Source organism: Bombilactobacillus sp. ESL1197, from assembly GCF_058107145.1.
On record NZ_JBYLTY010000001.1, the window covers coordinates 692,058 to 749,728 of the forward strand.

The 57,671-nt window shown below is 38.5% G+C and carries 48 protein-coding genes, 1 riboswitch and 1 other annotated feature (2 of these 50 cut by a window edge); of the genes, 43 read left to right on the forward strand and 5 right to left on the reverse strand.

Features of this window, described 5'->3' with window-relative positions:
- On the reverse strand, nt 1-222 hold the start of the coding sequence (locus AC3B6B_RS02995) for an amino acid permease (protein WP_489757707.1). 1,131 nt of this gene lie to the left of the window's left edge; 222 of the gene's 1,353 nt are visible here — the first part of the coding sequence; its start codon is at nt 220-222; its stop codon lies beyond the left edge, outside the window.
- Nucleotides 223-341: 119 nt separating this feature from the next.
- Between AC3B6B_RS02995 and mmuM the strand changes: the two genes are divergently transcribed.
- A complete protein-coding gene (mmuM, locus tag AC3B6B_RS03000; RefSeq protein ID WP_489757216.1) occupies nt 342-1,262 on the forward strand; it encodes a homocysteine S-methyltransferase in 921 nt (306 codons plus the stop codon).
- A gap of 79 nt (nt 1,263-1,341) precedes the next feature.
- Nucleotides 1,342-1,575 (forward strand) — a binding site (T-box leader).
- A gap of 138 nt (nt 1,576-1,713) precedes the next feature.
- Entirely contained in the window at nt 1,714-2,799 is a 1,086-nt protein-coding gene (locus tag AC3B6B_RS03005; RefSeq protein ID WP_489757217.1) for a PTS sugar transporter subunit IIC, read from the forward strand.
- Nucleotides 2,800-2,978: 179 nt separating this feature from the next.
- Here the strand turns inward: AC3B6B_RS03005 and treC are convergent, their stop codons facing one another.
- Nucleotides 2,979-4,646, reverse strand: a complete 1,668-nt coding sequence (treC, locus tag AC3B6B_RS03010) for an alpha,alpha-phosphotrehalase (protein ID WP_489757218.1) — start codon at nt 4,644-4,646, stop codon at nt 2,979-2,981.
- 9 nt (nt 4,647-4,655) lie between these two features.
- The gene (gene treR, locus AC3B6B_RS03015) at nt 4,656-5,381 is read right to left on the reverse strand and encodes a trehalose operon repressor (RefSeq protein WP_489757219.1); all 726 of its coding nucleotides are present in this window, start codon (nt 5,379-5,381) and stop codon (nt 4,656-4,658) included.
- A 229-nt stretch (nt 5,382-5,610) separates the two neighbouring features.
- Here treR and AC3B6B_RS03020 point away from each other — a divergent pair, with 229 nt between their 5' ends.
- On the forward strand, nt 5,611-7,557 hold the full coding sequence (locus AC3B6B_RS03020; RefSeq protein WP_489757220.1) for a PTS sugar transporter subunit IIABC: 1,947 nt from the start codon (nt 5,611-5,613) through the stop codon (nt 7,555-7,557).
- A gap of 485 nt (nt 7,558-8,042) precedes the next feature.
- On the opposite strand, the gene AC3B6B_RS03025 is transcribed toward AC3B6B_RS03020, so the two are convergent.
- Nucleotides 8,043-9,011, reverse strand: a complete 969-nt coding sequence (locus AC3B6B_RS03025; RefSeq protein WP_489757221.1) for an asparaginase — start codon at nt 9,009-9,011, stop codon at nt 8,043-8,045.
- Nucleotides 9,012-9,092: 81 nt separating this feature from the next.
- A riboswitch (THF riboswitch) is annotated at nt 9,093-9,189 on the forward strand.
- Between the two features lie 34 nt (nt 9,190-9,223).
- Here AC3B6B_RS03025 and AC3B6B_RS03030 point away from each other — a divergent pair.
- From AC3B6B_RS03030 to AC3B6B_RS03045, 4 genes are all read left to right on the forward strand, one after another.
- Nucleotides 9,224-9,742: a folate family ECF transporter S component gene (locus AC3B6B_RS03030; protein WP_489757222.1), complete on the forward strand. Its 519-nt coding sequence runs from the start codon at nt 9,224-9,226 to the stop codon at nt 9,740-9,742.
- Between the two features lie 54 nt (nt 9,743-9,796).
- Nucleotides 9,797-10,519, forward strand: a complete 723-nt coding sequence (gene tsaB / locus AC3B6B_RS03035) for a tRNA (adenosine(37)-N6)-threonylcarbamoyltransferase complex dimerization subunit type 1 TsaB (protein ID WP_489757223.1) — start codon at nt 9,797-9,799, stop codon at nt 10,517-10,519.
- A 468-nt stretch (nt 10,520-10,987) separates the two neighbouring features.
- A complete protein-coding gene (gene tsaD, locus AC3B6B_RS03040) occupies nt 10,988-12,010 on the forward strand; it encodes a tRNA (adenosine(37)-N6)-threonylcarbamoyltransferase complex transferase subunit TsaD (RefSeq protein ID WP_489757224.1) in 1,023 nt (340 codons plus the stop codon).
- 177 nt (nt 12,011-12,187) lie between these two features.
- Nucleotides 12,188-13,528 (forward strand): aspartate aminotransferase family protein, encoded by a 1,341-nt coding sequence (locus tag AC3B6B_RS03045; RefSeq protein WP_489757225.1) that lies wholly within the window; start codon nt 12,188-12,190, stop codon nt 13,526-13,528.
- 159 nt (nt 13,529-13,687) lie between these two features.
- Here the strand turns inward: AC3B6B_RS03045 and AC3B6B_RS03050 are convergent, their stop codons facing one another.
- Nucleotides 13,688-15,610 carry an ABC-F family ATP-binding cassette domain-containing protein gene (locus tag AC3B6B_RS03050; protein ID WP_489757226.1) on the reverse strand — a complete coding sequence of 641 codons (1,923 nt, stop codon included), beginning with the start codon at nt 15,608-15,610 and terminating at the stop codon, nt 13,688-13,690.
- Nucleotides 15,611-15,972: 362 nt separating this feature from the next.
- On the opposite strand from AC3B6B_RS03050, the gene AC3B6B_RS03055 reads away from it, so the two are divergent.
- The 36 genes from AC3B6B_RS03055 to AC3B6B_RS03230 form a co-directional block, all read left to right on the forward strand.
- Entirely contained in the window at nt 15,973-17,898 is a 1,926-nt protein-coding gene (locus AC3B6B_RS03055; RefSeq protein WP_489757227.1) for a BglG family transcription antiterminator, read from the forward strand.
- A gap of 2 nt (nt 17,899-17,900) precedes the next feature.
- Nucleotides 17,901-18,347, forward strand: a complete 447-nt coding sequence (locus AC3B6B_RS03060) for a PTS sugar transporter subunit IIA (RefSeq protein ID WP_489757228.1) — start codon at nt 17,901-17,903, stop codon at nt 18,345-18,347.
- A gap of 20 nt (nt 18,348-18,367) precedes the next feature.
- Nucleotides 18,368-18,688 carry a PTS fructose transporter subunit IIB gene (locus tag AC3B6B_RS03065; protein ID WP_489757229.1) on the forward strand — a complete coding sequence of 107 codons (321 nt, stop codon included), beginning with the start codon at nt 18,368-18,370 and terminating at the stop codon, nt 18,686-18,688.
- 22 nt (nt 18,689-18,710) lie between these two features.
- Nucleotides 18,711-19,808, forward strand: coding sequence for a PTS fructose transporter subunit IIC (locus AC3B6B_RS03070; protein ID WP_489757230.1), 1,098 nt, complete (start codon nt 18,711-18,713; stop codon nt 19,806-19,808).
- A gap of 21 nt (nt 19,809-19,829) precedes the next feature.
- Nucleotides 19,830-22,454 (forward strand): glycoside hydrolase family 38 N-terminal domain-containing protein, encoded by a 2,625-nt coding sequence (locus tag AC3B6B_RS03075; RefSeq protein WP_489757231.1) that lies wholly within the window; start codon nt 19,830-19,832, stop codon nt 22,452-22,454.
- Between the two features lie 103 nt (nt 22,455-22,557).
- The gene (locus AC3B6B_RS03080) at nt 22,558-23,187 is read left to right on the forward strand and encodes a redox-sensing transcriptional repressor Rex (RefSeq protein ID WP_489757232.1); all 630 of its coding nucleotides are present in this window, start codon (nt 22,558-22,560) and stop codon (nt 23,185-23,187) included.
- A gap of 108 nt (nt 23,188-23,295) precedes the next feature.
- Nucleotides 23,296-24,270, forward strand: a complete 975-nt coding sequence (manA, locus tag AC3B6B_RS03085) for a mannose-6-phosphate isomerase, class I (protein WP_489757233.1) — start codon at nt 23,296-23,298, stop codon at nt 24,268-24,270.
- Between the two features lie 322 nt (nt 24,271-24,592).
- Nucleotides 24,593-26,524 carry an LTA synthase family protein gene (locus AC3B6B_RS03090; protein WP_489757234.1) on the forward strand — a complete coding sequence of 644 codons (1,932 nt, stop codon included), beginning with the start codon at nt 24,593-24,595 and terminating at the stop codon, nt 26,522-26,524.
- A gap of 349 nt (nt 26,525-26,873) precedes the next feature.
- Nucleotides 26,874-27,158 carry a co-chaperone GroES gene (gene groES, locus AC3B6B_RS03095; RefSeq protein WP_489757708.1) on the forward strand — a complete coding sequence of 95 codons (285 nt, stop codon included), beginning with the start codon at nt 26,874-26,876 and terminating at the stop codon, nt 27,156-27,158.
- 63 nt (nt 27,159-27,221) lie between these two features.
- Nucleotides 27,222-28,853, forward strand: a complete 1,632-nt coding sequence (groL, locus tag AC3B6B_RS03100; RefSeq protein WP_489757235.1) for a chaperonin GroEL — start codon at nt 27,222-27,224, stop codon at nt 28,851-28,853.
- 179 nt (nt 28,854-29,032) lie between these two features.
- The gene (locus AC3B6B_RS03105) at nt 29,033-29,815 is read left to right on the forward strand and encodes a TIGR00282 family metallophosphoesterase (RefSeq protein WP_489757236.1); all 783 of its coding nucleotides are present in this window, start codon (nt 29,033-29,035) and stop codon (nt 29,813-29,815) included.
- A gap of 58 nt (nt 29,816-29,873) precedes the next feature.
- Complete coding sequence (mutS, locus tag AC3B6B_RS03110) at nt 29,874-32,465, forward strand: DNA mismatch repair protein MutS (protein ID WP_489757237.1); 2,592 nt, start codon at nt 29,874-29,876, stop codon at nt 32,463-32,465.
- A gap of 119 nt (nt 32,466-32,584) precedes the next feature.
- The gene (mutL, locus tag AC3B6B_RS03115; RefSeq protein WP_489757238.1) at nt 32,585-34,495 is read left to right on the forward strand and encodes a DNA mismatch repair endonuclease MutL; all 1,911 of its coding nucleotides are present in this window, start codon (nt 32,585-32,587) and stop codon (nt 34,493-34,495) included.
- 9 nt (nt 34,496-34,504) lie between these two features.
- Nucleotides 34,505-35,101 (forward strand): Holliday junction branch migration protein RuvA, encoded by a 597-nt coding sequence (gene ruvA, locus AC3B6B_RS03120; RefSeq protein WP_489757239.1) that lies wholly within the window; start codon nt 34,505-34,507, stop codon nt 35,099-35,101.
- Nucleotides 35,102-35,117: 16 nt separating this feature from the next.
- Nucleotides 35,118-36,134, forward strand: coding sequence for a Holliday junction branch migration DNA helicase RuvB (gene ruvB / locus AC3B6B_RS03125; protein WP_489757240.1), 1,017 nt, complete (start codon nt 35,118-35,120; stop codon nt 36,132-36,134).
- A gap of 1 nt (nt 36,135) precedes the next feature.
- Nucleotides 36,136-37,167, forward strand: coding sequence for a tRNA preQ1(34) S-adenosylmethionine ribosyltransferase-isomerase QueA (gene queA / locus AC3B6B_RS03130; protein WP_489757241.1), 1,032 nt, complete (start codon nt 36,136-36,138; stop codon nt 37,165-37,167).
- 187 nt (nt 37,168-37,354) lie between these two features.
- Nucleotides 37,355-38,497: a tRNA guanosine(34) transglycosylase Tgt gene (tgt, locus tag AC3B6B_RS03135; protein ID WP_489757242.1), complete on the forward strand. Its 1,143-nt coding sequence runs from the start codon at nt 37,355-37,357 to the stop codon at nt 38,495-38,497.
- Between the two features lie 66 nt (nt 38,498-38,563).
- A complete protein-coding gene (gene yajC / locus AC3B6B_RS03140; RefSeq protein WP_489757243.1) occupies nt 38,564-38,995 on the forward strand; it encodes a preprotein translocase subunit YajC in 432 nt (143 codons plus the stop codon).
- A gap of 274 nt (nt 38,996-39,269) precedes the next feature.
- Nucleotides 39,270-40,757, forward strand: a complete 1,488-nt coding sequence (gene zwf / locus AC3B6B_RS03145) for a glucose-6-phosphate dehydrogenase (protein ID WP_489757244.1) — start codon at nt 39,270-39,272, stop codon at nt 40,755-40,757.
- Nucleotides 40,714-41,859, forward strand: coding sequence for a DNA polymerase IV (gene dinB, locus AC3B6B_RS03150; protein WP_489757245.1), 1,146 nt, complete (start codon nt 40,714-40,716; stop codon nt 41,857-41,859). Before zwf ends, dinB begins: the two co-directional genes overlap by 44 nt.
- Nucleotides 41,860-41,868: 9 nt before the next feature.
- Nucleotides 41,869-42,810, forward strand: a complete 942-nt coding sequence (locus tag AC3B6B_RS03155) for a DHH family phosphoesterase (protein ID WP_489757246.1) — start codon at nt 41,869-41,871, stop codon at nt 42,808-42,810.
- 32 nt (nt 42,811-42,842) lie between these two features.
- Nucleotides 42,843-44,186, forward strand: a complete 1,344-nt coding sequence (locus tag AC3B6B_RS03160; RefSeq protein ID WP_489757247.1) for a DEAD/DEAH box helicase — start codon at nt 42,843-42,845, stop codon at nt 44,184-44,186.
- A 327-nt stretch (nt 44,187-44,513) separates the two neighbouring features.
- Nucleotides 44,514-47,156, forward strand: coding sequence for an alanine--tRNA ligase (alaS, locus tag AC3B6B_RS03165; RefSeq protein WP_489757248.1), 2,643 nt, complete (start codon nt 44,514-44,516; stop codon nt 47,154-47,156).
- 111 nt (nt 47,157-47,267) lie between these two features.
- Nucleotides 47,268-47,531: an IreB family regulatory phosphoprotein gene (locus tag AC3B6B_RS03170; RefSeq protein WP_489757249.1), complete on the forward strand. Its 264-nt coding sequence runs from the start codon at nt 47,268-47,270 to the stop codon at nt 47,529-47,531.
- Nucleotides 47,528-47,968, forward strand: coding sequence for a Holliday junction resolvase RuvX (gene ruvX, locus AC3B6B_RS03175; RefSeq protein WP_489757250.1), 441 nt, complete (start codon nt 47,528-47,530; stop codon nt 47,966-47,968). The genes AC3B6B_RS03170 and ruvX overlap by 4 nt, the downstream gene beginning before the upstream one ends.
- 12 nt (nt 47,969-47,980) lie before the next feature.
- Nucleotides 47,981-48,286, forward strand: a complete 306-nt coding sequence (locus tag AC3B6B_RS03180; RefSeq protein ID WP_489757251.1) for a DUF1292 domain-containing protein — start codon at nt 47,981-47,983, stop codon at nt 48,284-48,286.
- Nucleotides 48,287-48,310: 24 nt separating this feature from the next.
- A complete protein-coding gene (locus tag AC3B6B_RS03185; RefSeq protein WP_489757252.1) occupies nt 48,311-48,853 on the forward strand; it encodes a CvpA family protein in 543 nt (180 codons plus the stop codon).
- A 251-nt stretch (nt 48,854-49,104) separates the two neighbouring features.
- Nucleotides 49,105-51,459: an endonuclease MutS2 gene (locus AC3B6B_RS03190; protein WP_489757253.1), complete on the forward strand. Its 2,355-nt coding sequence runs from the start codon at nt 49,105-49,107 to the stop codon at nt 51,457-51,459.
- Nucleotides 51,460-51,536: 77 nt separating this feature from the next.
- Nucleotides 51,537-51,845: a thioredoxin gene (trxA, locus tag AC3B6B_RS03195; protein ID WP_489757254.1), complete on the forward strand. Its 309-nt coding sequence runs from the start codon at nt 51,537-51,539 to the stop codon at nt 51,843-51,845.
- Between the two features lie 172 nt (nt 51,846-52,017).
- The gene (locus AC3B6B_RS03200) at nt 52,018-52,158 is read left to right on the forward strand and encodes a teichoic acid D-Ala incorporation-associated protein DltX (RefSeq protein ID WP_489757255.1); all 141 of its coding nucleotides are present in this window, start codon (nt 52,018-52,020) and stop codon (nt 52,156-52,158) included.
- 11 nt (nt 52,159-52,169) lie between these two features.
- Nucleotides 52,170-53,681: a D-alanine--poly(phosphoribitol) ligase subunit DltA gene (gene dltA / locus AC3B6B_RS03205; RefSeq protein WP_489757256.1), complete on the forward strand. Its 1,512-nt coding sequence runs from the start codon at nt 52,170-52,172 to the stop codon at nt 53,679-53,681.
- Nucleotides 53,674-54,894, forward strand: coding sequence for a D-alanyl-lipoteichoic acid biosynthesis protein DltB (gene dltB / locus AC3B6B_RS03210; protein WP_489757257.1), 1,221 nt, complete (start codon nt 53,674-53,676; stop codon nt 54,892-54,894). The genes dltA and dltB overlap by 8 nt, the downstream gene beginning before the upstream one ends.
- A gap of 83 nt (nt 54,895-54,977) precedes the next feature.
- A complete protein-coding gene (gene dltC, locus AC3B6B_RS03215) occupies nt 54,978-55,220 on the forward strand; it encodes a D-alanine--poly(phosphoribitol) ligase subunit DltC (protein ID WP_489757258.1) in 243 nt (80 codons plus the stop codon).
- A complete protein-coding gene (dltD, locus tag AC3B6B_RS03220; protein WP_489757259.1) occupies nt 55,213-56,493 on the forward strand; it encodes a D-alanyl-lipoteichoic acid biosynthesis protein DltD in 1,281 nt (426 codons plus the stop codon). Before dltC ends, dltD begins: the two co-directional genes overlap by 8 nt.
- Nucleotides 56,494-56,633: 140 nt before the next feature.
- Nucleotides 56,634-57,428 (forward strand): glutamate racemase, encoded by a 795-nt coding sequence (murI, locus tag AC3B6B_RS03225; RefSeq protein ID WP_489757260.1) that lies wholly within the window; start codon nt 56,634-56,636, stop codon nt 57,426-57,428.
- 3 nt (nt 57,429-57,431) lie between these two features.
- Nucleotides 57,432-57,671 carry the start of an XTP/dITP diphosphatase gene (locus AC3B6B_RS03230; RefSeq protein WP_489757261.1) on the forward strand. 354 nt of this gene lie beyond the right edge of the window, so the window shows 240 of its 594 coding nt (coding positions 1-240); the start codon lies at nt 57,432-57,434; the stop codon falls past the right edge of the window.

Here is a 57,671-nt window from a genome sequence, read left to right on the forward strand (position 1 = left end):
AATGAACTTAGTTGCATAAACATGAAATGATCCAGTTTCGGGCATAGCCACAGATAATTCACCTAGACATAACATAACTAAATAAACAATCACCGCTCCTAAAGCATAAGCCAAAATAGTGCCAATGGGGCCGGCTTGATGAATGGTATAACCAGAACTTAAAAAAAGTCCGGTACCAATGACCCCGCCTAACGAAATCATGAATAGTTGATACTGGTTCATAGTTCTTTTGAGATCAGTTTGAGTTTTTTTCACATTTTACACCTTATTCTGTGTATTAAATTTGCACAGATTATAATATCATTAAAGTATAATTGATAGCAATGAGGAGTGAAATGGCAATGAAATTAAAGGAAGTCCGCCAATTTTTCCAAGAAAAAGTCCGTTTAATTGATGGTTCAATGGCGGGTGAACTGGAGAAAAATGGTGTTGATACTGACAATACTTTATGGTCTGCGGAAGCGTTAATTACTAATCCCGCGGCGATTAAGCAGGTTCATCAAAGTTATTTAGAAGCTGGTTGTGAAGTTTTGACGACGAATAGTTACCAAGCAAATATTCCGGCTTTTGTGCAGGCTGGTTATAGTGAACAAACGGCGCAGGATTTGATTGCACGCTCTGGCCAATTGGCTAAAGAAGTTCGCCAACAATCCGCACAACGTCCCGTTTTAATTGCGGGTGACATTGGGCCTTACGGTGCTTATTTAGCAGATGGCAGTGAATATCGTGGTGATTATCAGCTAACCAAAGCACAGTACCAAGCCTTTCATCGACCACGGCTGCAAATTTTGGCTGAAGCGGGCGTTGATTTGTTCGCCTTTGAGACGATGCCAAATTTTGCAGAAACCCAAGCCTTGGTAGAGTTATTAGAAACGGAATTTCCCCAATTTGGTGCTTGGTTATCATTTAGTGTGGATGGTCAAGATAGTTTGTGTGACGGAACCAAATTGGCTACGGCAGTGCAGTATTTTGCTGATCATCCTCAAATAGTAGCTTTAGGCTTTAATTGCACCGCCTTAGACAATGTGGCGCAATTATTACCAGCAGTTACACAAAACACCACTAAACCAGTTATTGTTTATCCGAATAATGGAGATACGTATGATCCGCTGACTAAAACTTGGCAAAAAACGGCTGATGCTTTGCAATTTAAAGATTTAGTGCCGCAGTGGCTAGAATTAGGGGCGGGAGTGTTAGGCGGTTGTTGTCGTACCACGCCAGCAGATATGAAGCAAATCAGGACTTGCTTAGATAATTATTAAATAAAGTTACAAAAAATTAATTTTAGGGTTGACAAGCACCACATCTCTGGTTATCATTAAAAACAATTAAATTAAAAATTAAAAAACGTTAAGGAAGACAAACAGCATAAACATCTTTATTAGCGAGCCTGGTTAGGTGCAAGCAGGTGAAAGGTCTTATGTGAATCTCACTTCTTAGTTGTTAACTGAAAATTAATTAAGTTTTACCGGAAAGCAGCCGTTATCACTGCCGCGAATTAGTTGACTCTGATCAAGTTGGTTAGTTCGGATAAGTTTAGTAAAAGGTGGTACCGCGTGAACTGACGTCCTTTTAAAGAGCATTTACTCTTTAAAAGGGCTTTTTTTGACTCTTGGTAAAAACTGCGCAGGAAGATTTGAATGTTATCATTAATAATTTTTAATTTAGTCAATGGATGCAAGTTGATATTGAAGAGATGGGGAGTGTTTAGTTATGGAAGAAACAGTGCAACAAGAACATAAGATGACTGTTAAAGATTATGTCTATACAGTATCTGCGGGGGTATCGAATGCGGTCTTAGTAATGTTAGGTGTGGGCTTGTTGATTCAATCCATTGCTAATTTTGTACACTGGCACGCCCTCTACCAAGTTGGAGCCGTTGCGCAGTGGATGTTAGCTCCTGCTTTTGGGGCGGTTATTGCAACTCAATTAAGAACGAACTCGTTAGTAATGTTTAGTTCGATGATTTCATCGACAATTGGTGCGAATGCGGTTTATTTCACAAGTAGTGCTATGAAAGGGGTGACGCCCACTGGCAATATGTTGGTGGAAGCGGCCCATTCGGGAATTTTTACTTCAGGACAACCAATTAGCGCGGTTGCTGCCGGATTGATTGCCGCTTTGGTTGGTAAATACTTAACCGGTAAAACACCATTAGATATGATCTTGGTTCCATTAAGTGCAACGTTAGTGGGGACGATTTCCGGTTTAGGTTTGGCAAGTGTTACGACACCGGCCTTAAATTGGTTGAGTCAATTCATTGCTCAATCAATGCAGGTTAATCCACTCTTAGGTTCTATTTGTGTCTCATTTGCTTGGTCGCTATTTTTAATGACGCCAGCTTCTTCAGCAGCCTTAGCAGTGGCAGTCATGTTAGATCCACTCTCGTCAGGGGCGGCCTTAATTGGTACAACTGCACAATTTGTCGGCTTTTTAGCGATTTCTTGGCGGCAAAATAATTTAGGTGCCAATATTGCGCAAGGTTTTATTACACCAAAAATTCAATTTCCTAATTTGTTAATCAATCCGATGTTAGCTGTACCGTCATTTATTTCGGCAGTGGTTGCCGCACCGATTGCGACGATCGTGTTTCATTTTAAAGTTAGTTATACTTTGGCAGGTTTAGGTCTGAATTCATTGATTGTGCCAATTAATCTCGCCTCAAGTAATCCGAAAGCTTTGGTAGTTTACTTGATTATGGGTGTGGTAGTGCCGGCAGTGCTTTCATTAGTGATTTACAAACTCATGTTGAAAGTTAAATTAGTGAAAGATGGTCAGTTACACGTTGAAGTAGTTTGATAATGTAGCAATTTAGTTAAAAAACTTTTGCCGATTGATTGGTGGTAAAAATAAACTTCTAACTTGCGAAGCAAAATCTTTGTCTCCAATACAAGTTATCTTTTGACCCCCAAGTTCGGCAATTATTAAAATACCAGTCAGTTTTGTTAATTACAAAAACCGGCTGGTATTTTTAATGTTTATAAATTAATTTTAACGGCTAGTGCTTCATAGGGTTGTAATTTCAGTGTCGGGGGCAGTTGTTCTAATTGGACTTGATAGTTACTGATTGTTACCTGACACGTTTTATTTTGCAAATTTTTAGGTAAAACAACAGTGGTGTCTTGACCATAAAAATTAGCCCAAACTAATAATTGCTGTGATTGGTTATCAAGGTAACGGCGGTAGGCAAAAACTTGCGGATCATTTTTTAAGAACATTTGAATGTGTCCATCTGAGATTAGTGGTTCTGTTTTGCGTAAATGAATTAGTTGTTGATAATAATCAAAGATTGCTCCGTGTGCTAATTCGGCTTGGACATTGATAGTTTGTTGATCAGTGGGCAACAACCACGGTTGGACTTGACTAAAGCCAGCATACTGGCTGTCATCCCAATGCATAGGCGTGCGGGAATTGTCACGCGATTTAGTTTGTATAATAGTTAAGGCTTTTTTGGGAGTCAAACCCTGATTAATTAGTTTTGCGTAAGCATTTTTACTTTCAATATCGACATAATCGTCCATCGATGAATACGAAGGGTTAATCATGCCAATTTCTTCGCCCATGTAGATATAAGGTGTTCCCCGCAGTAAATGCATCGAAGTAGCTAACATTTGCGCTGACTTAATCCGATATTTGCCCGGATCGCCAAAGCGATTGAGTGCCATTGGTTGATCATGATTGTTCCAAAATAAAGCATTCCAACCATGGCCTTGATCCATTTGTTCTTGCCATTGAGTCAACAAAGATTTTAATTGCATAAAATCAAACGGCATTTTGGACCATTTTTCACCATTTAAATAATCAACTTTTAGGTGATGAAAATTAAAAACCATTGATAATTCATGACTATCAGGGTTCGAATAAGCAATCGAATTTGGAATAGTTGTGGACGACATTTCACCAACCGTAATGGCTTCGGGATCTTGTCCAAAACTATTTTGGTTCATTTCTTTGAGGTATTGATGCACGATCGGTGTATCCGTATATAAGCTTTTTTCTTGCAGTGGATTACTGGAATCTACTAAGACAGCAGCTTTGCCGGTGACATTAATGACATCAAAGCGAAACCCCTTGACCCCCTTATTGCGCCAGAAATTAATCACTTGATAAACGGCTTGGCGAACTTGCGGATTATGCCAATCTAAGTCCGCCTGAGTAGGATCATAGAGATGTAAGTAGTAATAGTCCGTTTGTCCGAAGCGGGACCAAGCGGGACCGCCAAATTTACTTTGCCAATTAGTGGGTAGTTGACCATTGGGCTTAGCTTTACGTAAGTAAAAGAATTTTTGGTATTCTTGATCGCCGGCAAGGGCTTTTTGAAACCATTCGTTTTCAATGGAACAATGATTAAAGACCATGTCTAGCATGACATCAACATTAATTTGCTTGAGTTTAGCAACTAACTCTTCAAAATCGGCCATAGTACCAAACAGCGGGTCAATTTGGTAATAATTGGCAATATCATAGCCGTTATCTTTTTGGGGTGAGACAAAGAATGGATTAAACCAAATCATATCGACGTTTAATTTTTTAATATAATCAATTTTTTGAATAATTCCCCGCAGGTCGCCGATACCGTCATTATTGGAATCGTAAAACGATTTGGGATAAATTTGGTAAATCACTTTTTTACCTAAATTAGTCATAATTGTCTCCTAAAGTTTAATTTTTTTTCTTCGAGCAAAATCCACAAATTTAAATTTACTAGGATTATGAAAGGATAATGTTAACTGAAAAGAAGTAGTGTCGCTTAAAAAGCTGTGACTGGCCACTAACACGACTAAGTTGTTATTAAGGTGCAATTTTGCTTGAAGTTGTGGCGTGACCTGTTCGACTGTAATGGTTTTGGTGGCGTAAGAGACTTCCAGACCCAATTCTTGTTCTAAATAGTGGTAAATGGAAGTTTGAGCGGCGGACATCGGTAAGTCATTAATTGGAGGAGTAAATAAAAAGTCACAATCTAGTACTGCCGGTTCATCGTTGATCAAGCGTAAACGTTCTAAGTAGATACCCTTTTGGGCAGACTCATTCGCAAATTTTGCTTGAAACATTTTAGGTGCTGTGGCCATCTTTTTTAGAGTTAAGACCTGAGTCTGAGCGTGCATTTTTAAAGAGTTATTTAATTCAGCAAAACTGGTAATTCCAGAGATCGGGAAAGAATATTTTTCGAGATTTAAAACGACGGAACCTTTCCCTCGAATCTTTTGAATCAATCCCAAGTCGTTGAGTTGCGCTAAAGCTTTGCGAATTGTTTCGCGGGCAGTTCCGTATAGAGTAGCTAATTGGTTTTCAGTCGGTAAAAAAGTTCCGGCGGGAAATTGCTGATGTTGTATTTTAGAAGCCAAATCTTTGGCAATGAGCACGGCTTTTGATTCTGTCATTTTGAAGTCCTTTCAATAATTAATTATATTATAGCTATTTTTGTCTAGACAAGTAAAGAAACCAAGAATAAAAAGAAAAAAATTAATTTGATCTGGAATTACTTACTTAAATTTATTGCTAAAAAAGCTTTTGACTGCTGCCAAAGTAGTTGGCTGTAATTAAGTAATTGACAACTTGTCTATACAAGTTTAAAATATGCCCTGTAAGCGTTTCATGGGAGGGAAAATTATGGCTATTAATCAAGAGGAGCAGCTTTTAGCTCCGGCCAATGGTCAAACCATTGCTTTAAGTAAAGTAAACGATCCTGTTTTTAGTCAGGGAATCATGGGCCAAGGTTTTGGCTTAGAGCCAACTGATGGTCAACTGGTAGCACCAGTTGGTGGTCAAATTACGATGGTTGCGGAAACTAAGCACGCAATTGGTATTACGACAGCTAGTGGCTTAGAAGTTTTAATTCATATGGGAATTGATACGGTCAATCTTAAAGGTTCAGCTTTTGAAGTGGCAGTTCAAACCGGTCAAAAAATTAAAGCTGGTGCGCCACTGGCCAAAATGGATTTAGCCGCAATTAAGCAACATGATTTACAATCTACAATTATTGTGGTCATTACTAATTCCAATGACTATTTAGACGGTTTAGATTTAACTGAAGCTACAGTTCAATCAGGTCAACCGGTAGCTAAGGCTTACTTCAAAGCAAAAGCTACCACGGCTACTGCTGATAAAAAATTATCTTATGATGAATTAGCAACTTTTATTATTAAAAACGTTGGTGGCGTGGACAATATTAAAAGTGTCATTCACTGTATCACCCGCTTACGATTTTATTTAAAAGATGAATCTCAGGCTAATGATGATATCTTGAAAAATCAACGTGGAATTTTAAACGTCATGCATGCTTCTGGCCAGTATCAAGTAGTCATTGGCGACGGGGTAGCGAACGCTTTTGATGCCATCTTAAAGCGTTTTCCAGAGTTAGCGAAGACTGATGATGACGATGCCACCACAGCAACAACGCCACAAACGGGTGGTAATCCATTTTCCCGGGCAATTGGTAATTTAATTGGTTTTATTACGGGATCTATGAGCCCCGTCATTGGTGTTATTGCAGCCTCGGGTATTATTAAAGGTTTATTGGCGCTGTTAACTTTACCGCAATTGGGCTCTTTATTAAGTACGAAGAGTGCCATTTATGTTACGGTCAGTGCAATGGCAGATTCAGCTTTCTTCTTCCTACCAGTTTTAGTTGGTTTTAGTGCAGCTAAACGTTTGGGGAGTGATCCCATTATTGCCGCAGTGATTGGTGGAGTCTTAGCATATCCACAATTAGTGACATGGGGTAAAGCTGGTAAAGTAATGTTTAGTTTGGGTGGGTTGAAATTTCAATTTCTAAATTATACTTACTCAATTTTTCCAATGATTCTAGCAGCTTGGCTGGCAATGAAATGTGAAAAATGGTTAAAACGAGTTTTGCCAACCTATCTACAAATGATTTTTGTCCCGTTAATTACGATTTTAATAGTCGCTACGATTACTTTAGTAATTACTGGACCAATTATTCAAACGATTGCGAATGGTTTAGCAGTCTTAATCAACTGGTTAGTTTCTGTTTCTGGCTGGCTCGGCGGCTTTATTATTGGTGGCTTGTATCAAGTTTTGGTTATCTTTGGCTTTCACTGGGGCGTGGTCCCACTGGTGGCACAACAGATTGCTAGTACCGGACAAAGTGCCATCAATGCGATTGTTTGTTCAACAATGATTGCTCAAGGAGCGGCAGTTTTAGCAGTAGCGATTAAATCTAAGAAGTCAGATATTAAAGAATTAGGTTTTGCAGCCATGATTAGTGCCTTTTGTGGGGTCACTGAACCGGCAATTTATGGTGTTAACTTACGCTATAAGAAAGTCTTTATTTCTGGATCTATTGGTGCCGCTTTTGGTGGCTTAGTTACTGGTTTAATGCACGGAACAATGTTTGGCTTTACAGGTGGATTAATTGGTTTTTCTAGTTTCTTCAACCCGAAAAATCCTGGTGACTTGCATAGTTTTTACGCATTCTTATTAGCTAGCGCTGTCACGATTGTAGTTGCCTTTCTTGTCACTTGGTTCTGGGGCTACAATGACGAAATGGTCATGGGTCAAAAAGTTGAAAAAGCTAAGCGTCCTGGCAAAGCTTAGTGAAAATAAAAGTGGTTGCAGCAAAAGTTAACCACTAAATAAAAGGGCAAGATAATCTGGGATTTTTTCCATGATTGTCTTGCCTTTTAACTTGAAGTTTTTAACCAACTTTTGTTGCAGTATGATATAGCGCACCAAAAGCTTGCGTTTAACTACAACTAAGCCCTCAAGCCAAAGACCAACTTAAGACCTTAGTTTAGGTTAATCCTAAGCTTTTAAGCGGCTTTTGTTGCAGTGTTTGATATAGCGCACCAAAAGCCAAAAGCTTGCGTTTAACTACAACTAAGCCCTCAAGTCAAAAGCCGACTTAAGATCTTAGTTTAGGTTAATCCTAAGCTTTTAAGCGGCTTTTGTTGCAGTATTTGATATAGCGCACCAAAAGTCAAAAGCTTGCGTTTAACTACAACTAAGCCCTCAAGTCAAAGACTGACTTAAGATCTTAGTTTAGGTTAATCCTAAGCTTTTAAGCGGCTTTTGTTGCAGTGTTAATTATTAATATAATGATGTAATTCTTGATTATTTAATCCCGCACTAACTCCCACTAATAATTTGATGCGAGCTTTTTGACCATTGAGGCCACGACAAAAAGTAATGCCCATTTTTTCCAAATTGACACCACCACCTTCATAATCATAAACCGGTTCAGCGATACCATTAAAGCAACGTGATACTAGAATTACTGGAATATGATGGTCCAACAAGTTATGAACTGCGGTTAAAGTAGCTGGAGGTAAATTGCCAGCACCTAGGGCTTCAATGACGACGCCTTGTGTTTGTTCTTGATCTAGGGCCTCAAAAAGTTCGCCAGTCATGCCAGCATAAGCTTTGATTAAATAAACATGATCGACAATATTGGTAATTGGCAAGTGTTGATGTGGAACAATTTCTTGAAAATAATTGACGTGACCCTCAGAGATAATCCCAATGGGACCAAAAGTTGGAGTCCGAAAAGTGGCGACGTTAGTAGTGTGAGTTTTAGTGACGTAACGGGCTGAATGTATTTCATCGTTCATGACGACTAAAACGCCTTGACCAATTGATGCTTTTGAACTGGCTACTTGAATCGCCGAACGAAAGTTATACAGTCCGTCACTACCAATTTCATTGGATGAACGCATTGCACCAGTGACCACGACCGGCATGTCATTATCTAAAGTTAAATCTAAGAAAAAGGCCGTTTCTTCTAAAGTATCGGTACCGTGAGTGACGACGGCACCAAAAAAGCCTTCTTGTGCCGCTTGGCGTAAACGCTTGGTTAACATTAGCATTTGTTTGGGTGTCATATGTGGCGACGGTAAATTAAAAATTTCCTCGGAAATAATTTGTAGTTGATCAGAATTAGGCAGTTCTAAATTAGCTAACGGATTTTGGGCGTTGGGTTTAATATTACCTTGCTCGTCTTCTGACATGGAAATAGTCCCACCAGTGTGTAAAACTAAAATTTTTTTATTCACGGTTTAAGCCTCTTTTTACAATTATTATAGTAATTTTAACATGTTTGTTTGAATCTATGATATGGTTAAGAAGTTAAAAATCTTGGAGTAGGGAATAAAGCGTTAAGTGCTGGCGGAACGGAATGTGAACGCTGGACGAAAAGCGATAGCTTGCGGTTTTATTCTCGCATTCGCCACGATCACAGTGGCAGCTCCTTTAGGAGATGCTTAAAATGAATAAATTACAGTTAAACAATCGGACCTTTAATATCACTTGGTTAGCGATGTTAACGGCTTTGCAAGTCATTGTCGGTCGCATTCACTTAGGGCCAAGTTTTTTAAAAGTCGGTTTTGGTTTTGTGATTACTGCCTTAATTGGTTATTATTTTGGTCCCGCTAAGTCAACGTTAGCTGCCCTGATTGCCGATATTATCGCTAATACTATCTTTCCACCACAAGGTGGATTTTTTTGGGGCTTTACGTTGTCAGCTGTAGTCACTGGCTTTTTATATGGAATCAATTTGTATCATAATCAGCCCACTAGTCAACGCTTATTAATGACCACAATTGAAGTGACGCTCATTGTTAATTGGCTGTTAAATACTCTTTGGGTTTGCGTTTTGGGAAATTTAAATTTTGGTCAAATGTTATGGATTCGAGGAATAAAAGAAATTGTTTTTATTCCAATTCAAACAATTATTTTAGTTTTATTATTCAAATGGTTACAAAACCGTAATTTTACCGTTCATTAAGACTAAATTTGAAGTATAGTGAATTTAGAATAATTATAAGGATGTAATTTTGTAATGAAGATTTTAGCCATTGATACTTCTAATCAACCTTTAAGTGTGGCCAGTGCCTTAGATCATCAAGTCTTAGCACAGGTCAGTGAAACGAATTTAAAGTCACATAGTATTAAATTATTACCAGCTATTGATCAAGTAGTGAAAACAGCCGGTTGGCAACCTCAAGATTTAGACCGAATTGTTGTAGCACAAGGACCTGGCTCATTTACAGGGCTTCGTATTGCTGTAACAACTGCTAAGATGTTAGCTTGGACCTTAAAGAAGGATTTAGTCGGCATTTCTGGTCTGCAGGTTTTAGCACAAAATGTGTCTGATTTTCAAGGAGTTATTGTTGCTTTAATGGATGCACGTAATTTAAACGTTTTTGCGGGTATTTATCAGCAGCAATCTGGAAAACTTCAAGCGTTAGTGCAGGAAAGTCATATGCGCTTAATAGATTTGTTAAGTAACTTAAAGACATTAAAACAACCGATTATGATTGTGGGCCAGTTGACTAATGAAATGGTCGGGTTAATTAATGAGCAACTACCACAGGCACAAATTAAAAATGATGGCTTTCCACAAGCACAATCATTAGTTGATTTGGGATTGGCTCAATCACCAGTTTCAGATTTAGATAATTTTGTTCCGAATTATCTGCGTCAAACGCAAGCCGAATTAGTCTGGCGGAAAGATCATCCTGATTTGGCTCAGCATCAGCAAGATTATGTACAAGATGTTTAAAAATATAATAAAAAATCAAAAATATCTGTAAGCAAGTGACCGGAGTGTTGGCAATTCTAAACCGGCTTTTGCTGCAGTGTTTGATATAGCGCACCAAAAGCCAAAAGCTTGCGTTTAACTACAACTAAGCCCTCAAGTCAAAGACCGACTTAAGACCTTAGTTTAGGTTAATCTTCAGCTTTTAAGCGGCTTTTGTTGCAGTGTTTGATATAGCGCACCAAAAGCCAAAAGCTTGCGCTTAACTACAACTAAGCCCTCAAGTCAAAGACCGACTTAAGATCTTAGTTTAGGTTAATCCTCAGCTTTTAACCGGCTTTTGTTGCAGTGTTTGATATAGCGCACCCAGCAGCAGAAGCCTGCGTCTAGCTACGAATAAGTCCTCAAGTTTAAAAACCAAAACTTATGGCCTTATTCTAGGCTATACTCAACTTCTTATCGCTACTGGTTGCAGTATTTGAGAAGAGGTTAATGATGGATCAAGACGTATTGATTTTGGCATTTGAAAGTAGTTGCGACGAAACGAGTGTTGCAGTTATTAAAAATGGCCAGGAAATTTTATCAAATGTGATTGCGACACAGATTAAAAGTCATCAGCGTTTTGGTGGCGTGGTTCCCGAGGTTGCTAGTCGCCATCATGTTGAACAAATTATTCATTGCACAAAGTTGGCTTTAGCACAAGCTAAAGTAAATTATAAGGATTTGTCGGCGGTAGCTGTAACCTATGGTCCAGGATTAGTGGGCTCTTTATTAGTGGGCTTGATGGCGGCTAAAACGATTAGCTGGGCACATAATTTACCATTAATTGGTGTTAATCATTTGGCAGGACATATTTATGCAGCCAATTTAGTGAGTGAAATTAAGTATCCAGCGTTAGCTTTAGTGGTTTCTGGCGGGCACACAGAATTAGTTTATTTAACTGCACCAGGCGATTTTCAGATTTTGGGCGACACTCGTGATGATGCCGTTGGTGAGGCTTATGATAAAGTTGGTCGAATGTTGGGGGTTAATTATCCAGCTGGTAAAACCATTGACCAATGGGCTCACGAAGGCAAGCTTACTTATCAATTTCCGCGGGCAATGCTGAGCGAAGATAATCTAGACTTTAGTTTTAGTGGTATTAAAAGTGCCGTGATTAATACGATTCATCATGCTGATCAAATCGGTGAACAGATTAATAAAAAAGATATTGCTGCTAGTTTTCAAGCAGATGTCTTGGATATTTTGGTTACTAAAACTCAGCGCGCGTTACAAAAATATCCGACGCAGCAATTAATTGTTGCTGGCGGGGTAGCAGCTAATTCCGGTTTGCGCGAACGTTTGCAGACTGAAATTGATTCCAAAATTGAGTTAATTTTTCCACCATTACGCTTATGTGGCGATAATGCGGCAATGATTGGCGCTTTTGCGGATGTTAAATATCGAAAGCAAGATTTTAGTCCTTTAACACTGAATGCTGATCCAGGATTAGATTTTAGTTACGTTGGCGAATAATTAATTGCTTAAATTTCATTTAAAATGATTGTTTTTTAACAGTTGACAGCTATGATGACATAACTGTTAGCTGTTATTTTAGTTGGAGCAAACTTTGTGGGAAAATCAGTGATTGCTAAAATTTATTTTTAATGATAAACTAATTTAAATTTAATTATTAAGAAGAGATGATTAGAAATGACTGATCGTAATCAACAAATTTTGCAAGCAGAAAGTCAGGCCTTAGCCACAGCTTCACGAATTCAATATTTTAATTTAGTAATTAAAAAAGGAGAAGGGGCTATTTTAACAGATGAAAATGGCCACCAGTATATTGATCTATTAGCCAGTGCATCGGCTACAAATACGGGGCATGCGCATCCGCACATTGTGCAAGCTATTTGTGAACAAGCCCAAAATCTTATTGAATATACGCCAGCTTATTTTGCCAATCCCACTACCGCTCGACTAGCCCAACGCTTGGTTAAATTAGCGCCGATGAGTGGACCGGTAGAAGTTGCTTGGGGTAACTCTGGTTCAGATGCTAACGATGCAATTATTAAGTTTGCGCGCGCGTATACTAAAAGGCCATATATTGTCTGCTTTACGGGTGCTTATCATGGCTCTACTTACGGTTCAATGAGTGTTTCAAGTGTTAGTTTAAACATGGCCCGGAAAATGGGACCATTATTGCCAGATATCATTCGAGTACCTTATCCTGACAGCCACGAAAAGTTAGCTGGCGAAAGTGAAGCAGATTTTGTGCAACGGATGTTTCACGAATTTCAATTACCGTTCAATACTTATTTACCGGCTGAAGAGGTAGCCGCTATTTTGATTGAACCAATTCAAGGTGATGGTGGGATTGTAAAAGCCCCCCAGCAATATTTAGAATTAGTGGCCCAATTTGCGCATGATAATGGAATTTTATTAGCAATTGATGAAGTTAACCAAGGCATGGGACGAACGGGTAAGTGGTGGTCAATTCAACATTTTGGGATTGAACCCGATTTAATGTCCATGGGCAAGTCGTTGGCTTCAGGCATGCCGTTAAGTGCTGTTTTAGGTCGAAAAGAAATCATGGAATCCTTAGCGGCTCCGGCTAATGTTTATACAACAGCTGGTAATCCAGTGGTGACTGCTGCGGCCAACGCAACAATTGATGTAATTGAACAGGAACATTTGGTGGAACGTTCGCACAATTTAGGCCAAATTGCGGAGCAATTTTTCCAAGAGGAGCAAGCCAAATATGACTTTATTGGAGAAGTACGGATGTATGGTTTAAATGGAGGGATTGATATTATTAATCCCCAAACCCAGCAGCCTGATGTTGAATTGACAACGAAGCTAATTACGCGAATTTTTGATTTAGGAGCGGTTATGATTAGTTTACGGGGAAATATTTTGCGTTTTCAGCCACCGCTAGTAATTACTGAAGAACAATTACAACAGGCTTTTCAGATCATTGACCAAGCTTGTCAAGATGTGGCTGCTGGTAAAGTGGAATTACCTAGTGGTGATCAACATATTGGCTGGTAATCAGCTCCAAATTACGAACAGTTGGTAATTAAGTCTCATTTTTTAGTGCATCCAAAAGTTATTTTTAACAAAAAATCCTAGCGATGATTGTTCTTAAACGAACATCAGCTAGGATTTTTTTAGTCAAGACTGAATATTTTGGCATTAACCTCTTTGCCGTTAATCTAGTAGTGCTTCCCATTGATTTTCGGCTGTTTCTTTTTGGTCAGTCAATGTAGTTAATTGTTCTTGTAAATCTTGTAATTTAGTGTAACTACTCAAATTTTCAGGGAGTAACATTTCCTGGTTAATTTGGTCAATTTGTTGATCCAATTGATCAATTTGAGTTTCCAAGGCTGCTAATTCTCGGTCTTTTTTACGTTGGGCGCGTTGCTGGGCCTTGGATTGTTGATAATCCTGTTGACCTTGACTGGTTGTTGAATGTTCCGCATTCTGGGCGCCAGTTTGCTGTTCTTGAAGGGCTAAATTCTCTTCTTTTTTAGCTAAATAATAATCGTAATTACCTAGATAGATGGTACTTTCTGCTGGTTGCAATTCGAGTAATTTGGTCGAAATTTCATTTAATAGGTAGCGATCGTGAGAAACAAATAAGACTGTGCCAGCGAAATTTTTTAAGGCTTTTTCAAGGATCTCTTTACTTTGGATGTCTAAATGGTTAGTTGGTTCATCCATAATTAATAAATTATTGTGCTCCAAGGCCAATTTACATAAAGTTAACCGTGCTTTTTCACCACCAGATAGATCTTGAACGGTACTAAAGACACTGTCTGCCTGAAATAAAAATGATCCTAAAACTGTTCGAATATCTTTTTCATCCATAGTCGGATTAGCATCCCAAATCTCATGCAAGACATCTTTCGTAGAATCTAATTGGTTTAAAGTCTGATCATAATAGCCAACTTGGACGTTAGTGCCCCATTCGATACTACCTGCAAGCGGTGATAATTGCTTAATTAACGTTTTAATTAAGGTTGATTTGCCGACACCGTTAGGACCAATAATTCCCAAGCGCTCGCCTTTTTTGAGCTTAAAGGTAATTGCCTGATTTAATTGTTTATCCGGATATCCGGTTTGTAAATCTTTGACCTGTAAGACGTCATTGCCGCTATCTTTATGCACGGTAAATTGAAAATGGACATTGTTTGGTGTTCCTTGTGGGCGAGGTAGCCGCTCTAATTTTTCTAATTGCTTGCGGCGACTTTGGGCACGTTTGGTGGTGGAAGCCCGAACGATGTTCTTTTGAATAAAGTCTTCCGTTTTTTTAATTTCTTCTTGTTGTTTGTTATACGCTTTCCATGCTAAGTCCAAATCGTCAGCTCGTAATTTTAAATAACGTGAATAATTACCCGTGTAATGTTTCAAAGTACCATTTTCTAGCGCATAAATTTCCTTGACCGTATGGTCTAAAAAATATTGATCATGAGACACGATTAACAGTGCTCCGCGATAACTTTGTAAATATTTTTCGAGCCAATTTAAAGTATCAATGTCCAAATGATTAGTGGGTTCATCTAAAATTAATAAATCATGTTGTTCCAATAACATTTTGGCAAAAGCTAGGCGGGACTGTTCACCACCAGATAAGTGTAAAGCTGGTTCATCAAAGCGCTCAGCACTAAAACCAAAACCGGTTAGGACCGAACGAATTTCAGACCGGAAGCCGTAACCATTTTCGTCTTTAAATTTAACTTGTAACTGGTCGTATTGTTGTAATAATTTTTGATAAGCAGGAGTAGCTCCTTGGCTACTCTGTTGTGCAATTTGCTGTTCCAAAGAACGTAATTGACGTTCATCTTGCTGCACTTTTTCAAATATCCGTTCCATTTCTTCATAAATAGTATTCCCGGATTGAAAGGTGGGATTCTGTGCTAAGTAACCGATACTTAAATTATTTTGATAAATCATATGTCCGGCGTCAGCGTCTTGTTCTTGATTGATGATTTTTAATAAAGTTGATTTACCAGCTCCGTTAGGTCCGACTAAACCAATTCGGGCTTGCTCGGCAATTTGAAAATTTAAATGGTTGAATAAAACATCGCTGCCGAAACGACGTTCAATATTTTGTCCTTGTACAATTAACAATTTTAAGCTCCTAAAGTTTAAATTACATTCGAATCTTGGGGCGGATGATGTTATCCGTTGTTAAAATTATGCACCAATTATTGCTTGATATTATAGATTAGTATCACTGTGTGAAAAGTTTGTGGAAACATAATTTTGGCTAATCGAATTCTAGTTAATCTTATTTTAACACGGCGTTAGTCAATAATGTTCGTTGAAACGGTAGCTAATGTTGAAACCAGCTTAAATTGTCATCTTAATTAATATTTGAAGTTATTTTCTTCTGAATCAATCAGCGACAAAGTACACCTAAGGTAAGTGTACTTTTTTGAAGTTAAGTTTTGAAGCCGGTTACATTATGATGAAAATGTAAAAGTTAAGGAGTGATCCGTTTGGCGCCAAAGCATTCACCAAAAACTATTACAAAAAGTATTATTCAATTTATTTTGTCAAAACCAGTTGTCCATTATCAAGATTTAATGGAATACACAGGCCTATCGCGCAAAACGGTAGCTAAATATTTGAAGCAAGTTGAGCAATTTGTCCAACCATACGGCGTTAAATTAGTTCGCAAAAAAGGCTATGGCATTTACTTTACAGGTTCTACCAAAGACTTGTTAAATTTATTTCCACCAATGAATCCTAACAATGATGCCGTGGAACGGCAAATTAATTTAGTCTCGTTCTTGGTTAAAGCCCAGCAACCAGTTTTGTTAGATGACTTGGCCGCCCATTTTTTTGTCAGTCGCAGTACCTTAGAGCGTGATTTGAGTTCTCTGAAACAAAATTATCATTTACAGTTTAGTACTTCTCAACAAGGCATTAGGCTCAATAATTCTGAAGCTGAATTACGCCATTTTCAGACACAAATTATTCAAATGTATTGGGGCGAAGAGATTAAGCAAAATCAAAGTACTGGTCGGCTCACCCGCAATTTTCAAGTCCCTCCAGCTTTGAGCCAGCTAGTTGATAAGAAAATTTTGGATCGAACGCAAAAGGTTTTAAATCAATTTTTACAAAAATTACCCGGTAATATTAGTGAATACCAGTATGAATCTTTATTGATTCATTTAGCGTTAGCGATTCAAAAAATTCAATCTCAAAAAGCACCACCAGCTACCAAAACAGTAGCTTCATTTGCAATATCTACTAATACCCAACGTTTGGTTGCGCTAGTGGAACAAGAATTTCACTGCCAGTTATCAACAGTAGAAATTAATAGTTTAAATGTGCATGTTGTAGCGATTGAAGAAGGCTATCTGCCTAGTCCGGCGAGTGAAAATTCTAATCAAGAGTTAGTGACTTGGTTACAGCAAGTTTTGGTTAACTATGATGACTTATTAATTCAAAACTTGACTTTGCATTTACAACCGGCTTTGGTACGCATCAAAAATGGCATCAAAATTGACAATCCGTATCGTCATCAAGTGAAAGTTAATTTTCCCCAAGCCTTTGATCAAGCTCTGACTTTAGCAGATGCTATTTTTCAAAAATATCAAGTTCGCTTTCCCGAAGATGAAGTGGCCTATTTGTGTTTACATTTGGAATCATTTCGCGAGCGGCAGCAAAAAGAATTGCGCGAAGTTAGTGTCGTGATCGTTTGTAGTACCGGTTATGGAACTGCTGAATTAATTCGGCAAAAAATTCAGGATAAGTTACCGAAACTTAATGTAATTGGGACTTTATCGGTGACCGAGTTATTACGAAAACCTGTTAGTGCCGACATTATCTTAACAACGATTCCGCTTAAATTACAGACACAACAAGTAGTCATTCAAGTTAGTCCACTGTTAAATCAGCAAGAACTGCAGTTGTTACGCCAATTAAGCCAAAAGATTTGGCACGATAAATATTTGAAAGCAACTTTTTTGGATTTGGTGGCTAAACCAGCAATCATTGTTGATTCAACAGCACCAAGCCCCCAAATTGCTATTCAAGAAATTACGCAAGCTTTAGTGGCTAATCATTACGTGAAAGATACGATGCAAGAGTCAGCTTGGAAGCGAGAACAATTAGCTTCCACGGCTTTAGGAACTTACGCTATTCCCCATGGGGCTGCCGAACATGTTTTGAAACCGGTCATTGGTATTTTAACTTCTCAAAAAGGAATTTTGTGGGGTAAGGAAACGGTTTATGTAGTTTTCTTTATGGCGTTTAACGATACAGTCAAGGACAGTTTAGATGACATTTATGATTATTTCTACGATTTAACACAAAATGCTAAGCAAATGAAGCAGTTGAGAAATGCGCAAGATGTCGAAACGGTCGTTGAATGTTTGCAACATTCAACTGCAATCAAGGAGGGATAAGGATGGATCAGATTTTGACGAAGAACCAAATCTTTTTAAATCAACCGCTACGTTCGCAAACTGAGGTGTTTCATTTTATTGCCCAAAAAGCAGTTAGTTTAGGCGTTGGTGACGATGAACAAGCAATTTATGAATCGCTACAGGAGCGCGAACAACAGGCTTCAACAGGATTGCAGGATGGGATTGCGATCCCCCACACGCTTTCTCAGGCGATTAAGCAATCAGCAATTTTGTTTATTCGGACCCAAAGTCCGTTATCAGAGTGGCAAACGATTGATGATCAACCAGTTCAACAAATCATTGTGATGTTAGCTCCTCAAGATGGTGCGCAGGAGCATTTACAATTATTAGCCAATCTGGCCACTTCATTAATTGATGCCCCAAAGCGCCAAGCACTGGTTGCTAGTCAAAGTGTACAAGATGTTTATCAAATTTTAACTAATAATTAAAGCGAAAAGGAAGTAAAATTATGGATTTTGTAGCAATTACCTCTTGCCCCGCAGGTTTAGCCCATACCCCTATGGCTGCTAAAGCATTAGAGAAAGCCGCCCAAGAACTGCAGCTTTCAGCCAAGGTTGAACAACAAGGAGCTATGGGTCTCAAAAATGAAATCACGGAACAAGAAGCTCAAAGTGCGAAGTTCTTGTTAATTGGTTCTGACCAAAAAATTGAAAAAATGGATCGTTTTAAGGGGATTCCCACCGTTCGCGTGGATATCAATATGTGCATTAAAAAACCGAAGGCAGTAATTAACAAAGTGATGAAAGCAGTGGCTCAGAAAAAAGCTTAGTGACGCTTCAGAGGTGAAAATTATGAAAAAGTTATTATCACAGTGGAAAGGCTACTTAATGTCGGGGATTTCTTACATGTTACCCGTAGTTATTGGTGGTTCGCTAGTCGTAGCTGTGCCTAAATTAATTGGTTTATTATTTGGCATTACAAGTTTTGATCATTATAAAACGGGTTTTTGGTTTTACATGGGTCAAATTGAGGCTGTTGGTTGGATTGGTGTCGGCTTAGTTAATCTTGTCTTGGCGGGTTATATTGCTTATGCCATTGGTGATAAGCCAGCTTTAGCCGCCGGTTTTATTGGTGGTTCCTTAGCTTCTAGCTCCAACATGGGGTTTTTAGGAGCATTGGTTGCTGGTTTTGCAGCTGGTTATACTGCTAAATGGTGCCATGACAAAATCCGTGTCAGTGCTAAATATGAATCCATTATGCCATTAGTAGTAGTACCACTTTTATCGACCATGGTCGTGGCGTTATTAATGGGTGTCTTATTGAAGCAACCATTGGCTTGGATTAATAGTTCTTTAGTCGCTTGGATTAAGGCAATGAGTAACAGTGGGGTCAGCGCGATGACTCTAGCAATCATTATGGGAGCGATGATTGGATCTGATTTAGGCGGTCCAATTAATAAAGCGGCTTGGATGGCTGGTAATGTGCTATTGGCAGAAAAAGTTTATACTCCGGCAATGATTGTAAATATTGCGATTGCTGGTATTCCTTTAGGCTATGCGTTTGCTACTTTATTTTATAAAAAACGTTTTTCTAATGAATTGTTGGATGCCGGACGTAGTGATTGGTTCATGGGTTTTATCGGTATTACTGAAGGGGCCATTCCGTTTACGTTAGTTAGTCCGTTAAAATTGATTCCCATTAATATGCTTGCTGGAGCAGTGGGCCCCGCACTTGCGATTTTATTAGGGGCTCAAGCCAAGATTCCACCAGTTGGTGGTATTTATGGTGCAGTAACAGTAACTAACTGGTGGGCATATCTAATTGGACTCTTTGCTTGCGCTTTGATTATTGGAATATTAGCGCCGTTAGCCGTTGATTTTAACCAAAATAATACGCCAGATGTTGATGGTGAAGCAGACGAAGAAGATATTGAGATTGAATTTGAATAAAAATATGGGAGTAAATAATATATGGTAACGGCACATTTTGTTAATCATACTCATTGGGATCGCGAATGGTATTTTACAACTCAAGATGCTCAAGTTCTCAGTGATCAATTATTCGGTGAGGTTTTAACAGAGTTAGAGCAACATCCAGAGGCTAACTTTACTTTCGATGGGCAATTATCGATTGTGGAGGAATATTTAACCCTGCATCCAGAAGATCGACAGAGAATTAAGCAATTGGTTTTGCGCAAGCAATTATTTATTGGTCCTTGGTATACCCAAACAGATGCATTAATACCAGATAGTGAATCCATTATTCGTAATTTAGTGATTGGCATTATTGGCAGTCGCCAACTCTTTGGGCAGGCCATGATGATTGGCTATTTACCTGATACCTTTGGTTTTAATGCACAATTACCGATGCTATTAAATCAAGTCGGCATTCAAGATTTTATATGTTGGCGGGGTACTAATTTTGCTCGACAAGTCGATTCAGTTTACTTTAAGTGGCAGGGCTTGGGAAATAACCAAGTTTATGCAGCTAACTTTCCCTTAGGTTATTATACGGGGCAAATTGATTTAAATTCGAAGCAGCATTTACAAGAGTTTGTCGAGCAAAGATTAGACCCAGGAATTGACCTAGAAGCTAAACATGGTCATAATGATCCCGTTTTAATTCCTTCGGGGATTGATCAGATGAATATTATCCATAATATTTCCCAGGTAATTCAACAATTAAATCAATATAGTAAACACCAAATAGTGTTGAGCAGTTATCCCCAATTTATGCAACAATTGCGCCACCAAGATTTGCCTCAGTATCAAGGCGAATTACGTTATCCTACCTATTCACGGGTGCATCGGACGATTGGGTCAGTGCGCTCGCAGCTTAAACGTCAAAATTTCAAGTTAGAACAACAAATTTTACGCCGAGTTGAACCGATGCTGGTTATTGCCCAAGCTTGTGGAATCAAAGTGTCCAACGGATTAGTTTTAAAACTTTGGAAAAAGTTATTAAAGTGTCAACCGCATGATACATTAGGCGGTAGTATCACGGATAATGTTGCTGTTGATGTTCAGCAACGTTTCAAAGAAGGTTTCGAACTTGCTGCCGGAATTGAAAATTATATTAAGAAGCGCTTAGCGCAACGTTTAAATCTGGATAGTAATCAATTGTTACTATTTAATACTTCACCACGGGTATTTGATGGTTATCAAGAAGTAGAATTTTTAACGACTAGTAAAAAAGTGAAATTTGCTGAACAATATCAAGCTGTTCTAGTTCGTGCAACTTATGTCCCTAAACGTGAGCATATTATGCAACAAACCGCCAAAGGTTTTGAATTTAAAGATGAGCCGGGCTATTATCGATTGACGGTTCGGTTAAAGATGCACTATGAAGGATTAGGCTATCAGGTGGTTTCTTATCAAGTAGCTCCAACGGAGCTAGCAACTTTAGAAGATAGTTCATCTGTGTCCATTAACAATCAAAAGTGGCAAGTTCAATACACAGGAACAAGCTTTACTGCTCAAACGCAAGGTCACGTTTATCCACAGCTGTTAGAAATTTTAGATTCGGGCAATGATGGTGATACGTATGATTATTCGCCTTTACCGCAGGAACAAGAAGTCAGCTTGCCGTTAACTGGACAATGTCAAGTGCAGACTGCTCCTAATTTACAAACTATGACGGTTCAAGGTACTTGGCAGTTACCTAAATCTTTAGCTGAAAGGCAAAAGGACCATCCACAATTAATTGACGTGAACTTCAAAATTATTTTAAGTTTAGCAACAAGTTCTTCGGTGCTAGATGGTCAATTAATTATTGACAACCAAGCTTTAGATCATCGCTTGAGATTAAAGATTAACACGGGTATCAAAAGTTCACAGGCGTGGGCGCAAATCCAAGGCGGTTTTCGAACCACTACTAATTTGCCTATTGCGGATAATTGGCAAGACGAGTTTGTTGAAAAACCGGTCAATCTTTATAACTTTGATAAAGTTGTGGGCATGTATGAGCCCAAGCAAGGTTTGTTTTTGTTAAGTGGCGGCATGAAAGAATACGAATTATTGGATCAAAGCTTTGCCGTCACTTTACTAGCCACTACGGGTCAATTAGGAAAACCCAATTTGTTGTGGCGCCCTGGGCGAGCTTCGGGCGACACTACTAGTATCGGTCATCAGATGACGCCAACACCACTAGCTGAAGAAATCGGCTTAAATCATTTTGCGTTTGGATTAGTGGCAGTTGCAGACTTAGACGAGAATCAGTTAGCACGGACTGCTGAAAATTGGTTGGCCCCCAATGTTAATTACCAGTTACAAAAACTGAATTTATTTGTCAATCGGTTAGATAATAAAATTTGGGATGTTGAATTTGATAAATCATTACCTCAGTTACCACGCCAAGCGACTTTCTTACGGTTGGATCCGGATGTAACGATTACGGCTCTCTACTGTGCTTATACAATTCAGAATGCGATTGTGGTTAGATTGAGTAATCAAGCGAATAAAACGGTTGCTTTAACGGAATTCTTAGCGGCTGGTTTTCAACGAACCAATGCGTTAGAAGAAGTTCAGTCTTTACAAGCAGACGCGCAACAACTAGCACCGTATGAGATGGCAACTTTTATCAAAATTAATGGTTAATTTTCAAGGTAATAACTTTGTGATTTTATTTACTTGACATTGTGATATTAAAAGGTAGATACTGAAAGTATCAATTATACTTGTTCACAAGGGGATATTAACCATGACAAAATACAAAATACCAAATGCTACTATTAAGCGTTTACCGTTGTATCATCGTTACTTTCAATTTTTAAATGATTCCAATACTAAAAAGATTTCCTCAACAGAATTAGCTAAAGCTGTTCAAGTGGATAGTGCGACGATTCGGCGTGATTTTTCTTACTTTGGTTCTTTAGGTAAACGGGGTTACGGCTACGAAGTTGAACCAATGCTGGAATTTTTTAAAAAGTTACTTAACCAAAGTCAAACGACGAAAGTAGCGTTGGTCGGAGTAGGTAACTTAGGTAGTGCATTATTAAACTATAACTTTTCACAGACGAACAATATTAAGATTACGGCCGCTTTTGATCAGAATCCGGAATTAATCGGCCAAACTGTCAATGGTGTGCAAGTTTATGATGTCGATTCTTTAGAACAACGTTTAGCAGATGAACAGATTGATGTTGTGATTTTGTCAGTACCAGTCATCAGTGCACAAAAGGTCGCTGATGAACTGGTAGCAGCCAACGTCAAGGGTATTTTGAACTTTACGCCGTTAAGATTGGCAACTCCTAATTCTGTGCGCGTGCACAATGTTGATTTAGCGAATGAATTACAAACATTAATTTATTTCTTAGATAACTATAGTTAAATTAAATGTTTAACTTTTGATTCACCTTTTAGCTTGTAAGGCGAGAATTTTGCGGTAAGTTAGTAGTAATTTTGGTTGATTACGGCTGCTTTTATTAGGAGGTATTAGATGGAACCATTTTTACAACCCGCTTTCCAAAAAAAAATTTGGGGTGGGCGTAAGCTACAAGAACGTTTTGGTTATCGCATACCTGATGGTCAAGTGGGAGAATGTTGGGCCATCTCTGCTCATCCGCATGGTTTATCAACTGTTAAAAATGGACCTTTTGCTGGGCAAGATTTAGCCCAACTATGGCAAAAACAACCAGAGCTGTTTGGCTACCCGCAAGGAAAAGTTTTCCCTTTATTGACTAAGATTTTAGATGCGGAAGCTAGTTTATCCGTCCAGGTGCATCCAGATAATGCTTATGCCAAAGTACATGAAGGTGAGCTAGGCAAAACGGAGTGTTGGTATATTATTGATGCCCAGCCTGGTGCCTATTTGATTTATGGACATAATGCGCAAACTAAGGCAGAATTACAAGCACTGATTGACTCGGGAGACTGGGAACATTTGCTCAAAAAAATGCCAGTCAAAACAGGAGATTTTGTTTTTGTGCCTAGTGGGTGTGTTCATGCGTTAAATCAAGGAATTATTGCCTTAGAAACACAACAAAGTAGTGATACTACTTATCGTTTGTATGATTATGATCGTATTGAACAAGCTACCGGTCAAAAACGCCAACTGCATTTAAAACAGGCTCTAGATACGATTACTGTTCCTTTCCAAACACCAAAACTTAATCAAGCGGTCCAGCAATTTGGTGCTAGTTCCATCACCACTTATGTGAAACCACCTGTTTCGCCATACTTTGCAGTGTGGGGCTTACAAGTGCAACATGATGCTTTAAGTTTGCAACATCAGTTGGGTGCTTACACCTTATGTTCCGTGATTTCCGGAACGGGACAGCTAGTGATTGCTGGGAAAACCTACGAGTTACAGTTAGGTGATCACTTTATTATTCCGGCGCCAATTACTGCTTGGCAATTTCAAGGGGAAAATCTCCAAATAATTGCTTCCGAAGCAATTGACAAGGTCGATTAATATTCAAAAAAGAGTCGGGACAAAAAGTTTTGAGAAGTTAAACACAGATTTTTGACTTTTGAAGTCACTATCAGCAGAGAATATTTGTTTAATTTACGAAATTTTTTGTTTTGACTTTTTAATACTTAATATGAGGTTGTGACAAAAGCAATTTAGCTGCTAGTTACAACCTCATTTTTAAATATTTAATTTAATATTTTTTGTAATACCGCATTTTAACTGCTTTTGACTTATCGGCAAATTATGCTAGTAATATACCTATCTAAATTAGATTGTGCTAAAATTTAAAACTGTATTAATTTAAGTCGAAAGAGGATTTATTGTGCATAATCTAACTGTCAAACGCTTTATGTATTTTTTACTGCAAGTACTTTTAGTGTGTTTAATTGCTTACGGATTTTATTTTGAATTTCAACTAGCTTTAACCGGTAGTTTGACACACGGCTATCATGAGATGTTCTGGGAAATTAAGAATAATCCTGTCGTCACGCGAATCAACTGGTTTTGCCTAGTAGTTATTATAACGATGCTAATTGCGCTGTTAGGTGATTATTGGTGGGGAATATCCCTGAGCGTCATTATTTTTAGTATTATTTTATATGTGGACTTTAATAAAATTATTTCACGTTCTGAACCATTGTTACCTAATGATTTAAACATGGCTGGTCAAGCTGGTGGTTTAATTAAAATGGTCAGTTGGCAATCATTATTACTTTTAGCCATTGGCATTGTATTACTACTTGTAGCGGCCTACCTGTTACACAAAGTTACCAAAGGCTTGTGGTTAAAAAATCATCGGGTGCTGTGGCCGTTGAGAATTGGCTTTTTGGTGTTAGCAATAATAGCTTTAAGCTTGTTCTCACAAGCAGGAAATACGCGCTCTTTTGCTTCTAAACAATTGGCGAAGCATAATATTACTAATGTTGATCGTTCACAATTGGCCAATTATCGTAATCGGGGTACTTTAATTGGTTTTGTCTTTAATGCCCATTCTACGCCAATGATTAAGCCTGCTAATTATAGCGCGGCGACTATGAAGCAAATTACTAAACGTTATCAAAAAGGTTTGGTTAAAGCCAATCAAGGGAAAAAAGTTGGGAAAGTTAACATTATTTATATTTTAAATGAATCTTTAACCAATCCTTTACGGACACAGAAATGGTATCCCCTTGTTGGCAATAAAAATCCGATGCCTTATATTTCTAAGATGATTACGAATCCTACGGTCCAACAAGCTGGCGGTTATATGGTGTCTCCTGGCTTTGGTGGAGGGACGGCTAATATTGAATTTGAAGCCAATACAGGTTTCTCCAATTACTTTTTAAACAATACGCCCTATCAGGATATTTTACCGAATAAAAAATATTTTCCGAGTGTCATGCATTATTTAAATGATGCTGGCTATAATTCACAGGCCTACCATCCTTATGCCGGCACTATGTATCGTAGAAATCAAGCTTATCCAGCGATCGGTATCCATAAATTCCAAGATCAATCGAAATTACAGCATTTAAAGAAGTCACCACATGGTTTGTATGATACAGATGCCTCCGCCTATCCGAACTTTTATGCACAACAAAAAAAGTCTAGTCGCCAATTTAGTTTGATGTTGACGATGCAAAACCATATGCCTTATCAAGCAGAAATAGGTCCCAAAAGTTCTTATCAACTCCAGAATAAAGTAGCCGGAGATGCTGATAAGACTAAAAAATTAGAAGCTTATCTTCAAGAAGTTCACGATTCGGATCAAGCGTTTAAGCAATTAGTGCAACATTATCAACACGCTAAGCAAAAAACGTTAATTGTCATGTATGGCGATCATTATCCTGGTGATGGTATTTATGATGATCTCTTCAATCAGAATACCTTGTATTCTCATGCAACGCCGTTTGTGATGGCGGCTAATTTTCCTTTACAGACGCATCATTATAATTACTTCTCACCCAACTATATGTCCTTACAGTTATTGCAACAACTTAACTATCCGCAAACTCCGTTTTATCAATTATTGGAACAATTACAACAGCAAGTTCCAGTTTTGACCAAACCACTACAAATTTCTGGTACGGGCCAACAGAATCGAACCAAAGTAAGCAACGATACGTATGCGTTAACTGCTAAAAATGTTCACGGCCCTAAAAATGCTAAGTGGGATCAATCACGAGTTTATAAAGATTATCGGTTATTAGAATATGATATGACTTATGGTAAAGCTTACGCTAAAAAGGATGGTATGTTTCAAATTCCCCGCTAGTCATAGCTGAATCGGGTCAACAATTTGAAAACTATTTTGCAAAATTAATTATCTAATAATTTCATACGTGGCTTGAAAGCTATTTATGCTCCAAATTTGATAAATCAAGTGAGTCGTCCATTACGGGCGACTTTTTGATTAAAAAAAGTAAAGGAAGATTACTAGATTTTGAGCCAATTAATGTGTTTTCAAAGCAATCTGTGCTACTGTAAAAAAGTAAGTTTTCCGAATATTTTTAAACGGAAATACTTGCATCTGGAAAGGAACATGTTATTATAGAACTTGTATTAGCACTATATAAAGATGAGTGCTAAGAGTGCTAAAAATGTTTTTATTTGGAGGGATTACTTTGTTAAAGCCATTAGGTGATCGTATTCTGGTACAAGTTGATGAAGAAAAGGAACAAACAGTTGGTGGAATTGTTCTAGCCAATAATGCTAAAGAAAAGCCACAAGTTGGTGAAGTTATTGCTGTTGGCGCCGGTGAACGGACACCAGAAGGTAAAACAATTGAATTAAGCATTCAAAAAGGCGATAAAGTCTTATTTGATAAATATGCTGGTTCAGAAGTTAAGTATGACGGCCAAAAATATCTCGTAATGCATGAAAAAGATGTCATGGCAATTGTTGACTAATTTTTGTAATTAATTAGAAATTAAGAACATAAAGTATTAAATAATAATTGAGGTGGCTGAAAAATGACAAAAGAAATTAAATTTTCAGAAGACGCACGGGCTAAGATGCTTGAAGGCGTTAATAAATTAGCAGATACAGTAAAAACAACAATTGGACCTAAAGGTCGTAACGTTGTTTTGGAACAATCCTATGGTTCTCCAAATATTACCAACGATGGTGTAACTATCGCCAAAGATATTGAATTAGAAGATCATTTTGAAAATATGGGTGCTAAATTAGTTTCTGAAGTTGCTTCAAAGACTAATGATATTGCCGGTGACGGTACAACCACTGCGACAGTTTTAGCTCAAGCAATTATTCAAGAAGGCATGAAGAACGTAACTGCTGGTGCGAACCCTGTTGGTATTCGGACGGGAATTGAGAAGGCTACTGCTACTGCTGTTGATGAATTGCGGAAGATTTCTCACGAAGTTAGTGGCCGTGATCAAATTGCTCAAGTTGCCGCAGTTTCTTCTTCCAATCAACAAGTTGGTGAATTAATTGCCGATGCGATGGAAAAAGTTGGCCATGATGGTGTAATTACCATTGAAGAATCAAAGGGTATTGAAACAACTTCTGATGTTGTTGAAGGTATGCAATTTGATCGTGGTTACTTATCACAATACATGGTAACTGATAACGATAAAATGGAAGCCGATTTAGATAATCCATACATTTTAATTACTGACAAGAAGATTTCCAACATTCAAGATATTTTGCCATTATTACAATCAATCGTGCAACAAGGCAAAGCTTTATTGATTATTGCTGATGATGTTGATGGTGAAGCTTTACCAACATTGGTTTTGAACAAGGTTCGGGGCACGTTCAATGTTGTAGCTGTTAAAGCACCTGGTTTTGGCGATCGTCGTAAGGAACAGTTAGAAGATATTGCGATCTTGACTGGTGGTACTGTCATTACAGCTGATTTAGGCTTAGAATTAAAAGACACAACCATTGATCAATTAGGTCAAGCAGGTCGTGTAACTGTTACTAAAGACAACACAACAATTGTCCAAGGTTCTGGTTCTAAAGATGCGATTGATGAACGGGTTGATTTAATTAAGAAGCAAGTTAGCGAAACAACTTCTGACTTTGACCGTGAAAAGTTACAAGAACGTTTAGCTAAATTAGCTGGTGGCGTTGGTGTGATTAAAGTTGGTGCCGCTACTGAAACCGAATTAAAAGAACGCAAATATCGGATTGAAGATGCTTTGAATGCTACGCGGGCCGCTGTTGAAGAAGGCTACGTTGCTGGTGGTGGTACAGCTTTGATGAATGTCATTCCAGCTGTTGCTAAATTAGCTGAAAGCGAAACTGGCGATGTGCAAACTGGTATTAACATTGTTAAGCGGGCTTTAGAAGCACCAGTTCGGCAAATTGCAGAAAATGCCGGCAAAGAAGGCTCTGTCATTGTTGAACATTTGAAGGCACAAGATAATGAAGTTGGTTATAATGCCGCAACTGACAAGTGGGAAAATATGGTTGAGGCTGGAATTATTGACCCAACTAAAGTAACTCGCTCTGCTTTACAAAATGCAGCCAGCGTTTCGGCTTTGATTTTAACAACAGAGGCTGTTGTTGCTGATAAGCCTGAACCTGCTGCTCCTGCAGCACCAGCTGACCCTAATGCTGGTATGGGCGGTATGATGTAATTAATATTGATTGTTAATCAAAAAGACATTTCTTCGGAAATGTCTTTTTTTTAATCACACGGATTTTTTGCGTCAATTATTAATTCTCAAACACTTCGGCACTAATGAGATTAATTAGCAGAAGTTTTAGTGGTATCATTAAGTCTTAAGTAGCTAAATAATAGATAAGGAAAGTATTTATGCGAATTATTTTTGTGGGTGATGTCATGGGAGATTTGGGACTGCAAGCTTTGCAAACATATCTTCCACAAATCAAGGCACATTTTCGCCCCCAAGTGACGATTGTTAACGGTGAAAATGCTGCTAAAGGACGAGGCATTAAGGAACAACAATTTAAAAAGATTTTAAAAGCGGGAGCAGATGTGATTACACTGGGAAATCATGCTTTTGATCAGTCAGAAGTGAATGATTTACTGGAACAGAATGATAATTTGGTGCGACCTGCTAATTACCCTGGGGCAGTTCCGGGAGCAGGAATGACAATTAAACAAGTCAATCAGGAGCAATTAGCAGTAATTAATTTACAAGGGCGCGCTTTAATGAATGCAATTGATGACCCTTTTCAAATAGCCGATCAATTATTGGCGCAAATTCCGGATCAAGCGCAAATTTTTATTGACTTTCATGCAGAAACAACTAGTGAAAAAGCGGCATTGGCTTACTATTTAGATGGTCGAGTGGCGGCAGTTGTCGGGACACATACACATGTGCAAACCAATGATGCCCGAGTTCTGCCGAAAGGGACAGCATTTTTGACAGATGTGGGCATGACGGGGGATTATGACGGAATTATTGGCGTTCAAGCCCAGAGTAGTATTCGCCGCTTTTTAACACAGAGACCAACTCGTTATGAATTAACGGAACATGGTCGTCCCCAAATTAATTATTGCGTAATTGATCTAGAAACGAAAAATAAAATTCATGCGTATCAAATTAATCCGGATCGTCCGTTTGTTGAATAAAAGTTGCTGTTTTTTGAATTAATTTGATCAATAAGATCCTAGCCTAGAGGAGTTTTGTATGCCACAAACTACTAAAGATACACCAATGATGCAACAATATTTAAAAATCAAAAAGGATTATCCAGATGCTTTTTTGTTTTATCGGATTGGTGATTTCTATGAAATGTTTTACGATGATGCAATTAAAGGGGCACAAATACTAGAATTAACCTTGACAGCCCGCAATAAAAATGCCGCTGATCCGATTCCCATGTGTGGGGTGCCCCACCATGCCGTGCAAAGTTATATTGATGTTTTGGTAGATAAAGGGTATAAAGTTGCTATTTGTGAGCAATTAGAAGATCCCAAAGAAGCTAAGGGGATGGTCAAGCGCGGGATTATCAAATTAGTTACGCCAGGAACTAGTTTGGAAGATAAGCCGAATCAAAGCCGAGAGAATAATTATTTGGCGGCCGTAATTTTTCAAGATCAAGAATATGGTTTTGCCTATACGGACTTGTCCACCGGTGAAGTGCGGGTAACTGCGTTTCATAATTGGCAGCAAGTTCAAAATGAATTATTAAATTTACGCTCTAAGGAAGTTGTGATTGCGGCCACTTTAGATCAAGACCAACAGGACCAACTAAAAAAGATGGGAATTTTGGTATCCAGTGAGCAACCCCAGCAAGCTTACGCCGAAGTAGCTTTTGTGACGCAAAAAGTCCAGTCTGAGCTCCAACGTCAGGCGATTACTTATTTAATTTCTTATTTAATTGAAACTCAAAAACGTTCTTTGGCGCACTTGCAGATCGCCCAAGTTTACCAAACTAGTAAATATTTACAAATGGATCACAATGTTCAAAGTAACTTAGAATTATTTCGTTCCCTAAGGACCGGAGAAAAGTCAGGGACATTAGCTTGGCTATTAGACAAAACTAAGACTGCGATGGGTAGCCGTTTGTTAAAGCAATGGCTGCAACGCCCATTACTAGATGCAGCTCTTCTTCAAAAGCGTCAAGATTTAGTTCAAATTTTATTGGATAATTTTTTTCAACGGGGCAATTTACAAGATTATTTAACGAAGGTTTATGATCTGGAACGTTTAGCCGGGCGAATTGCGTTTGGCAATGTTAATGGGCGCGATTTGATTCAATTGGCAACTTCTTTACAGCAAGTTCCTTTAATTAAGGAAACTTTGTTAGATTTACATGATCCGTTACTAGATGATTTGTTAACCAAAATGCCAGAATGTCAGGAAGTTGTGCAATTGATTCAACAAGCGATTGTTGATGATCCGCCAATTTCTGTGACGGAAGGTAACTTAATTCGTGATCACTACGATCAACAACTTGATCAATACCGCAGTGCGATGACGAATGGGAAGGCTTGGATTGCTCAACTACAAGCAGATGAACAACAAGCTACAGGCATTAAGAACTTAAAAATTGGTTTTAACCGGGTGTTTGGTTACTATATTGAAGTAACTAATGCGAATAAAGCCCAGGTGCCCACGGATCGCTATGAACGCAAGCAGACATTAACTAATTCAGAACGCTATATTACGCCGGAATTAAAAGACAAAGAACGTTTGATTTTGGAAGCAGAAGAAAAATCGACGTTACTAGAACACCAATTATTCAAACAAGTTCGGCAACAAATTAAAGAACAAATTGAGCAAATTCAAGCTTTAGCTCAAATTTTAGCCCAGTTGGATGTTTTACAAAGTTTTGCGGTAATTAGTGAGGATCAGCATTATGTTCGCCCACAATTTACGCACAATCATGAAATTAAAATTGTTAATGGTCGTCATCCGGTGGTTGAAAAAGTATTAGGTAGTGATAGTTATATTCCTAACGATGTGAAGATGAACGATCAAACTGATATTTTATTAATTACAGGTCCTAATATGTCTGGTAAAAGCACATATATGCGGCAAACGGCGTTAATTGTCATTATGGCGCAGATTGGATGTTTTGTTCCCGCCGATGCGGCTACGCTGCCGATTTTTGATCAGATTTTTACGCGGATTGGTGCCGCTGATGATTTAATTGCGGGCAATTCCACCTTTATGGTCGAAATGATGGAAGCCAATGATGCCTTGCAGCACGCGACGAGTAATTCTTTGATTATTTTTGATGAAATTGGGCGGGGAACGGCGACTTATGATGGAATGGCTTTGGCACAGGCAATTATTGAGTATTTAGATCAAACAGTTCATGCCAAAACGCTGTTTTCCACACACTATCATGAATTAACCCAATTAGCTCAAGATTTAACCACGGTAACGAATGTACACGTGGATGCAACTCAAGAAAATGGGCAATTAGTCTTTTTGCATAAGGTTTTAGCAGGTCCCGCTGATAAGTCGTACGGAATTCATGTTGCAAAATTGGCAGGTTTGCCGACTGATCTATTACAGCGGGCACAAGAGATTTTAGATAATCTGGAACACAAACCGACTAATTTACAAAAAACACCAGTTTCCCAAGCAGTCCAACCCGTCGTTAATCAGGTACAAGAAGCCCCAGTGGAGCAACAATTATCTTTATTTTCAGAAAGTGATGCTACTCATCAAGAATTATTACAAGAATTGCAGCAAGCTAATGTGTTGAATATGACGCCATTAGAGGCGTTAAATTTCTTGTATCAATTACAAGCCAAATTACATTAATTTTCTGCATCAAAGTTGTTCAAAAATTAAGTAGTAGCAATACTAACTGCTGAGAAGTTTTGCAAGCCAATTGTGTTAGTAAACATTAGCTGTAAATTAGATTAGAGTAGGGATATTCAATGGCAGAAATTCATGAATTACCAAGTACTTTAAGTAATCAAATTGCCGCAGGCGAAGTGGTAGAACGGCCAGCATCCGTGGTCAAAGAATTAGTAGAAAATGCAATTGACGCACACGCAACACAAATTGAAATTCAAGTGCAAGATGCGGGTATTTCGCAAATTAAGGTTGTTGATAACGGTGATGGTATTGCTAGAGATCAAGTTCAGCTAGCGTTTCAACCGCATGCCACTAGTAAAATCAGTTCAACCCAGGACTTATTTAATGTACAGACTTTAGGGTTTCGGGGTGAGGCTTTGGCTAGTATTGCTGCAGTTGCCAAGGTCGTGCTTACTACTAGTACTGATGGAGCCAGTGGCACGCTGTTGCAAGTAGCAGGTGGACAATTCCAAACGCCACAGGTGACCGCGGCTAAAAAGGGGACCACAGTGGTGGTGACCGATTTATTTTACAATACACCCGTGCGGTTAAAATATATCAAAACTTTAAATACTGAGTTAAAAAAAGTAGTTGAGGTTGTAAATCATCTAGCCTTAGGTCACCCCCAGATTGCGTTGAGATTAAACAATGAAAAGAAAACCTTAGTGCGAACTTCTGGTAACGGCGATCTCAAACAAACTATTGCGGGGATCTATGGCCGCAAAGTAGCAGCTGACTTAATTGCTTGTCAAGGTGTTGATGCTGATTTTCAGGTTCAAGGCTATTTATCTTTGCCAGAACAAACGAGAGCTAACCGCAATTATATCGCACTGTTAATTAATCAACGCTATATTCATAATTATCAATTAAGTAAAGCTTTTTTGGCGGGGTATGGTTCAAAGCTAATGGTTGGGCGCTATCCTATAGGTGTTCTAGAAATTACGACTGATCCGTTATTAGTTGATGTTAATGTTCATCCAACCAAGCGTGAAGTTCGCTTGAGTAAAGAACAACAATTAGCTAATTTAATTGAACAAAGCGTTGCACAAGCATTGGGGCAATTAAATTTAATTCCGGATGCTTTAAAAACAACTCCCTCCAAACCAAGACCGCCTTTTGTGCAAACTGATGAGTCATTTAATGCGGCAACATCTTTTTTACGTGAACCATCTGTTACCAAGACCACGCCAACGACTAATTGGATTCAACCAGGAGCAGTGCATTTACAAGAAATCTTTCAAGATCCTCAGCATCTACAACAATGGGATCAAAAAATGCAGCAAATTGCTCAACAAGATGCCACTCTGACGCAATTACCACCAAAAGCGTCGGATGCTACACCCAAAGTCAAGTCAGTGGCACAACAGTCGTTATCCAAATCAGCTTTTCCCCAATTACAATTCCTGACACAAATTCATGAAACTTATTTAGTAGCTCAAAGTGGTGATGGTTTTTATCTGGTTGACCAACATGCTGCCCAAGAACGGGTGAAGTATGAGCAATTTAGTCAAGCAATTGGTCAAGTTAGTAGCGATCAACAAAAATTATTGGTACCGTTAATTTTGGATTACGCTAATTCAGAGGCGATTACTTTAAGTGCACACTTAGATTTATTACGTCAGGTGGGGGTGGAGATTGCTCCGTTTGGACAAAATAGTTTTGTGGTAACTAGCCATCCTACTTGGATTGGCGTTGAGCAAGAAGAAAAGACGATTCGAGAAATGATTGATTATATTTTGCAAGACGGTAAAATTAATATAGCCCGTTTTCGAGAACAAACAGCGATTACTATGAGCTGTAAATTATCTATTAAGGCTAATCATCATTTGGACCGTCCTCAGGCTCAGGCAATTTTGGATCAATTAGCACAAGCCCAAAATCCGTATAATTGTCCGCATGGGCGGCCGACATTAATTCATTTTAGTGATGCGGAAATCCAAAAGATGTTTAAGAGAATTCAAGATCCCCATCAATCTAGACGGTTTAAGTGAGGTTTTATTGTGTTTGAATATTTTCAAGGAATTATTACAGCGATTTATCCCACTTATGTGGTATTAGAGGTCCAACACATTGGTTATCATATCTTGGTGGCGAACCCTTATCGTTACCAGACAGACGAACCGCTCAAGCTTTATATTGAACAAATTATTCGTGATAATGATCAATCCCTCTATGGTTTTTATGACTTAGCAGAAAAACAATTATTTTTACAATTAACTTCGGTTTCTGGAATTGGTCCCAAAAGTGCGTTAGCTATTTTGGCTGATGATGATCATTCGGGATTGATTGAAGCAATTGGGAGCGACGATGTGCAATTTCTGACGAAGTTTCCTGGTGTTGGTAAAAAAACGGCGCAACAAATTGTTTTGGATTTAAAAGATAAATTACCCAAAACAACTCTGGCAACCAATCCTACTAACTTATTTAGTCATGTACCATCAGCAACTGCTAATAAAGACTTTGCTGATGGCTTAGCGGCGTTAGCCGCTTTAGGTTATTCTCAAAAAGAATTACAAAAGATTGAAACGGCTTTAAGTCAAGTGACGGCCCAGAATGCGGGTGATTACGTCCGGGCAGGTTTAAAATTATTACATTAAGAACTGGGGTGATTAGATGTCTGACAAGGATCATTTAACTGATGATCAAATTCTCGATGATCAAGAAGCGGCGGTTGAACAATCTTTACGGCCTCAAACTTTGGACCAGTACTTGGGACAAGAAAAAGTCAAACATGAATTGCATGTCTATATTCAAGCAGCTTTAAAGCGTCAGGAAGCACTGGATCATGTCTTGTTGTACGGACCGCCTGGATTAGGTAAGACAACGCTAGCTTTGGTGATTGCTCATGAGTTACAAGTCAATCTGCGAACGACGACGGGGCCATCAATTGAAAAACCGGGTGATTTGGTTGCTATTTTGAGTGAATTACAAGCTGGTGATGTGTTATTTATTGATGAAATTCATCGTCTACCAAAAAATATTGAAGAAATTTTGTATTCGGCGATGGAGGACTTTTATATTGATATCGTCGTCGGTCAAGGCTCCGATGCCCACGCAATTCACTACCCATTACCGCCGTTTACCTTGATTGGTGCGACGACCCGGGCAGGCCAATTATCTTCACCTTTGCGGAGTCGCTTTGGGATTGTCGAACACATGGCTTTTTATGATGAAGCCGAATTGACGCAAATTGTCCAACGCTCCGCTCAGGTTTTAAATGTGTCTGTAACCAGCGCCGGTGCGCATGAACTAGCACGGCGTTCACGCGGCACACCGCGCGTAGCTAATCGTTTATTAAAGCGTGTCCGCGATTTTATGCAGGTTTCTGGTCAAGCAGAAATTGATCAAACTTTGGCAGCTTCGGCCTTAGACCAATTACAAGTTGATGATCAAGGGCTTGATCAGACAGATCGCAAATTATTGATGATGATGATTAATCTGTATCAGGGTGGGCCGTTAGGAATTAAAACGATGGCTGTCAATTTAGGTGAAGAACAAGAAACAATTGAAACCGTGAACGAACCATATTTGTTACAGCAAGGTTTCTTAAAGCGGACCCCCCGTGGTCGGGTGGTGACTACCAAAGCCTATGAACATTTAGGGATTCCATTAACTAAAGGAGAAAATTAAATTGTTAACGTTAGAAGATTTTGATTATCATTTACCTCAGGAATTAATTGCACAAACTCCGATTAAAAACCGCGACCAATCACGCATGTTAGTGTTAGATCATCAAACTGGTGAATATCAAGATCGACACTTCTTTGATATTCTAGATTATTTAAATCCTGGTGATGCTTTAGTAATGAATAATACTAAGGTTTTACCGGCTCGCTTGTATGGCATTAAGGAAAAGACGCAGGCACACTTAGAAGTTTTATTATTGAATAATACCGAGGGCGATGACTGGGAAGTTTTGATGAAACCAGCACGCAGAGCACCAGTGGGGACCGTTGTCGAATTTGGTGATGGAAAGTTAAAATGTACGGTTACGAAAGAATTGGAACACGGTGGTCGGATGGTGCACTTTGATTATGATGGGATTTTTATGGAAATCTTAGAACAATTAGGTGAAATGCCCTTACCGCCCTATATCAAAGAAAAATTAGCTGATCCTGATCGTTACCAAACGGTCTATGCCAAAGAAGAAGGTTCAGCAGCGGCCCCGACAGCTGGCTTACATTGGACGAAAGACTTATTAGAGAAAGTCCAAGCTAAGGGTGTTAAGTTAGTTTATTTAACCTTACATGTGGGGTTGGGAACTTTTCGGCCAGTTTCTGAAGAAAATATTGATGATCATCAGATGCATAGTGAGTTTTATCGTTTGAGTGAAGCAGCGGCGCAAACTTTAAATGAAGTTAAGGCTAATGGTGGCAAAATTGTTGCAACGGGTACCACTTCTATTCGAACTTTAGAAACAATTGGAACGAAGTTTGACGGAAAAATTAAGGCAGACAGTGGCTGGACTGATATCTTTATTAAGCCCGGTTATCGTTGGCAGGTGGTGGATGAGTTTATTACTAATTTTCATTTGCCTAAGTCCACCTTAGTGATGTTAGTAGCTTCTTTTACCGGACGCGAAAATATCTTAAATGCTTATGAACACGCAGTTAAAGAGCAATATCGGTTCTTCAGTTTTGGTGATGCAATGTTTATTAAATAAATTTGCAGTAAAAATCAGTTGAGGCAAACAGAATTTATCGTGAATAGAAACGAACATTTTTATGCACTCAATTGCTAAGTAATTTTTCCCAACTTCATTACCCAAGTTAGGATCACATTGTTGAAGCAATGAGTTGTTATTTGGTGCAGTACGATGTCCAATAATATACAGAAATTTGGAGTTTTATATGGAACAACCAATTAAATATCATTTAATCAAAAAAGAAAAACATACTGGCGCCCGGTTAGGCGAATTAATTACCCCGCATGGAACTTTTGAGACCCCAATTTTTATGCCTGTTGGGACACAAGCCAGTGTCAAAACTATGTCACCAGAGGAATTAAAGGAAATCGGAGCAACGGTCATTTTATCTAATACCTATCACTTATGGTTACGGCCTGGTTCTAAGTTGGTGCGTGAAGCAGGTGGTTTGCACCAGTTTATGAATTGGGATCGTGGCATACTAACCGATTCTGGTGGCTTTCAAGTTTTTTCTTTAGCCAAAAGGCGCGGTATTAGTGAAGAAGGTATTACTTTTAAGAGCCATTTAGATGGGCGTAAGATGTTTTTATCACCAGAAAAGGCCATTCATATTGAAAATGATTTGGGCCCAGATATTATGATGAGCTTGGATGAATGTCCGCCTTTCTTTGAATCACATGATTACTTGCAAAAATCAATTGCACGTACAACGCGGTGGGCAGAACGTGGTTTAAGAGCGCATCGCAATCCTAATCGGCAGGGGATTTTTGGAATTGTGCAGGGCGCAGGCTTTAAAGATTTGCGACAGCAAAGCGCTAAAGATTTAGTTTCATTAGATTTTGCTGGTTACTCTATTGGCGGTTTATCTGTTGGTGAATCGAAAACGCAAATGAATCAAGTTTTAGATTATACGACGCCACTTTTGCCGGAAAATAAGCCACGATACTTGATGGGCGTGGGCACAGCTGATTCGTTGATTGATGGTGTCATTCGCGGAATTGATATGTTTGATTGTGTTTTGCCCACACGGATTGCGCGTAATGGAACTTGCATGACTTCTAATGGGCGTTTGGTCGTCAAAAATGCACAATATGCACACGATTTTGGCCCATTAGATCCGAATTGTGATTGTTATGCTTGTCGAAATTATTCTCGGGCTTATATCAGGCATTTATTGCAGGTTGATGAAACTTTTGGCATTCACTTAACAAGTTATCATAACTTATATTATTTAGTGCATTTGATGGCGCAAATTCGCCAAGCAATTCGGGATGATAATTTATTAGACTTGAAGCAACAGGTCTTCGAACAGTACGGCTTTAATGAAAAAAACGCAAAGAATTTTTAATGAGTTACTGTGTTTTCAAGGATTGTTTGTTAGAATAGTAGTAAAATCAAACTAGAGGTGGAGCAATTGAACTTATTGGCAGCTAAAGCAAGTGGTAGTGGTAACATGATGTTGTTACTCTTTTTCGTCATTTTAATTGTATTTATGTATTTTACGATGTGGCGCCCACAAAAAAAGCAACAAGAACAACGTCAAAAAATGTTGGGTCAACTAAAAGTTGGTGATCCGGTCGTCACCATCGGTGGCCTTTACGGAACGATTGATACGATTAATGATGCGGAAAAAACCATCGTGATCGACTGCGATGGAATTTATTTAACGTTTAATCGTTCAGCGATTAGAAGTGTCAATAAACCAGCCGCAACTAAATCAGCGACAACAGCTAAGGCTGAGACAGAAACTAAAGCACCAGCAAAGTCAGATGAAGCGGCTAGTGACGATGCTGCTCCTTCTAGTCAAGCGGATGACGACACTACTACTGAAACAGCAGATAAATAATTTGAGTTTTGAAGAGGTTGGGACAAAAGTCGCTGAAATTTGAAAACTAACGATAATTGAGTAAGTTTGCCACAAATTTTAGACTTTTGGAGTACAATAATTAATCAATGTTTAGTTAGTTTAGAACATGATAATTATTGCCCCAGCCTCTTTTTGTTAGCTGCAATTAGTTAAGTTTGAAGACGGTTTTTAATTGGTTGTAATTATTATGCTGGGATAATTTTTATATAACTACAATCCAAAAACAAAAATTACGATGTGTGAGGTATGAATAATGCAGGAACAAAAAGTTATTTTTATTATTTTTGGTGGCTCAGGTGATTTAGCACACCGTAAATTATATCCTGCGCTTTTTAAATTATATTTAAAAGGTTATTTAAAACAGCATTTTGCAGTAATTGGTACAGCGCGAAGGGCTTGGAGCCACGAATATTTTCGGCAAACGATTTTACAATCAATTGTTGATGAAACTGCCGATCAAGACCAGATTGATCAATTTTTACAACATTTTTATTATCAATCACATGATGTTAATGATGCCGAACACTATGTTGCCTTAAAAAAATTGGCATCTAGTTTAGATCAAAAATATCAAACTGGCGCTAATCAAATTTTTTATATGGCGATTGCGCCCAAGTTTTTTGGAGTGGTGGCACAACATATTAATTCAGAACATTTATTAACAGCGACGGGTTTTAACCGTTTGGTCATCGAGAAGCCATTTGGGCGTGATTTAAAAAGCGCACAGGAATTAAACGATAGTATTGCAGCCACTTTCCAAGAAAAACAGATCTACCGTATTGATCATTATTTGGGAAAAGAAATGGTTCAGGCTTTGCCGATTCTGCGCTTTACGAATCCGATGTTAGAAGCTGTTTGGAATAAGCAGTATATTAATAATGTGCAAATTACCTTGGCTGAGACCTTGGGTGTGGGTGAACGTGCGGGTTATTATGAAACAGCTGGTGCTTTGCGTGATATGATTCAAAATCACGCCTTACAAATTTTGGGGTTATTGGCGATGGATCAGCCGTCGGTCTTTACGTCTGATGCAGTGCACCAACAAAAAGTCAAATTATTCTCGCAATTACAGTTATATTCAGCTCAAGAAGTTGAGCGCTATTTTGTGCGCGGTCAATATGGTACTGATAAGAAAGGTTATCATCGCTCTTATCGAGCAGCGGATGATGTAGCCGATAATTCAGTCGTAGAAACTTTTATTGCTGGAAAAATTTTGATTGATAATGAACGTTGGCAAAATGTACCATTTTATGTTCGCTCTGGTAAGAGATTACGTCAGAAAGCTACGCGGATTGATATTGTTTTTAATGAACAAACTGATAATATTTTTGCTCAAGTTTTACCGCAACAAATCAGACCTTGTCGACCAGTACTGACAATTGTAGTAGAACCAACGCAGGGAATTAAATTGAGTTTGAACTTGACGACACCAGGAGAGGGGTTGCGCAATTCTTTGAAAACTTTAGATTTTCATGAATTGTCAGATAGCATGGTTAACTCACAGGAAGCCTATGAAAAATTATTAATTGATATTTTGTTGGGCAATCAAACTAATTTTACCAATTGGCAAGAACAGTATTACACTTGGCGCTTTATTGATCGGATTCGCCAATATTTTGATCAAATTCAGCCTGAGTTCCCTAATTACTATAGTAATAGTTTTGGCCCTCAAGCTAGTGACGATTTATTAGCGAAAGATGGCAACGAGTGGATTTGGAATTCGGATAATCTTGAACTCTGATTTTTGGGAATTACCCATTGTTATTAATGATCAACGTCAAATTCTGCATGTTGATATGGATGCTTTTTACGCTTCAGTGGAAGAACGTGAGCATCCAGCTTATCGCCATAAAGCGCTAGTCATTGCTCGCGATCCGCGCTTGCACAATGGTCATGGCGTTATTACTACTGCTAATTACCAGGCGCGGAAGTTTGGGGTACATTCGGCAATGCCAGCGATTAAGGCATTGGAGTTAATCCCTGCTGAGCAATTGCAATTTACGGATCCGAATTTTAAGTTATATCGGCAAGTTTCACAACAAATTCACCAGATTTTTGCGAAGATTACGGCTGTTTGGGAGCCTGTAGCGTTTGATGAAGCTTATTTAGATATAACGCATAATCATTTGCAGATGGAAGATCCAATTGAGGTCGCCGCGTTAATTCAGCATACTATCAAGAATTCATTACAATTAACTTGTTCGGTAGGAATTTCTTATAATAAATTTTTAGCTAAAATGGCATCTGATTATGCTAAACCATTCGGGCGCACGGTAATTAGTAGCAACCAAGCGTTGAATTTTTTGGCGCAAATGCCGATTGCTAAATTACATGGTATTGGTAAAGCCACACAAGCTAAACTAGCACAAGCTGGCTTAACTACCGGTCAACAGTTGCAACAATGTCCAGTGACTTTTTTAACGCGATTGTTGGGGAAAACGGGTTTTCTATTGTATCAGCGAATTCACGGAATTGATGATCGCCAAGTGAGCTCACAGCGCCAGCATAAATCGATTGGTAATGAACGTTCCTTTGATCGACCAATTTTTAATGACCAAGAGATTAATGATGTTTTAAAGGAACAAGCAAAGTCGGTGGCACAAACTTTGCAACAAAAGCAGCTGCACGGGCAAACGATTGTTTTAAAAGTTCGGACGATGGCATTTGTGACTTATACACGGCGCAAGACTTTGACTAATTGGACTAATAATGCACAATTAATCTACCAAACTAGCCAAGAATTGTTAGCCACTTTAATGTTAGAGAATCAACCACTGCGCTTATTAGGAATTACGGTAACCAACTTAGTGCCACAAAATTTTGAGGAAATTGAGCTTTTTTAGGAGAAGATTATGAATACTTTTGGAGAAATTATTACCCAAATTAAACAATATGAGCGAATCATTATCCATCGACATGAAAATCCTGATCCAGATGCTCTAGGGTCACAGTTAGGTTTAGCATCCAGCATTCAAGCAACTTATCCGGATAAAACGGTTTTGTTAGCGGGGGGGTCAGTCGGTGATTTAGACTGGATTAGTACGATGGATCAAGTTAGTGATCTGCAGTATCAACAAGCATTAGTGATTGTCGTTGATACAGCTAATCAACCGCGCATTAGTGATCAGCGTTATAGTGAAGGTGAAAAACTGATTAAAATTGATCACCATCCCAATGTGGATTCATATGGTGATTTACAGTATGTGAATACGAGTGCTTCGAGTTGTTCAGAAATTATCGGTGATTTAATTAATAGTGCTGGTTCTGATTTGGTTTTCACGGACCAAGCAGCCCGCGCTTTATATGCAGGAATAGTCGGTGATACGGGACGCTTCATGTATCAAAGTACAACTTCTCATACTTTAGCTTTAGCTGCGCAATTAATTGGTTATCGTTTTGATGCCGCCGCTTTAAATCGCAATATGGGGCAAATGACGTTAGAACAAGCCAAATTACAAGGTTATGTCTTTGAACATTTGGTGATTGCTCCTAATGGTGCAGCCAAAGTGGTTTTGCCAGCTGAATTGTTAACGAAATTAGGTTTACAGCAGGCAGATGCTCATGTGGTCGTTGGGACACCCGGGCGGTTAAAGAATGTTCAATCTTGGGTCATTGCGGTAGCTAAAGCTGATGGCACTTACCGTATTCATTTGCGTTCTAAGCAAGTAGCCATTAATGATTTGGCAGCACAACATGATGGTGGCGGACATCCACTAGCTAGTGGTGCTAATGCGCAAGATTTGGCAGAGGTGGAACAAATTTATCAGCAACTACAAGCTAAATTAGACGATTAAGATAGAGATTAAGGAAATTTGAGGTTAAAATTATGGCTAATTTTGCAGATTATCATTTTGCAGAATTTTTGAAGACAGCGCTGACTAAAATTAATTTTCAGCAGCCTACTAACGTTCAACAGCAAGTCATTCCAGTGATCCAAAAAGGTCATGATGTGATTGTCCAGGCACAAACGGGTAGTGGCAAAACGCACGCATATTTGTTACCGTTAATTAATCAGTTAACGGCTACTAAACAAGTACAATTATTAATTACTGCTCCCAGTCGGGAATTAGCGTATCAAATTCGCGAAGCAGCACAGCAATTAATTCAAACGAGTACTTTAGATTTGCACATTGGTTTATATGTTGGAGGAACCGATAAATTAAAACAAGTACAACACTTGAAACAGCAGCAACCTCAAATTGTTATTGGTACTCCAGGACGAATTTGGGATTTGATCAAAAATCAGGCGCTCTTGGTTTACCAAACTAAATATTTTGTGATTGATGAAGCTGATATGACTTTGGATTTAGGTTTTTTGCAAGAGGTCGACCATATTGCCAGCAGTTTGCCTGACAAATTACAAACGATGGTGTTTTCAGCAACAATTCCGGATAAGTTACAACCATTTTTGAAAAAATATTTATATGAACCACAAGTGATTAAACTAGCGGTTCCAACAATTATTGCCCCTAATATTACGAATTTGGCAATTTTTACGCGTGGACGGGATCGGAAGACTGTTTTATATCAAGTTTTAACCTTAGGTCAACCGTATTTAGCGTTAATCTTTGCGAATACGAAAAAAACGGTTGATGAAGTTTTTAATTTTTTGAAAGTTAAAGGGTTAAATGTTGCCCGCATTCATGGTGGATTAACGCCACGGGAACGTAAGCGCACCATGAAGGCGATTGAAAATATGGATTATCAATTTGTTGTAGCATCTGATCTAGCTGCTCGGGGGATTGATATTCCGGGAGTTTCTCATGTAGTTAATTATGAAATTCCGGACGATGATGACTTTTTTGTTCACCGCGTGGGACGGACTGGGCGCAATCAAATGGCTGGGAGCGCTATTACGTTATATGCGCCGGAAGAGGAAGAAAAGTTACAACATTTAGAAAATTTAGGAATCAAATTTGCAGCTAAAGAAATTAAAAACGGTGAATTAGTTGCGACCCATCAGCATGATCGCCGCCAACAACGCACGGCTTCGCAGCATCAGTTAGATCCAACATTAGTCGGCTTAGTTAAAAAAGAAAAGAAGAAGAAAAAGCCTGGTTATCGTAAGAAAATTAAACAAGCGGTTGACCAAGACCGACGGCAAAAACGTAAAATAGAACAACGTGCTCAGCGCAATCAACGCAAAAAAATGCGGAAACAACAGCACTAAAGTGTTTAGTATGATATGCCTCCCTGAGAATTAGGACAATAATCTTAATTTTTGGAGGCATTTTTTATGAGCAGATTATTGAAAAAGAATTGACTTTCTAGAATTTTAAAATTATTATTAAAATTAATTGGATATGCTGTGTTCAAACTTTCTTGAGAGAGGGTAAGGTTGGTGGAATTACCTGTTGGTTTTAATGCAGTGCTCCCAACGTTTAAATTAAAATAATAAATGAAGTGGCAAACGACAAAATCGTTGCAATCAAGGTGGTACCACGCTTAAGCGCCCTTGTGAAGCAATGATTTTGTTTTTTTATTGAGGAGTGAAATTATGAAACAAATGACTAGTGCGCAAGTGCGCCAAATGTTCTTAGATTTTTTTGCTCAAAAAGGTCATACGATTGAGCCAAGTGCATCATTAGTACCCAAGGATGATCCAACATTATTGTGGATTAATTCTGGTGTAGCAACGATGAAAAAATACTTTGACGGTGAAGTAATTCCGAAAAATCCGCGTTTAGTTTCGGCACAAAAAAGTATTCGTACTAATGATATTGAAAATGTGGGACATACTGCTCGACATCAAACCTTTTTTGAAATGTTAGGTAATTTTTCAGTCGGTGATTATTTTAAAGACCAGGCTGTTGCTTGGGCATGGGAGTTGTTGACTAGTCCCGAGTGGTTTGATTTTGATCCGGAAAAATTATTTGTCACAGTTTATCCTAAGGATCAAGCGGCGTATGATTGTTGGATTAAGCAAGGTGTGCGGCCTGATCATATCTATAAAGTTGAAGATAACTTTTGGGATATTGGGGTGGGTCCTTGCGGTCCAGATTCTGAAATCTTTTATGATCGCGGACAGGAAAATAACGATGTTGCGGAAAACGATCCTGAGAATTATCCTGGGGGCGAAAATGCACGTTACTTGGAAATTTGGAACATCGTGTTCTCCCAATTAAACCATTTGCCTGACGGTCAATATGTGGATCAACCACATAAAAATATTGATACCGGTATGGGCTTAGAACGGATTGTTTCCGTGATTCAAAATGCACCAACAAATTTTGAAACTGACTTGTTCTTACCAATCATTCGAGCTACAGAAACTTTTACTGCTGATAAACATTATGGCGTTGTTGCTAGCGATGATGTGGCTTTTAAGATTATTGCCGATCATGTGCGGACGGTTAGTTTTGCAATTGGTGATGGCGCTTTGCCGTCGAATGAAGGTCGGGGCTATGTTTTGCGGCGTTTAATTCGACGCGCGGTTTTAAATGGTCATAAATTAGGAATCCAAGGTCCATTTTTAAGTCAATTAGTTCCCGTAGTTGGAAAAATTATGGACAGTTATTATCCAGAAATATTGGCCCAATTAGAATACATTCAAAAGGTGATTGCTAGTGAAGAAAAACGGTTTGCCGAAACCTTGAATGATGGTTTAGCTTTGCTAAATGAAACGATTGCTCAAGTTAAAGCTAACGGCAGCCAACAAATTAGTGGTAGCGCAGCTTTTAAATTGTTTGATACCTATGGTTTTCCGTATGAATTAACGGTTGAGTCAGCACAAGAGCAAGGTTTAAGTGTCGATCGTGCTGGATTTGATGCCCAAATGGAGCAACAAAAGCAACGTGCTCGGCAAGCACGTGGTAAAAAACAGTCCATGGGCAATCAAGATCAATTATTAATGGGCTTAAACATTGAGAGCGAATTTGTCGGCTATGACCAAATGAGCATTGATGATGGTGTTTTACAAGCGATTATCGTGGCTGATCAAACAGTTGCTGAGGTCAAAGCTGGTCAAGCACAATTAATTTTTGATCGAACGCCTTTTTACGCTGAAATGGGTGGTCAAGTGGCCGATATTGGGGTGATTCAAGACCAAAACGGAACCACGGTTGCCCAAGTTATCGACGTTCAACATGCACCAAATGGTCAAAATTTACATTTAGTTGATGTCAAAGCACCGTTGGTGCAAGGACAAACCTATCATTTAGCTATTGATCAAACTTTCCGGAAAAAAGTCCGGCGGAATCATACAGCTACGCATTTATTGGATCAGGCGTTACGGAATGTTTTGGGCGATAAAACCCATCAAGCTGGTTCATTAGTCGAGCCAGATTATCTGCGCTTTGATTTTACTAGTTTAGATCGTTTGACTGACGTGCAGTTGCGCCAAATTGAGCAAATCGTTAATGAACAAATTTGGCAAGAAATTCCTGTAGAAACGATTGAAACAGATTTGCAATCGGCGAAGAAATTAGGTGCCATTTCACTATTTGATGACAAGTATGGTGATCAAGTCCGAGTTGTGAAAATTGCTGACTTTTCCATGGAATTTTGTGGTGGTACGCATGTCAAAAATACGGCCGAAATTGGCATGTTTAAGATTATTGCTGAAACAGCTATTGGTTCCGGTGTCAGACGAATTACGGCGGTTACGAGCCAAGAAGCTTACGAGTCCGATCAAGAACAGTTGCATTATTTGCAACAAATGCAGCAAGAATTAAAAGTTCCGCAGATGAAAGTTTTGCCTGAAAAAGTCACACAATTGACCGCCGAATTAAAGAGTACTAAGCAAAAATTACGAGATTTAAAAGCCAAGGTGGCCCAACAAGAAGCCGGTGACTTATTAAATCAGGTTGAACAACTTGGTTCCATGACAGCGATTATTACAGCCGTACCCGATACGGGAATGAATGAATTGCGGCAAATGGCAGATACTTGGAAGCAAAAGTCGCAATCAGATGTCTTGGTATTGGGAACTAAAAACGGAAGTAAAGCTAATTTAATTATAGCTGCTAGTTCTAAGGCGATTGCCCAAGGATTGACAGCTGGACAATTAATTAAGCAAATTGCTCCGAAAATCAATGGCGGCGGCGGTGGTCGCGCTCAATTAGCCCAGGCGGGCGGGAAAGATGCTACTGGATTAGATGCAGCTTTAACTTTGGCCCGTCAATTAATTGCTCAAGCTTAATCAATGGTCAAGGACCTCTTTTTAGACTATGATATAATGATTACTTGAAAATAGATTTGTGATTGAATCAGTTTTTGAGTATGATAAGGATTATAAAAAGAGGTGTAGCTTGTGAGTTCTTTAGATAATACAATGAGCTTTGACTTCAACGAGAGTCGAAGACAGGATGTTCGCGATACTTTGCAAAAGGTTTATAAGGCACTGGAAGATAAGGGGTATAATCCTATCAACCAAATTGTAGGTTATCTGTTGTCGGGTGATCCAGCTTATATTCCCCGTTATAATGATGCGCGTAATTTGATTCTAAAGCATGAGCGGGATGAAATTATTGAAGAATTAGTTCGTTATTATTTAGAAAATGGTGACAATCATTGAGAATTATGGGCTTAGATGTCGGCTCCAAGACCGTTGGTGTCGCGGTGAGTGACCTACTAGGCTGGACTGCTCAAGGTGTAGAAATTATCCGCATTGATGAAGACCAACAAGAGTTTGGTTTGGAGCGCTTGGCACAGTTAGTACAGCAATATCAAGTAGAGCAATTTGTCGTGGGCTTACCTAAAAATATGGATAATTCTGAGGGTGAACGTGTTACTAAATCCCAAGAATATGGTAAAATGATTGCCACAAAGTTTAATTTACCCGTTGATTATATTGATGAACGCTTAACGACAGTGCAAGCTCAACGGATGTTGATTGAAGAGGCTGATGTATCACGGCATAAACGTCATCAAGTAATTGATGAAGTCGCAGCGATGATGATTCTGCAAAATTATTTAGATAAACTGGCCTATCAAAAGGCTAATCCACAGTAGAGAGGTTAACTAATGGACGGCAAACCTGAAAATATTGACCAAGAAATTGTCTTAAGTGACGATCAAGGCAACCAAGAAGTTTATAAAATTTTATTTACATTTGATTCGGATGATTATGGCAAATCATATGTTCTAATGTATCGCGCTGCTCAAGAAGATGACGATGAAATTGAAATTCAAGCTTTTAGCTTTATTCCTGATGAAAATGGGGATGTAACTTCTGGTGACTTGATGCCAATTACTGATGACGATGAGTGGGAAATGGTACAGGAAGTTTTAAATACCTTTTCTAGTGATGAAGATAATTCACAACAATAAATTTTATAATGATCAGGTGTCAGAATGTTAAGTGTATTAATAATTCTAACTTTGGCTTACGGAATTTATGCTGGGATTAGAAGAGGATTAGCGCTGCAAAGCGTTTATACAATCGGTTATGTAATTAGTTTCGTTTGTGCGTGGGGCACTTATCGCTGGTTAGGTCCTAAATTAGACTTAATTGTTCCTTATCCATCCGCTTCGCCGCAAAGCTATTTTGCTTTTTTTAGTCAACGTGTACGATTAAGTTTAGATAGTTCCTTTTATTTAGGAATTGCATTCTTATTTGTGGTTTTTGGTGGTTGGTGTTTGACGCGAATAGTTGGAGCGTATTTTAACGATTTGACGTATCTTTCTTTCGGCGGCGATTTTAATCGCCCTTTGAGTGCAATTTTGGCTTTAGTATGCAATTATGTGGGAATTTTTATGGTCTTATATATTTTAGCCTTAATTCCAATTACGGGCTTGCAGCATATTTTAAGTCGTTCGACAATTGCTTCAACAATGATCCGTTACTCAACTGGACTAACACAATTGTTTACTAATTTGTTAATTGGTGTTTTATAAAGAAACTGAGCATAAAGTTATTTAGAACATGCAAAATAATGGGAACAAATCAAAAGGTGTGCTTACTGAAAAGATTTGTCTAGGTTATCGCAAATTCTAAGAACTTTGGACTCAGTTTTTTGTTTGGTTAGAAAATGAACCACTACTGAAAATTTATTCAAAGTATGCTGGTAGTTATACAGACAGCGCCAGCTGACGAACAATATTGATGTAATGTTGTGAAATTAATTTAACAATAAAGGAAGAACAAGATGAATCAACGGATTTTAGAAACGTTGGAGTACGACAAAATTTTAAACTTAATGACGCCATTTTTAATAACAGAGCCGGGAAAACGACAACTGAAACAATTAAAACCGCAAACCAAGCGGTCTTTGGTGCAGCAATTACTGGATGAAACTGCCGATATTGTGGAATTACATCGCTTAGCACAAGATTTGCCGTTAGAACCGGTTCACGAATTACAATCTGAATTAAAGCGCATTAAAATTGGCGCAGTGCTCAATGGTAATGAACTATATCGAGTTAGTAGTGTATTACGGGTTAGCAATCAATTAAAGACTTTCTTTGATCAATTACGTGTTGATGGGGTGTCATTAAATCAGTTATACCGCTATGGTGAGCAACTCGTTACACTAGCTAGTATTAATGAACGTTTGCAGCAATCGGTCGATGAACAAGGGAATCTGTTAGATGATGCTGATCCGCAATTAAAGCAAATTCGGCGGACAATTAATCATTCGCAACAAAAAGTACGGGCCCAAATGGATCATTATTTACAAGGCAATAGTCGCAAATATCTCACAGAAAATTTAATTACCATTCGCGATGGCCGCTTAGTTTTACCTGTGCGTCAAGAGGCACGCAATCACTTTGGTGGAGTTATTCATGACCAAAGTGCTAGTGGTCAAACAGTTTATGTAGAACCTCAGAGTGTCATTAATTTAAATAATACGATTCAAGAGCAACAAGCTTTAGAAAAACAAATTATTCAACGCATTTATCAGCAATTAAGTGATTTATTGCGACCTTACGTCACCGAGTTACAACAAGACAGCGATTTAATTGGCCAATTGGACTTAATTCAAGCTAAAGCACAATTGGCGCAACAACAACAAGCTACTCAGCCAATAGTCACTGCTAATCAAGTTATTGCTTTAAATCAAGCACGTCATCCGCTAATTGATGCGCAACAGGTCGTAGCGAATACGATTAATTTGGGGCAAGATTTTCAGAATTTAATTATTACGGGTCCAAATACGGGTGGTAAGACGATAACGTTAAAAACGGTCGGCTTATTGCAATTAATGGCGCAATCGGGGTTATTTATTCCTGCACAAACGGGGAGTAAAGTAGCAGTCATGACTGAAATTTTTGCTGATATTGGTGACGAACAATCAATCGAACAAAATTTGAGTACGTTCTCGTCACATATGGACAACATTATTACAATGTTACCGCAATTAAGCGATTCTAGTTTAGTTTTATTAGATGAGTTAGGTGCGGGCACGGATCCACAACAAGGAGCAGCCTTGGCAATTGCTGTAATTGAGGCGATGAGTCAAAGTCATTGCTTATTGATGGTCACCACCCATTATCCTGAGTTAAAATTATTTGCTTATAACTATCCGCAAACAACCAATGCTTCCATGGAATTTGATTTGCAAACTTTAAAGCCTACTTATCGATTGTTAATTGGGATTCCAGGAAGTAGTAATGCTTTTGATATTGCTCAAAGACTAGGGATGCAAACCACGATTGTTGAGCGGGCACGCCATTTACAGAGTGGCGCTGATCAAGATTTGAATGAAATGATTCAAGATCTAGAGCGTCAGCGGAAGCAATTTGAAAAACAATATCAGCATTATCAACAACAATCCCAACAACTGCAAGCGCAAGAACGACAATTAAAACAAGAGCAACAAGCTTTAGAACAACAACAAGATCAAATTTTAAATCAGGCTCGTCAACAAGCCAATCAGCTGGTGGATCAAGCACAACAACAATCAGACCAAATTATTCAAGATTTGCACCGTTTACAAAAAAAAGCCCCTAATTTAATCAAAGAAGATCGAATTATTGCGGCCAAAACTGGTTTGAAAAACTTGCATCGAGCCCCCGTGCTCAAAAAAAATAAGGTCTTGCAACGGGAAAAACGCAAGCAACAGATCAAAGTGGGCGATGATGTCCATGTTGATGAATACGGTCAAGATGGAGTGATTGTTGGTCAGGATAAAAAAGGTAATTTTGAAGTGCAGTTGGGAATTATCAAAATGAAATTAAAACCGGAACAGTTAACTAAGGTCAAAAATGTAGCTGCTGCGCAACAGAGTCATTTTTCCCAAAAGCGGGCACACACTAACGTCCCCTTAAAGCTTGATTTACGAGGCGAACGTTATGAAGAGGCCATGAATGATTTGGAGCAGTATTTGGATTCAGCCTTGATGGCGGGCTACGGGCAGGTCACAATTGTGCATGGCTTTGGTACAGGAGTGATTCGCAAAGGCGTTTGGAAAATGTTACGACAAAATTCTCGTATTAAATCTTTCGAATATGCCCCAGCTAGTTCTGGTGGCCAGGGTGCAACCATTGTGAAGTTTGGCTAAAGTGCCAGGCAATTAATTGGTTTCTGAATAGATAATTGTTATAATAAATTGTGTAATTATTTAAAGGAGATGAGCTCATGGTTGACAGTTTAACTGATCAGGATTTTGCAAATGAGACTAAAGAAGGCTTGGTGTTGACCGATTTTTGGGCAACTTGGTGTGGTCCTTGTCGGATGCAATCACCAGTAGTTGAAAAATTATCTGAGCAATACGATGATGTTAAATTTACCAAAATGGATGTTGACGCTAATCCCAAGACACCAGAACAATTTGGTATTCGGGCAATCCCAACTTTAATTTTGAAAAAAGATGGTCAAGTTGTGGAAACTTTGGTAGGTTATCAAAGTGAAGACCAATTAAAACAAGTAATTGCTAAACACTCCTAAACAGGACTGTGCTGCGTTATTTGATAGTTATTAATAAATAATTTATGAGGAACTTTTTGTTTACACTGTGCAAAAAAGATATTTTTTTGTAAGTAGTAGAGGGAAAGTTCTTTTTTTTTAGAATATTGCGTTATAATGTGTTTGTTTAAATTTTTTAGTTTGGGGAGTTTTTATGTTCAAAAAATTTTGGCAGCATCCAACAGTGCGGTTTGTATCGTTGACTTTACTGTATTTTCTCATCATTATGGCTTTGGTGTATTTATATAGTTATTCTGGTATTAATAATAGTAAATTCATCTACAATGAATTTTAGGAGGAAGCCTTTTGAATGAAAAAATAACTAATCTTTTGACAACAATCGATCAGATTGCGCAAGATAATCCGGCTATTTGCTATCAAGATACTGCCGGTCAGCATTCTTATCAAGAATTATTTCATGATAGTCAACAATTAGCAGCTTATTTGCAAAGTTTGGACTTGCCGACTGGTGAGCCGGTCATGATTTATGGAGATCAAAGTTTTCAAACTGTAGTGGTTATGTTAGCTTGTGTCAAAGCCGGTCATGCCTATATTCCAGTTGATGTTCATTCACCCAATGAGCGCTTACTACAAATTAGTGAGATTGCTCACCCAGCAGCGGTAATTGGTGTCCAAGAGTTGCCAATTACTCTGGATGTGATAACTGTTACACCACAGCAATTACAGACCGCTTTGGTTAGTTCACAACCACCATTAGATTCTGATTTAAGTGTCCAAGGTGATGATAATTTTTATATTATCTTTACTTCGGGGACTACGGGGGTACCTAAGGGAGTTCAAATTAGTCATAATAATTTGCTAAGTTATGTTAATTGGATGTTATCTGATTTTAATTTGCCACAGCAAGTTCGTTGTTTATCACAGCCGCCGTATTCGTTTGATTTGTCGGTAATGGACTTGTATCCGACTTTAGTGTTGGGTGGCAAATTATTGGCTTTAGATCAAGCAACGACTGATAACTTTGCGCAATTATTTCAGGTTTTACCGACACTAGACTTACAGGAATGGGTTTCAACACCATCTTTTGTGGAATTGTGCTTATTAGATAAAAATTTTGATCAACAACACTATCCACAATTACAGCATTTTTTGTTTTGTGGTGAAGAATTAACGCGCAGTACAGCCCAAACACTGTTACAACGTTTTCCACAAGCCCAAGTCTTTAATACCTATGGACCAACTGAAGCTTGTGTTGCGGTAACTTCGATTGAAATCACTCCACAGATCATTGAACAGTATGAGCGTTTACCAATTGGTTATGCTAAAGCTGACACGAATATTACCTTGGTTGATGAATCAGGACAATCATCCCAAGCCGGGGAATTGATTATTAGTGGTCCCAGTGTTTCGAAGGGCTATTTGAATAATCCTGATAAAACGGCTCAAGCTTTTGAAAAACAGGCTGGACGTTTGGCTTACCGTTCTGGCGATTTGGCAACTATGGATTCGGACGGTTTATTGTTTTATCGTGGACGCACGGATTTTCAGGTGAAGTTACATGGTTATCGCATTGAGCTAGAAGATATTGATCAAAATTTAGCGGCTTTGCCACAAGTTGATCAAGCCGTCACTGTTCCGCGTTATGATGCGCAGCATAAGGTGAGCCAATTGGTGGCTTTTGTAGTCTTGAATCAAGAACTAGAGCAAGCATCTACCACCTTAAAGCAAGAGTTAGCACAAAATGTCATGTCATATATGGTGCCCCAGCGCATTGAGGTACGACAAGCTTTACCGAAAACCGCTAATGGCAAAATTGATCGGAAAAAATTGATGGCTGAGGTAAATCATCATGCCTAATGTGCAACCCTATCAAAATCCACAGTATTTTATTCTGTTACTCATTGCCTTACTGCCATTAATGATTGGTTTATATCATGGTAAGCGTTGGCGGTGGTACGAAACAATCATTTCGCTGATCTTTTTGGTTTTAATTTTTGACAATGATAAACTGAAACAAGGCTTAGCTTTAATTGGGTATACGATTATCCAAGTCATTATCGTGGCAAGCTACAGTCATTATCGGACGAAGAAAGACTCACCTAATAAATTTGGAATTTTTGCCTTAGCAGTCTTCTTATCTATTATTCAAGTAGCAATTGTTAAGTTTACGCCCCTCTTTGATCACGGGCGGGATTCGATTGTGGCGTTTTTAGGAATTAGTTATTTAACTTTTAAAACGGTCGGAATGTTAATGGAAATTCGCGACGGTGCTATTAAGGAATTTCATTTAGGAAAATTCTTACATTTTCTATTATTTTTCCCAACGTTGTCATCGGGACCAATTGACCGTTACCGGCGCTTTATTAAAGATTACGATAATGTGCCGACGCAAGCTCAATATGTTGAGCTTATTGGTAAAGGGCTGCATAATATCTTTTTAGGATTTTTATATAAGTTTCTTTTAGGTTACCTATTTGGAACGGTAATGTTGCCGCGTTTGGAGCACATTGCCTTATTGCAACGCAATAGTCATTTTTTAGGACTATCTGTTTATGTGATTTTAGTTATGTATTGTTATAGTATGTATTTGTTCTTTGATTTTGCCGGTTACAGTTTGTTTGCAATTGGGACCAGTTATTTAATGGGAATTCAAACTCCGATTAACTTTAATAAACCGTTTTTGGCACCGAATATTAAAGAATTTTGGAATCGATGGCATATGAGTTTGTCCTTCTGGTTCCGTGATTATATTTATATGCGTTTTGTTTTTTGGGCGATGAAGCATAAAGTTTTAAAGAGTCGGATCGCAATGGCGAATATAGGTTATTTGCTCTTGTTTGGTTTAATGGGAATTTGGCACGGCGAGACCTGGTACTATATTGTGTATGGGTTATTTCACGCCTGTTTAATTATCGGGACTGATGCTTGGTTAAGATTTAAGAAACGGCATCGTAAACAAATTCCGTCTAATCGCTGGACCAAATATTTGGGCATCTTTTTAACTTTTAATACAGTTTGTTTTAGCTTTTTAATCTTTTCGGGCTTTTTAAACCAATTATGGTTTAATTAAACAAACTGGTTAATGCGGTAATAGTTCATCAAATTGGATATAGTTTTATCTAATTTAAGTAAAATTAAAGGAGATCAATGATTATGGATATTCAAACAACAGTTTTAGATATTTTGGCAGATTTAACAGGGACAGATTCTGTGAAGGAAAATTTAGATGAATCATTATTTGATAGTGGTTTGTTGGATTCGATGGCTACGGTGCAATTATTACTCGAATTACAGCAGCAATTAGGTATTGACGTTCCGGTTTCCGAATTAGAGCGTAGCGAATGGGATACACCGAATAAAATTATTGCGAAGGTAAAAGATCTGGCCAATGAGTAACTTTAAAAAGTTAATCAAAATTATTGCTCCAATGTTAACCGCGGCACTTTTAGCCTTATTAGTTTTATACGGTCCGTTGAAAGTGCCCGCACCAGGAGCTACCACGGTCAAAAAGGCCGCCACTTCATTATCAGCGAATGTTTTGCGTGGTGATCAAATTAAAGATAGAGCTTTGGATGAGAATTATTTGATGATTATGGGGTCTTCAGAATTATCACGGTTTGATTCTTTTCATCCATCTGTCTTGACGCAGAAGTACCACCGTGGCTACCAACCATTTTTATTGGGAGCTCCAGGAACGCAGTCTTTGACGCATTTCTTTTCAGCACAAGCCATGGGAAAGCATTTGGATCATCACCGCGTAGTTGTAATTATTTCGCCGCAATGGTTCGTGCAAAAGGGCGTTGATAAAAATATGTTTGACTACTATTATTCTAAGCAACAAGCGACATATTTTATTAATCATGCCCGACCACAGACTGAAGCGGATCGTTACGCTGCTAGACGCTTGTTAAGTATGCCGGCAGGTAGTGCCGACGAAAATGTGGAAAGTGCATTAAAAAATATTGCCGCCGGCCAACCAATTAATGCCGAGCAACGCTTGATGATTACTGGTTTAGCTAGCAAAAACTTGCAGCATCAGGATCAATTATTTACGCGCTTTTTCATAAAAGATCGTCGAGCAATGATTGCTGAACATGCGCGCGCTTTGCCTGAGCATTATAATTACCAACAATTAGATGTGATGGCCAAAGACTTAGGTCAAGAACACTCCACTGATAATAATTTGGGGATTGAAAATAAATTTTATAATCAGAAATTAAAGAACTCTATGCGGGGATTAAAAAATAGTCAAGAACACTATACCTATGAATATGGCCCAGAATTTTCTGATTTTCAATTATTATTAAATCAATTTCAAAAACACCACGTGACACCTCTATTTGTGATTCCACCGATTAATCGGCAATGGATGGACTATACTGGTTTACAGGAGTCCATGCTAAATCGTTTTGACCATAAAATCACTTATCAGTTACGTTCCCAAGGTTTTCAGCATATTTTAGATTTGCATTCTGATGGTAATATACCTTACTTTATGCAAGATACGATTCATTTAGGCTGGCGCGGCTGGGTTAAGGTTGATCAAGGTATTAATCAATTTGTGCACGAAAAACAGCCACAACAGACTAGTTACCATTTAAAAGATTATTTCTATACCAAAGATTGGCAGCAGCGTAAACCTACTACCATCTCTAATAAATATCACTAATGCTTAAAATGTAGTTCAGTAAGATTGAGATTGTATCAACTCTAGCTTAATTGGACTGCATTTTTACATATAGCCGCTCATTTGTAGTACACTAGAAATTCAAGTATTAATTACAATTTAAATTTGAAGGGTGTGAGTCGATGGATAATCGGCCAATTGGTTTTTTAGATTCCGGATTGGGTGGGTTGACGGCAGTCAAGGCTGCTTTAAAATTATTACCAGCTGAAAGTTCTGTTTTTATTGGTGATCAGGCACGGTTGCCATATGGCCCTCGTTCACCGCAAGAAATCCAGCAATTTACCAAACAGTTAATTGCTTTTTTAATCACTAAAAAGGTGAAAGTAGTTTTAATTGCTTGTAATACAGCAACCGCTGCGGCCCTACCAGTAATGCAACAATTATTTCCAATTCCCATTTTTGGCGTGATTGATGCGGGCAGTCGTCAAGCAATTCGACAAACTAAGCAAAATAAATTGGGATTAATTGCGACCCAGGGCACCATTAATTCTCAAGCTTATGAAAAAGAAATTCAGCAGTTAGCGCCACAGATACAAATCTGCGGTTTACCAACACCGGAATTTGTGACGTTGGTTGAACAAGGTGATTTAAAAAGTTCAGCTGCCCAATTGCTAGTTCAACAAACGTTAGCGCCATTAATGCCGCAGTCGTTAGATACGTTAATCTTAGGGTGTACCCATTTTCCGTTACTGACACCTTTAATTCAAGCAGCAATGGGGCCTAAAGTTCAGCTAATTGATGCGGGTAGTGCTGCGGTCGTTGAATTAAAAGATTTTTTACAGCAACAGAATTTGACAGCTGCGCCAGATCATTTAGCTCAACATCAGTACTATACTACTGGCTCTGCGCAACAATTTAAAAAATTAGCAACGCAATGGTTACAACAACCGATTACAGCCCAACAAGTGGAGGTTTGATCAATGAAAAAGTTATTAGTGGCAACCAAGAACGCAAATAAAGTTCGAGAGTTACAGCAATTATTAGCACAACAAGCAATTACAATTACCACATTATTAGATTATCCACAAATGCCGGACGTTGCCGAAACCGCTACGACATTTGTGGGGAATGCGTGGTTAAAAGTTAATGCAGCCATCAAAGAATTAAATTTGCCAACACTTGCTGATGATTCAGGGTTGATGGTTGATGCGTTACATGGG

Coding starts and splice junctions, on each gene's coding strand:
- tsaB (WP_489757223.1), top strand. CDS start 9,797: ATGAAGATTTTAGCCATTGATACTTCTAATCAACCTTTAAGTGTGGCC.
- alaS (WP_489757248.1), top strand. CDS start 44,514: ATGAAACAAATGACTAGTGCGCAAGTGCGCCAAATGTTCTTAGATTTT.
- AC3B6B_RS03070 (WP_489757230.1), top strand. CDS start 18,711: ATGAAAAAGTTATTATCACAGTGGAAAGGCTACTTAATGTCGGGGATT.
- AC3B6B_RS03105 (WP_489757236.1), top strand. CDS start 29,033: ATGCGAATTATTTTTGTGGGTGATGTCATGGGAGATTTGGGACTGCAA.
- AC3B6B_RS03045 (WP_489757225.1), top strand. CDS start 12,188: ATGACTGATCGTAATCAACAAATTTTGCAAGCAGAAAGTCAGGCCTTA.
- dltC (WP_489757258.1), top strand. CDS start 54,978: ATGGATATTCAAACAACAGTTTTAGATATTTTGGCAGATTTAACAGGG.
- AC3B6B_RS03030 (WP_489757222.1), top strand. CDS start 9,224: ATGAATAAATTACAGTTAAACAATCGGACCTTTAATATCACTTGGTTA.
- AC3B6B_RS03065 (WP_489757229.1), top strand. CDS start 18,368: ATGGATTTTGTAGCAATTACCTCTTGCCCCGCAGGTTTAGCCCATACC.
- trxA (WP_489757254.1), top strand. CDS start 51,537: ATGGTTGACAGTTTAACTGATCAGGATTTTGCAAATGAGACTAAAGAA.
- mutS (WP_489757237.1), top strand. CDS start 29,874: ATGCCACAAACTACTAAAGATACACCAATGATGCAACAATATTTAAAA.
- mutL (WP_489757238.1), top strand. CDS start 32,585: ATGGCAGAAATTCATGAATTACCAAGTACTTTAAGTAATCAAATTGCC.
- AC3B6B_RS03180 (WP_489757251.1), top strand. CDS start 47,981: ATGGACGGCAAACCTGAAAATATTGACCAAGAAATTGTCTTAAGTGAC.
- AC3B6B_RS03060 (WP_489757228.1), top strand. CDS start 17,901: ATGGATCAGATTTTGACGAAGAACCAAATCTTTTTAAATCAACCGCTA.
- murI (WP_489757260.1), top strand. CDS start 56,634: ATGGATAATCGGCCAATTGGTTTTTTAGATTCCGGATTGGGTGGGTTG.
- manA (WP_489757233.1), top strand. CDS start 23,296: ATGGAACCATTTTTACAACCCGCTTTCCAAAAAAAAATTTGGGGTGGG.
- dltB (WP_489757257.1), top strand. CDS start 53,674: ATGCCTAATGTGCAACCCTATCAAAATCCACAGTATTTTATTCTGTTA.
- mmuM (WP_489757216.1), top strand. CDS start 342: ATGAAATTAAAGGAAGTCCGCCAATTTTTCCAAGAAAAAGTCCGTTTA.
- dltD (WP_489757259.1), top strand. CDS start 55,213: ATGAGTAACTTTAAAAAGTTAATCAAAATTATTGCTCCAATGTTAACC.
- dinB (WP_489757245.1), top strand. CDS start 40,714: ATGGCAACGAGTGGATTTGGAATTCGGATAATCTTGAACTCTGATTTT.
- AC3B6B_RS03080 (WP_489757232.1), top strand. CDS start 22,558: ATGACAAAATACAAAATACCAAATGCTACTATTAAGCGTTTACCGTTG.
- AC3B6B_RS03155 (WP_489757246.1), top strand. CDS start 41,869: ATGAATACTTTTGGAGAAATTATTACCCAAATTAAACAATATGAGCGA.
- tsaD (WP_489757224.1), top strand. CDS start 10,988: ATGATGGATCAAGACGTATTGATTTTGGCATTTGAAAGTAGTTGCGAC.
- AC3B6B_RS03020 (WP_489757220.1), top strand. CDS start 5,611: ATGGCTATTAATCAAGAGGAGCAGCTTTTAGCTCCGGCCAATGGTCAA.
- treC (WP_489757218.1), bottom strand. CDS start 4,646: ATGACTAATTTAGGTAAAAAAGTGATTTACCAAATTTATCCCAAATCG.
- AC3B6B_RS03185 (WP_489757252.1), top strand. CDS start 48,311: ATGTTAAGTGTATTAATAATTCTAACTTTGGCTTACGGAATTTATGCT.
- tgt (WP_489757242.1), top strand. CDS start 37,355: ATGGAACAACCAATTAAATATCATTTAATCAAAAAAGAAAAACATACT.
- AC3B6B_RS03190 (WP_489757253.1), top strand. CDS start 49,105: ATGAATCAACGGATTTTAGAAACGTTGGAGTACGACAAAATTTTAAAC.
- zwf (WP_489757244.1), top strand. CDS start 39,270: ATGCAGGAACAAAAAGTTATTTTTATTATTTTTGGTGGCTCAGGTGAT.
- AC3B6B_RS03160 (WP_489757247.1), top strand. CDS start 42,843: ATGGCTAATTTTGCAGATTATCATTTTGCAGAATTTTTGAAGACAGCG.
- treR (WP_489757219.1), bottom strand. CDS start 5,381: ATGACAGAATCAAAAGCCGTGCTCATTGCCAAAGATTTGGCTTCTAAA.
- AC3B6B_RS03005 (WP_489757217.1), top strand. CDS start 1,714: ATGGAAGAAACAGTGCAACAAGAACATAAGATGACTGTTAAAGATTAT.
- AC3B6B_RS03200 (WP_489757255.1), top strand. CDS start 52,018: ATGTTCAAAAAATTTTGGCAGCATCCAACAGTGCGGTTTGTATCGTTG.
- ruvB (WP_489757240.1), top strand. CDS start 35,118: ATGTCTGACAAGGATCATTTAACTGATGATCAAATTCTCGATGATCAA.
- AC3B6B_RS03075 (WP_489757231.1), top strand. CDS start 19,830: ATGGTAACGGCACATTTTGTTAATCATACTCATTGGGATCGCGAATGG.
- groL (WP_489757235.1), top strand. CDS start 27,222: ATGACAAAAGAAATTAAATTTTCAGAAGACGCACGGGCTAAGATGCTT.